A 54,574-nucleotide genomic window follows, 5' to 3' on the forward strand; every position below is an offset into this window, starting at 1 on the left:
CTCCTAACTCTCTGAAAAAATTAGCATGGCTCCGCTCAAAATCAAGATATTTAGCCAAAATCTCCTCTTTTTTATGTGCTTCAAATATCTGAGTCGCGAGATAATTCAGCTCGGATGCTTTTTGCGTGCCATTAATCGCGCTGATTTCTGCTGTTAAATTCTCCATCCGATTCTCAAAGCCATTGATTTTTTGGTCTAAATCATAAATACCATCCGCGTCAAGCCTTGCGTTATGGGAATGGTCTACTTGACTGTGAAAATCCTGAATATACTGCTGTAACACGTCCTCGCTTATTCTCAACGCTTGTTTAATCGATCCACATAACTGGATATACGCACCTGCATAATACTCCTTCGACGCCTGAATCGCTTCACCTGTTATCGATCATCATTTAAATAGTTCGTCACGGCTTGTTTGACAGCTTCAATTCGTGGCGTTATTTCTTGATTCGTTGCTCGGAGCTGGCTTCTGAAATGTGTTACCTCCGCAATGTCAATGCGCGTCATAGCAACAACTCCTTATGTATCCGTTTCTGCTCTTCCTCTAGCTGATAGACATTATTTTGTAGCCGTTTTTGCTCCTGCTGTAAAGCTTCTCGTGAGTCCTCCACCGTCCGCCGAAGTTGACGCCAATTCTGATGCGCTATATCTTCCGCTTCATGTGCCACACTTCTCCCGTGATTTCCTTGCCAAACTTCGTGAGCTTGCGCGACCAAATTCGATTTTTCTCGTTCCATATGAAATAATTCCGATTCCGCCGATTCTAACCGCACTTGTTTTTGCCGTATCGCATATAACGCATCTTCCTGTACTTCTTTTTCCCGCCTCATCTTTTGTAATTTCTGATGTAACGCCTCCATTTTTTGATCCATCCTAGCGCACCTCCAAATGTAGCTTCTGCCCAACTTCTCTATCTTTTTGTGCATAAGCCTCTCCAATTTGTTTGATACGCTTAGCATCCTCTTGCACAACGCTTTCAAAAGTCTCCACGCCATCCAATAACGACAGCAAACACTCCCGATATTGCGACATGGAATTACTTTGCGTATACGACATATTCCCATTCTTCATAGGATGGTACGCCATTCCCTGCACACTAGAACTCAAATCAGCCGCATGTTTCATCATGGTATCTCTGTTTACACTAATCTTGACCATAGTTATATCTCTCCTTCTCTGTACGATGTCAAAAATCAAGCTTCTTCTATTATACCTAATTTTATGGAAGCTGTCAGGTAAATTTTGATAAAACATGTCAACCTTATTGCAATCAATTAATTTCCGCTCTTTCAAAGGCTCCTTTAAAATACAAAAAACTTGCAAACCTGGCGTAAGAACCAGACTCGCAAGCTTATTCATATACTCTAATCGATTTCATATTCACATACGTTCACATGAATATTGGGGTTGTAACAAGCCAAGATGGAACAACCCCAACAATGCGGCCGAGAGGACTTGAACCTCCACGGGTTTTACCCCACTAGGCCCTCAATTTAACAAACGCTTCGTTATTTCACAATACACTACGTTATAATCCTTCATAAAATCAGCGTTTCCAGAGAAAAACTCACATACATACGTTCCCATACGTTAGCATTCGTTAGCTTGTTCAGCCCCATTTCAGCCCCACTTTTTTATTTATCCAACTCTTGTTGCACTTCGTTGATAACTTCATTTACTGGTTCATTAGCATCAGATTCTACCAACTCTGTTTCGTCGGTATTAACAGGTACTTTCCCGAAGGTAACACCTGCTGTTGTATACATGCCTTCGTCTATCGGCTTCAAATACAACACGTACTCCTTGCCCTGTTTCATATTTTCATAATCGTTTATTGTATAAGTAGTTTTACTTTTTTTTATCATAGAATTCAGTTTCCGAAATATCAATAGTGTTACCCGCTGAAATTGACTCATCAGCTTCACTATTTTTTATCACTTTGGATATTTTAAAAGAAGACTTCGTATAACCTCCTGCAGGCTCTTCTGATATCTCTGAATCTAAAACGATATTTTCGTCTTCACTTACTTTTTTCCCTTTTACGATGATTCCAACCTGTTCCTTCATCTCTTTTGCAGATGCGTAGCCATCTGTTTTGCCATCCCAACTAACTTTTTTATCCTCTACAGACGGTTTCCCGCTAGCTTTTTGTTCCTCTACAAATGGATTCCCGAATATCAAGAATAGCGCAAGTCCAAGCACTGCTAAAGATGATATCGCAATAATTCCCTTTTTCATCCTGTCATCTCCTCGCTATCAATTATTTTTTAGCTATTCCTGCTTTGTCGTCGCCTAGGACCCAATCCTTATTATTGAAGCCGTAGCGTCTCATTAAAGAATTGTTATCATTTTTCGACTGCGTATGATCGAGACCCAAAGCATGGCCTACTTCATGGGCAGCAGTTTCTTTCCGTTGCATGTTTGTAAGCTCTACTCTCCACTTTTTATAAAAGGTTATGTTTCCGCTCCCTCTATGTACCGCATAAGTATCGCCATAATATTTATCGATGTATTGCATTTTTACATCTGCGCCGCCTATAACTGATACCTCTTTTGTGAATTGGATTTCAGGTGTAGGGTTCCAAGCCAACGGGCCTCGCAAAACGTGTTCTCGAGCATTCGAATACTTTTTGAAAGCTGGATCAACCCAGTAATACGCGGCTTTAGGATGACTCAACTTGTTACTCTTTAGTACGTAAGCTTGCGCACCAGTTGTACCCGCAAACACTAGCGAAAAACCTAGTAAAAAAGCGGTAATAATTTTGAACTTTTGCATCTTTAAATTTCCTTCTTTCTGTATAATTTATAGTACATATAGATTATATCACAAAATTTTCAGATATGTAAACCCTTTCTTACAACGTAAAAGAAAACAGCATCTGTAAAAACTCATAGATGCTGTTTTCTTTTACGTTCCAGACGAAATTTTTTTTATTATGAGGGTAGCCAAATATACCACCACAAGAATCATGAAGAAGCTGTATAACGTGGCTAACCAATGAATCGAGACACCAGTGTTGCCTTTAAAAGCGGCATCAATAAACCCGCTTTTGTTCCCGTTGTCACTACTCACTGTTAGCCAATGCACAGGCCCACCAAATTCATACAGGTAGCTGGCACCTTTAGCTCCATCGGCTATTGCAAGTGCAGATGGGAAAATGAAGAGCGTTACTGGCATCAATACACATGTTAGAAACAAGACGTTGATAAATTTCTGAATTTTTTCCATAGGAATCTCCCTTAAGTTCTATTTTCTTAATGCTACCATAAAAATCAAAATAAAACCACGATCCATAGCGTTTTTATGTAAACAACCTCACCACAGCCTACAGGTGGTGAGGTTGCCAATTTTGTTTTTCTTTAGGTGTTTATTATCATTCGGCAAGTAGCCAACAATTCCGGATTTGGAGCACTTTAGCCAGTCCCTAACAATAACGATAACGTTTACTGTTTCACCCTTTTTTTTCATTCGGAAGGAGCTTTGCCACCCCAACGCGGATCCGCACGAGTCAGAACGTCCTTGACAGCGTATTGTAGGGCATATTCGGATTCTTAGTGTATCAACGTCTACAGCAGCAGAGAACCAACCTTTCTTACCTTGGAACTCAATAGTACTTAATAGTCGTTTCCCTTACATTTCTAATCCTTCTTGATCGCATAAATTCCTCTAATACAAAATCATCATCAGGCACAATCGTTTGATAAACGATTGCCTTCTCTTCTATACTTAATCGATTACTTCTTCTCATAAAAAAATGACCTCCCCACTAGACTTACCCACTAGGTCAGAGACTCATTTAGCCTATCAAAAAAGCTTGCGGTCGTGGCGGAATTGACATACGCGCAGGACTCACAAACTTATTGATATTACAGTATTCTTAATCCAAAATGATGCGGCCGAGAGGACTTGAACCTCCACGGGTTTTACCCCACTAGGCCCTCAATTATGCGTGCCGCTAAGTATTTCACATTGCATGAGAGCATAAGGGTTCATATAGAGGCATTTCCATATTTCATTTCACAAGTGAAAAGTATACAAAAGTGTATAAGGGTATGTGGTTCTGCCCCTTTTCTGCCCCACACTACAATTGATAAAAAGCGACTAGCTAGCACTGTAGTCGCTTTTTATTTGTCTCATGTTTGGGATGAGTACAGAATAAGTATACCAGATTTTATTAGTGGAGCAAAGTTCTACCTTAATAAGCCGTCGTACTTCCTCAGTGAAACCAGTTGTCCACTTGAGGTCCCTATCAGTTATTCAAATGCTCCATGCCAAATCTCTCGCTATTATATTTCTTTTCACTCGTTTTTGCGGCTCTCTCACCATTTGTATAGACTATCCACTGACCATCTTTCTTATTGATGACCAGTGTATCGACATGTTTCTCATCACTACTGAAAAAAACAGTAATTCTGTAAATCTTCGTTTTCAATAATTTTATTAGCTTCTAAAATGTTCATAATCTAAAAACCATTTGGATATTTTTTTTAGCAATCTATTTAATGACTCTACTCTTGAAATAAAATTAGTTAACGCCTCTTCTTCTGAAGAAAATACTTTGATTCCTGATGGTGTTCCACGCTCTGATGTTGCAAAAACCTCATATACATTTTCACTCTCATTAATCCCGACGTAGTTTGGTTCATTTCTGGAATTATCAAACCATATATAATTTGATAAATTATTATTATCTAAAATTCTTTTAGCTTCTTCTCGCGTCATAATAGCTCCTCCTATAATATCTTTAATAGTTTTAATCCCTCTAGCATACTTGCGGGTAATGGTAATTGGTATTGTACACCACCACCATTTGCGCCAAAACCTTTGGCAATACCGCCTTTTTGAATAGCCAACTCTTCAAAAGTCAGACCCCAAGTATTCATGTAATCATCTATATCATTTTTCAATTCAATGTTAAGACATTCATCGTAATATTTTTTGATATTCTTAAAATTCCCCGTAATTTTATATTGATGATATTTAGACATATCTTCAATATATGGCAACGAGCGCTTATCATACGAAAATGGCTTACCTTTTTCAAGAGGGGATGTAAACCTTCCCTCTACTGGCCCATATCTATCAATAACTTCTCCCACTTTAGGTATATATGCTTCTTTAATTGGATTCCCGAATTTGTCTAGCTTAAATCCATCGTTTGGTACTTGCGCCCAGTCAATTCTTCCCTCGTGTGTTAACACGCTTGAATTCTTAGGTATTTGTACACTATCTGGCCACTTACCAGTCTTTAGATACACCTGAGCAGCATCTTTATTTATCCCATTCAAATATTTAAATAGTTCATCTGGCGAACATGTAGTTTGCCTCAGTAATACCTCCGTTGATGACCGTACTTTATTTATGCCTGATAATTTATTAATGTCTGATATACCTTTCGTAATTCCGATGGCCCCTGCGAATAAAATAGAAGTCTGTGTTAAACCATACGCATCACCACTCTTATACGGTTCCAAATAACTATCCACTATACTGCTCCAAAGCATATTTACCGTACCAGACGGATCACTTTTTAAATTGGTAAACAAGCTTACAAGCCCTTCTAATTGCTTTTCTGGATGTTTCAAACTTTCTATCGCTCTTTTGCCGAATCTAAAAATAGAATCTCTCGTAGAAGCACCGATTTGCCGTACTTTATTTCGATCGTATTGGCGATAATCTTTCTCGATTGTAGAAGCGTGTACGTGATCCATTTCCATGAGACGTCGCATATCTTGGCTAATGCGGTGCATCGCTTCGCCTTCGTTTTGTTGTAATTGCGTCAACTTTTGCCTCAGGTAATCATCTAAGTCTTCCATCAAACCTTGGTTATGACGCATCACCCACAATGCATCTGGATCATCTGGTATGCGCTCGATGCTTGGCTGTGGCACACGGAATACTTCTCTTTTGGCGTCATCTAAAGCATAACCTTGCATTTCGGCCGCTTTTTGAAGGCCTCGCGCATCAATGAACATATCCTGATTGCGATAAATCGGACTATCGATATCTTTAACATCATTCACATAGTTTTCTAAATACGTAAAGAGTTTTGTCACCGTTCCTTGTTGCCGGGAAATATCATCACGGTGGGCGCCAAATTCAATAGTAAGCGTATCCGCTAATTTCCCTTTTTGCTTAGACACCGCATCCTGAACGTTCACTAGAACACTGTCCAGCGTTTCTAAGCTTGCTTTCATTTTATGCAAGGAAGTCAGCGCTTCTTCTAATTCTCCCATATTTAGTTTAAAATCCATCAGCCTTTGCCTCCCAACTTCGCATCGGTTTCGATGAATGCTCGTACCGCGGCTTGACTATCAACCAAGGATTGCTTTAGTTTCGTGAACTGGTCGGCTCTTATTTCTTGCCTAAACCTTCTTTTACTTCGATGTAGCGAGTCATGAAATTGGGAGAAACTTGCTTATTTAGTTTATCCAATGTGTGCTGAATTGTTGTCGCTTCGGCCTTAAACTCCACTACTGCTTGCTCCCCCACTTGTAATTGTTTTAAAATCCAAGTTGTATCGATATCAATTTGTGTGGACATCCTTATCTCTCCCTCCGTAAAGCATTCTCTGTTTGTTCACAGTAGGAGATCATGTCTTTAGCTTCCTCTTCCATTTGATTAAGCCTATGTATCATTTTCTCCTCTATTTCGTGATTTTCATCTTGAATACCGTTTTTCCTACTCTTAATACCATCTACTATACTCTCTAGTCTATGCTTTCTAGTAGATATCGCATGCCTAACTTGTTCGTAATGCGGCATATGGCACTCCCTCTCATGTTAGTATCTTCCACATTAATTATAGCAAATCAAAACTAAATAATATAGCATCAGGACTAACTTTAAAAAATTTATCTACTTTTTGAAATTTTTTCTATGGCAAACTTTGTATATGTTGTTTATAATATATACATATAGAAAAATAGGGAGAGATGGGCTTGCTAAAACCGACAGTACGACTTAAAGATTTAAATTTTGGTAAGATTGATGGATCATCTGAATCAACTATGGATAATTTTAGAGAACTTTTTTTACACTGCTGATGGAAAATCAGAAGAGCTACTCTTACCAGAAAAATTTATTATATCCGGTAGAAAGGGAACAGGGAAAACTATCTTAGCACACTATGCCATGGATACGTTGGATAAAAAAAAAGAATCACTCCTCTGCTATTTTTAATAGTGTAGATTTTGTTAAGTTGAAATTAGAAGAATTTTCAAAAGACGATATTTCTGATGAAGAAATGACATTATTTTGGAAATGGGTATTCCTTTACTATATCGCAGAGACATTAGAAGATGGTTTCAATAAAAGATGGGTTGCCAAACGTTTTTGTAAGCCATATAAACAGTTAAAAGATTTTCTAAATAAATCTAATCTAGAAGATATATTTAAGTTGTCGAAATTTTCGAAAGGAAGTAGTTCTAAATTACGTGGGAAAGTTAGCACATTACCAGTATTGGAAAGCGAGGCGACCGTTGAAGAAACTGGTAATAGTGATTTTAAAAACAAGCTATACTACGAAAAAATTAGTAGTCTTGAAAAATTAATTATGGCTTGTTTAAAGAAACACCAAGTAATGATATTCTTTGATGATCTTGATGAATATCAAAACAAAATTTTTAGTAAGATCGAGTCAAACAGAGTATTCTACTTCATGCTCTTATCTATGTTAGACGCTGCAAAATCCATAAATACTAAAATAATACGAAATAAAATCCCTCACTCCAAAATAGTTATTTTAATGCGAGATGATATCCTATCCCGACTACATGAGCATTCTAGCAATTCAAATAAACTTGTTACAGAAGGATCTGTTGATTTATATTGGTTTACACGTGGGGAACGTGAAAATCCTTGGAATCATCCAATAATTGATATGGTTCTATCCAAAATACGAAACAGCACTGAAGCATACTCTACACTTTCCAACGAAATACTATTTAATTTACTCTTTCCAGACAAGGTACGATATAAAAATGTCACCGAATATTTACTTTCTAACAGCTATGGCCGCCCGCGAGATGTAATACAATATCTTTCTTTAATCAAAAAAAAATAACCCTGAAGCAGTGGCTTTTACTGAGGATAGTTTTACACTTTATGCACCTACTTATTCAGCATGGTTTTATAGAGAACTAACAAATGAAATCAGTATCCATGATAACCAGAAATCAATTTCTGCTTGCTTGATGTTGATTGAGAATTTTAAATCGCGACATTTCTTACTCCCAGAGATTGAAGAATTCTATCTCGCGCGTCAAGAGAACTATCCTGATATTGATAATCTTGCTGAAACACTAGAACACTTATACGAACTAGGGGTCCTGGGAAACTCTTGGAAAACACCTACCAACCCTCGTATCAAGAAAAAAAAGAACTAGAGTAATGTATAACTGGTCTTACAGAGAAAATTCTAAAGAACGTCCTAACATGGAACAATTATTTTCTGTTCACTATGCTCTACACCAAAGATTTAATTTGTGACAAACAAAAAGCCTTCGAAATTAATCGAAGGCTTCTTTAGAGGCTATGATGTCCTCTCAATCTAGGGTAATTAAATCCCTTATAAACTAGTTTATATATTATATAATACCACACTTTTATATAATTAAAACAATTATTAGGAAATTCTTAACTAATTTTAATTATATCATCACTTTCTCTAAGCAATTGAATAATACATCGCAACAAATTTCGGCAATCAAAAAATACTATTCTTACGAGGTGAATGAATTTGGAAAAAGAAATAAAATGGGGTTGGGATGAAACCTGGGCAGTGATAAGAGGAATACAAGTTCTACTTAGTATAATCATAACTTCTTACTTAGTTAGCAAAGATGTGTCCGAGCTGGGTTTAGTTATTTTTTACAACATATCAGCTACATTCCTACCTTCCATACTTTTTGGTAATAAAAACATATCTAAGATTGTTCAAAAAAAGTTATTCAAAGAAATTAATACAGCCTACTACAACTATCTGGGGGTTTGCGTCGTTTTTTTTTGCTAACTTGACTGCCCTTTCGCTAATAACCTATGCTCTGAACACTTCTGGGGTAACTGATATAGAAGTACAAAAAGATATGGCTCTCCTATCATGGATTATCTCTCCCATGGCTATAGCATCATTCCTAATCGTAGTAGTGATAGCAACCTTAGGATGTGTTGCTTTTCTAATGTTATGTCTAAAATTTTCCTTTATATTTTATATCCCGCTTATCTTCTTTACGTTGATGTCCGGATTGTTAACTGTAACAAGTCTTAATGTCGGATCTATAGAGAGTATTTATTGCATTGCGTCATTTTTAGTCACCTCAGCGCTTTGCGCAGCACTTTACATTACATCGAGAAAACCTAACCAGACAAAACCTCAATTAAATAATAACAAACAAAAATTAAATAGGTATAGGAAAAAATCAGATTAACCATCTGTTTGATACCTAGGTATTTTTCTTTCCAATTGATAAAAATTGAAAGCTTTTCCAGACTCAAACATTATCATAGGAACTATCCATCACATAATAGATTATAGGAGGAATTATCATAGTTAATTTTATTACTTGGCTCTACGAAAAAAAAGTGGCGTACATTGATAGTCTTTTTTTGTTGCTACTATTATTTTCTTATTAATAAGCTTTCCAATCGCATCTTGGGATACCCTTGACCATAGAAAAGATATTTTACTGATAATATCTTCTATATATTTAATATTTATTTATTTAATAGCTATCGGTCTTATAATTTCACCAACTTATGAGTATTCAACGAAATATTTTAAAGATGGAGAAGATCTACTTATTAATTTTGAAATCTTGCCCTTTTCAATTAATAAAGAAAAAAATTATACCAATACAGATACATTTAATAAAATGAAAATCATTAATTCCAATGTACAATCTTTGTCTATTTACGATAAAGAATTACTTTTAGCTTATTTAAAGGCTAAAAAAAGTGTTCCTATCCCAACTCTAATTATACTTGGAATTACAGTAATTTTTGGAGTCATTACCTCCTTATTAGTAAAATATTATGAGTCTGATCCCCTAGTTCCTCTCTCTATTATTCTTATGGCTTTCTATTTCTTTGCTTATCCAATAAAAAATTTTATTTCAGGGCATCGGCGTAGAAATTTAACTGAAAACTATTTAATTAATCTTCTCGAAAATGAAATAGGCCTCCGAAAATAATTCGGAGGCCTATTTCATCTATAAAGTTGTAAACCGTGCGATATTATCGAAACCGTAGTTATCAACCCGAAGTACATCGGAAGACTTAACCCAGAAATTCCATCCCCAGGCATCTGAATAAACGGCACAACGTATATAAGTCACTCCGCTGATTTTCTTAGTAACTGTTGGTTTAACCCTAACAACCTCATTTACACCCATGTTAGCACCCCCGGAATCACCAGGGAGTCTAATTGTTTTCTTCATAACAGCAGCATACCACCCATTCGATGACACAGGGCATAGTCTTTGCGTTAAAAGAGAAAAGCCCGTAGTACCGCGAAACGATAATTTACCATCACCAATATAATTCACAATAGCCCCTCGTGGTACTGTGCGTAACAGTTTCTTATTTGAGCCAAATTTCGTGTTAAAAATCCCCGTATCTTCCACAGCAATATCCTTTTGTGCAAACGCAATAGACGGGACGCTAAATACTAGCAATCCCGCCATTAACATAATCATTAATTTTTTCATTTTATAAACTCCCTTTTCTCCATTTTATTTTTTAGAATCCACGCATTTTTTTTGAGTAATTGCGTGTTTTGCGCTGCTGTACCTGTATAGTTCTTAATACCATTTTGAGATGCAAGTTTAGCGCGAGAGGCCTTATCTGATGCTTTTTTTACGGATACGAGGTAATCAACTAGCGAATTTCCTTTGTAAACCGATTGCGTTGGTTTAGACGGTGCCGCGCCTGCTTTTAGTTTATTCAATAACGCCGTATTCTGTGCAGCTGTGCCAGTATAGTTTGCGATTCCATAATTAACAGCTAACTTTTTACGATTCGCCATACTGGAATCGATTTTTTTACTGTTGAGGTAGTCCACGACACTACCGCCTGCGTTTGTACTACCTGTTGCTGGCTTACTTGGCGTAATTGAAGGTTTAGATGGCGCTTTAGTAATTCTACTGTACTCATCAATAATTGCCTTTTGCACTGTAGCCCAGCGTTTTTCGTCAAGAATACGGTGCGGGCAGTGCTTACCACTCCAATCTTCATGTTTTTTAATAGTATCAGTCGTAGCAACAATTCCTTGTTGCACACAAAGCGCTGCAATATACTTAATAGCGTTTTGTTCTGATTTAGTGTACTTAGATCCGCCTGACTTAGAATAACAAATCTCTACACCAATCGTATTGCGGTTACCGTATCCATTAGCCCCATCTCCACAGTGCCATGCATTCCTATTAAATGGAATACCTTGAATTGCGCCCAGGTCATCTACAGCGATATGGAAACTAACTTGGTTTGCGTTAGTAACTTCATAGCTAACTTCATTCGAAGCCTTAGCATCATTGTAGGTGTTATGGATAGTGATTTTCTTTGCGATCATGACGTTAGGGCATTTAATCGAATATTTTGAGGAGGGAACTAGGTTTTGTGTAAATTCAATTCCATTTACTTGTGTCATGATTATTCACCTACTTTCTTGATTTCATCGACTCTGAACACTTGAGTAACTCGGTTTTCACCTAAATAAAAACTTACAGAAATAAGCTTTTTATCGCTTTCAGTGAACAACATAGTAACATTTCCTTTGTAGTTAGCGCCCTCCATGATTCGTTTTGCTTCACCATCAAGAAATGGATCATTTTTTACTTTGTTAATATCAACAATTACAACCTCATCATTTTTGTTAAACATTATTTATCATCCTCTCCAATTTTCGTATCCTGTAATTCTTTCTTCTCAGCCTCGTAAATTTTTCCTTTTTCGATTAGCTCGGCTTGCCGTTTCCCATTTTTAAATAAAAAGGTATTTTTGAAAACCGCGTAAAGTGTTCCTCCAAATACAACTGCTGCAACAATCACAGTAACCACAGCGTTAATACTTTCTACAGTTAACCAGTCGAAATGAAGATTCAGTGTCATTAATAAGCTATAAATAGCCATCAACAAACCTGTCAATTGTGTAACCCATTGTTTCTTTGTACTCATAATTACCACCCCCTTTCCATAAAAAATAACGCTGAATGAGCGCTATAATTTTGGTGTGTTATTTAAAAAAAATAATTAGCAAGTGGGGACGCGATTGCAGCAATAACGGTGAGTCCAATCCCTACAGCCCCAATAACTGCAACGATAATTCTCCCCTTGGTATCAATTTTTGTTTTGCTCAAATCTTTCTCACTCTCAATTTTCACTAAAGCTACAGCATGCTCATTGAGTTTTTCATTTATTTTCTTTTGATCCACCGCTTGTTCTTTTACTGATTCTTTCGTTTCTCTCGTATTTAATTCAATGTTAGTTAATATGGCATTTGTTTTTGCATTAGATAATCGAAGTTCTCCAACAATATCTTCTAAACCATTTACTCGCCTATTAATTTTAGCCTTATGCTTTTGAAAATCTTTTTGCGTGACATACTCTATTTCTGTTTTTTGCGGTGATTCCATGCCATAACACCCCCGTATATCGCAATACCCAGTTGCAAAATTGCCATCATAGAATACCTTGCCGCGAATAAAGTATAGTCTGTCGTATCAAACCGAGCGATAGCGTATAAAAACATGACACATGAACCAATCAATCCACCGAAAAGAAAAGAAACATAGGCTGTTTTTGTTTTGTTCACAATTCCGAACATTAACAGAATAGAGCTACTTAGAAATATCAGTCCCCACATATCCATCGTAAATAAACTGCCTAATTGCTGGTACAGTAGACTATGTTCTATAACTTGGTTCCCAGAAATTATGAAGAAAAGCCCCGTCAGCAGATTGTATAGCAACATCACAAATGCAATTCCTTCTATTGAATCGTCATATTTTTTATCTTTCATTATCAACAACCCCTTTCTTTCCAATAAAAATAGCGCTACTCAGCGCTTATTTCTTCTTGTTTTGCATAGTGCTCATCTAATGCTTGTTTCACCTGATCCCTATAGCGCATTGGAACATCCTCTATCGTCCTATCTACACCCTTATCGAGTATAGATTCAACAAATTTTTTAATTAAAAAACTCATATCGGCACCTCTATTCTAAACTTTCTGTTATGATATCTAGCAATATTTCTCGCAGTTCCACATTATCTTGCTTTGCGACTTCAATCTCTTTTACTAGTAATTCTGCTTGGCTTGGTTGAGGCGGAATCATTTCAGGTGTTTCACCATTTATCCACCGTTTCCCATTCCAAGTTGCATCATTCGCAGGACTCGGTGCAGGTTCCCATGTACAGTTATCAGGTAATATAAAAATCTCCTTTATTAAAACATCCGGAATATGAGTTGGCTCAAGAAAAATAGTTTCTATCTTTATCTCACTTTCCTCACCTTCAGCTAGGTTCTCAGTATTATTCTCACGTTCAATAGTAACCTCCTGTAGTGGAAATAATAATTTTTGATGTTCACTTGCTTCACCGAAATCATTAAATTCCTTACCATCATCCGTAATGTAGATATACTTGGGGAATACAATACTATCTTTTAAAAAAAATACGATTTTCATCAAATTCATAGGCTAGTTGGAAATTCATACTATCACCTCTTTCGTTAGGTACATCATAGTATGCAGCGCTACATTCACTGTGGTGCTTCCAATTGCTACAACTTCCATATTCCCATTCACAGGGTTTATATACAGGTTTGTTTGATTTGATGCTACACTTGACTGCTGCGCTCCAGTAAATGCAGTTTGCCAAATCGCATCTGGTAAAAATAGAGTGGGCATCGTTGCAAATAACCCTGAGTTGCCGCTAATCCAACCAACTACCCAGATTAAATAGCGATTTCCTAATGGGATTGCTAAGTACCCCACAGTGCTATTATTTTGTGCTGTAAAACCATTTTTTAATGTAAGCGGGGTAATCGGAGTATTGAAATCCTTTTTCAATTTATCAATTTTCGCTTGTGAGCCTAGGACGGTTTCTATATCAATGCCAAAAAGCGACATTATTTTGGTTCTAAAGTCAATAAATAAGCCATTCGCTTTCAGATAGGGGGAAGCCCCTACACCGATATAGGCAGAATTGATTGTTTTCCCAACACCACTTATCCCCATTTCTGCCAGTCGGTCACCAGATCTCACACCTGCCCCCCTAGCCCATGACATATTTTCTGTTACATTACTTGCATCAAAATACATAGCAGAGTTAATTTTACTCACGTCTAATGTCAGAGAACCATCTACTTCAACATTACCTCGGATATACGGTTTATCCCCATTTCTGCCAAACTCCATAAGATTTTTCATCGTAACAGTGTTTGAAGCTGGTTTCTCGACTCCGTTAATGATTGATTTAGTCCAAGTAGCACTAAGTGGTGCAATTCCTGTAGCATAGGTTGTTGTGGTCGAAATCGGATTAATCCGCAAATCACCATCTGCTATAATCTCTGTTCCGCCAACAATTACATCAACATATTTTCCCCATTTCGTTGCTGATGTGCCTATTTGTATCCGTACAATCGTTCCGGCTTGCTGTAACCCAATATAATGCCTCAAACCTCCACAACTCACATTAAAGGCTGATTCTGCTGTACTATTTAGTGTACCTGTTGCAACGTCCCCTGATTTTTTCAGAGCATCCATTGCAATCAATGTTTTCTCTAACAACGTAAGTTTTGCGCTCAATGAGCCTGAATCGTCTTCGAGAGCTGTTATCTCAACTCGCAATTCCTCTAACATCTGCCGTAACTCCGTATCCAAGTTTTCGAAGTTCGCTATATATTCAGCCTTCACATCTTCTAAATCACGAATATACACTTGATAAATAACTTCTATATCTTGATCAATAAGCGCTTGATTTATTCTAAAATGAAATTTATGCACAGATAATGATTGCCCCTGATTGTACCGCAAATATATCTCTGCCTGCACTGATCCATAATGCTTGATTGTTTCACTATCAATAATATATGTTATCTGACTCATTTCTTTGTTCACTTGGCAAATATCTTGTACTACAAAGCCGCTGCCCTTCATATAAATTGTTGCAGATAGTGAGCTCATTGGAAGTGGAATATCATTTTTTTCAATATCAAATATTAAGCGAGCTGTTTTAATATCCTGTGTAGAAAAACTGCCTTTTAGATCGATTGAATTTTGGTGCAAACTAGATATTTCTAAATCCGTTCCTAAATCTTTATAAATTTCATTAATGGCCATTAGACTAACATACCTCCGTTCTTAGTAAGAGTTTGAGTAGTAGCCTCAACCTTAAATGGGGGATTTATTTGCACAATAGACGCATCGGAAATAACCCCATAGGTGTTCCCCGTCCCCGTGTTTGTATAAGGAAAGTTGGAATGTGAAGTATACTGATCAATTTGCGCCGCATATTGATTCAAAAAATAGCTACTATGTGCTCCACCTTTTCCCGAATCGATAACAATCGCAGGGACTAGATTCGTTTTAGCCTTACTGTCATCAAACCTACACAATCCTACACTCGCATAGCCACATCTTGTGAAAACAAAAGTTCCTTTCTTTTGTGGAGTCTGGTCGGCGTTTATTTGATTCAATCCGACAATAGAAAGATAACCTAAGCAATCTTGAAAGTTAATATGGCGAACAAAAACGCCTGTTTGGGTTTTTGCCGGTTCTACAGAAGCGTTATTTGTTCCCCTAATGAAAATTGCGCTTATCTGCTTATCTCGTATATAAACGTCCTCATTGTAAATCCCTGGTACAATATTTATATAAACAGCACTGCTATTCATAGCTCGTGGAATTTGTTGAACAGCTTTGTTGATTGTTTTAAATGGTGAATTTAAGGCGCCTGTTCCGGTCGTATCATTTCCTTTACTCGCATCAACATAAAGCTCCAAATTTGCCTCAGCAGCACCATATATTGCTTTCAGTTGAGCTTCTAACTCTCGGTTAGTCTGTTCATAAACAGCCATACGTGTATTCATTTCCGCTAGTAGATTGGCCATTGCTTGTTCAAAACCGGTTAATCTACTACTTAACGTAGGGTGGATAGTACCATTTAAACTGGTCCTTGCGTCTACAACTTCTGTTATATCGTTTCCCGAAACATTTAAAATTAAATTATCAATTCGAGATTTCGTATATGAGTCATACTTCATTAAGTCCAACATACGATTATTTAAAACGTCCACATTTCCATTAAACACTTGTCTAAAATTGCTATCGTTTAATGCATTATTCTCCCATTTCTTTAATTCACTCATTTGGAAGCTCCTTTCTTTAATTTCTTAATCACTTTTAAAATATCTCGCTGAATATTGATCATGTCTTTTTTAGCATTAGAAAAAGTTAGTTCTGGGGGCTTACTTTTAACTAAAGGATATTTAATATAGCCAACGAGTTGTACATCTAATTTCATATCTAGCTCTGTATGCACGATAATAACGTAGTCACCCTTGTCTACCTGATATGGTAGTTTCATAACTACACTGCATGAAATGGCCGGATAATATTGTAGTTCTCTTTCTAAACGAATGAGCATGCTATTGTTATCAGAGTAACGTTCATCCTCAACCGGCGCCGCTATTCTAAGTCCCCATCTTTCGAAGGCCTCTTGATTACGATAAATCACTGGTGGGAAGTACCCCGACATTATTCCCCGTATCTCTGTTCTTAAATTTGTCGTGTCACAATCTAGTGTAAATTCATCCGTATTATAGTTGTATCGTATTGTGTTCTCTGTCTTAATCCCATATTCACTTTTCGCATAAAATACCAAGTGTTTCTTGTCAGCAATAATAACTGCAAAATAATCATTTAAAACCTCATTTACTAGGTCCAAAAGATTGGCGTTACCAAAGTTCTCTTGCTCAACACTCGGGAACGTTCCAACAGTTGTCCAGGTAAACCCTAGTGTGTTTTTATCAAAAATATGGTGCAATAATTGTGCTATCGTTTTCTTTCCAGATATGACGTCATATTGAAAATCATATTGCATCGTGTACATAATATGGACCGCCGTTACTTCCTTTGTTTGCCGCATGCCATTAAAGTTATGATTCATTTGCTTAATTACAAACTCTTGATTATCAAAAAGAACAGAACTCTCAAAATTAATAAGGTCAAAAGTAAACTTATTTTTTCGTGTTTTCGTTACCGACAATTTTAATTGCCAACTAGTATTCTCTTGCCACTCTTCTTGAAAATTCGACCTATCAAAATCTGTCAATATCTCAGCGTAATTGTTATCAAAATCTTGGATCACTACATTTTTCAGCTTAATCACCTACTTATATAAGAACGGAAAATCGAACGATACGTTCAATCTGCTTGCATTTAATATTTCAAATGCATTCCATCCTTTTCTCAAGGAAATAAGTTCATGATTCGTTGACCTACCTGATTCAATACCGTTTAGCTTTGGATAGACACCGTCAATCGTTAACACTTCCCCTTCATTTAATGCCGGATAGTAAATGAAACGATCGCCTGTAGTCTGATTGTATAGTTGCATTCCGCCTGTATTGGAAGCAAAATCATCTGGTCTTAGCCCGTTTTCACTTTTACCGGTAATTGTAATGAGTAAGTCATGGAAATTCGGATTAACATCAAAATCCCCTGCATTGAATACCTTGAATCTATTAGTTGCAAAAGAATACTCAAATTCAGTCCCTATAAGACCTTGCCCTGTCTGCCACAATTCAGAATCCGTAGTAAACGGAGACAAAGTGGTGCCAATACTTTCTCCATATCCTCGAAAAACATTAAATTCAATATCAAATTTACCCGTTTTAAAATTTGCTTTTGTAATATCAAAAGGCAGTGGTTTAACCATGTATTGAATACCTGGCATTCTTTTAAAACGAATATAGTACCCTTTCCTATCAAAGAACAGCCCATAAACTTCTTGCTGTTTTAAATAAAAATCATGAAGATCCTTGGCTTGGGTTACGAAATGACAAATTATTTTCCTACTTTCAAAAGTTCCATCCGTGTCAATCATGCCATCATGTCCTGCTAAATTGATAAATTCAGTTTCAACTTCGGGGGACGAAAGTAAATGACTCAAAAAATCGACTCCAATAGTATCTTTGCTAACTGTAATCTGTTCTCCTGTATCCGGCTTATACATGTACATCTCATTCATGATTATAGTCCCCCCAATTCGAAGATTGACATATTTGTGTCAGCGCCTTGTTTGTCATTTGTGTATTTCAACATGCTATCTTTATCCATTACAAGCTTAGAAATAGCTTGAATAACTCCGGCTAGCAAGACGTTCTGCTGGGCATTACCCTGTTCAATAGATTTAATCAGTTCATCTAAATCAATGACATTCTGGGTATTGGATACCTTACTAACAGCGACTGGATCGGTTACATCTAAATTTGATAGTAATTGCATTCCTTTTGAATTCAGTAAATCCATTTTTGGAGAAACTGAATAAGCCATTCCATCAAATGACTTAGTTAATAAATTCTTCGTTTGATCAATAGGCTTAATAATAGCCCCAACATTTCGAATCATTCCAACTCCAATTCCAGCTGGAACTTGTCGGCCAACTTCTTCATCCATTAATCGCGATGGCGAATGTATTTTCAATCGTGATTTAATCGTATTTTCAATCGTTTTAGCAATATAATCCGATTCTTTTTTTAACGGCCCATTCATAGCTTTGAAACCAGAAATAATACCAGAAACAGTCTGTTTTCCTAGAATAGAACCAGCGTTTTTAAATTGCTTTGCTTTGTCCAGTTCCTTTAACCAGCTGTTTCTTGCGCTTGCTAAATCTGTGCTTGCCTTTTTCTTCGCATCATTTATCGCTTTATCCATCGCGGCCTTCTCACCTGCAGACAATTCGAGCCCAATTTTATTAGCATTATTGTGTTTTTTTTGTCCATTCTGCTTGATATGCTTTTAAATCCGCATTAGATAGATTGGCGATTGCTGTAATTTCTCCGGTTGCCCCTAGGCCTTCTTGTAAAAGTTCTTCAATCAATTTTTTATCTGCTTTTCTACTCTTCAATTTATTTATTGATGCCATAAATTCTTTTTGTTGTTCTGTTTGCGTCTTTAAATTGAATAATAATCCGGTGCCATCATATGAAGTTTTAGAGACTCGATCAAATAAACCCGATTGTTTATAAGCAGCTTCTTGATTGCTTTTTAAGGCTTCCTTGTAATTATTACTAGCCTCAGTTATGCTATCTCTCTGTTTTTTTTATTTATCGCGTCTACTTGCTTGAAATACTTGTCAGTGGACGTTTGAATAGATTTATTGAGCTTCGTATTTTGTGCCGCTATTTGCTTTGTCGCAGCTGAAATATTTAGTTTGATCTTTCGTGCTTGGTCCGAGTTTAATCGGTACTGTTTATTAATCTGCTTTAATTTTGTGATATACGTTTGAGCACTGATAGTACCAGTCTTGTAATCAGCATCTAGATCAACGATTTTGGTATTCACATTTTTAGTGTAATTTGCTTGAATCTTCTTCTTCGTCGCTTCATTAGCTTTTACAGCATTTTTTATTTGCTTGTACCATTGCTTTGTTTGTTGAAGCAATATTTGTCTGAATTTTTCTTGATTGCGTAGCATTTAGCTTATATTGTTGATTAATTTGTTTTAATCGCTCTATATACGCTTTAGCTGAAATAGAAGCTGTTCTATAGTCTACGCCAGCATCAGCGATCATGTTAGTTACTTTTGTTGAGTATGCATTAGCTTTTTTTTGTACCTTTAGCGTATCTGGGTATTCCTCTCAACAACTTACTTGTTTTGTCACCTCGCAAAATTTGAGTACCTCTTTCTAAATTGAGAATAACATTCCGCCCCTCAGGAACATACGAAGAACCACTCGGCGTAGTAATTAATTCTCTGTAATGCCTTCCTTTGGCGTCATTTACCATTGCTAGCCCACCTGGATGAAATGGTGTTCCTGTAGCAAACCCTTGCGGTCCAGATGGCGCTTTGCCACTTGTTCTATATGCAATTTCTAATATCTTTTGATCCCTGTTTGGTATTCTTCCCCAATCAGATAAAAGTCGACTTAAAATACTACTTGTATAGTCAGCATTGGTGTTTACATTAGCCGCTTTTGTCGTCCACCATGAGTTGTTAAAATATTTTTGTGTTCGTGTAACAGAATCAAAAGTTTCTTTTGCATTTGTACCAGTTAGCATGTTTTTCTTCATCCAAGGTAACTGTGTCCATCTATTATTTACTTCAAGAGATGTTTTCAAGGTTTCCGGGGCATTTGTTTCTAATACAGCTTTCTTTTTATTCGCATCCCAGGGGACATTTTTCCACAAATCAAATTGGATCATTACATCATTCAATGTCTCAGGCGAGTTACTCTTTAATATAGCGCTTTTTTGCTCAAATGTGAGAGTATTCCATTTCTTGTTATCTTCTAACGCTTGAACAACTGCAGCTGCACTGTTATTTTCAATTAAAGCCTTCTTTTCGGTCCAAGTCATTTCGTTCCATTTTCCAGAAGAAATTGCGGCTTCCGCTATAATCAATTTCGCATTTGAATTTAATTTAGCTTCCTTCATAATGAATTTTAAGTTATCCCAACCTGCTTTAGATTTCATTGCCTTCGCAATTTCAGGCAGTGCATTTGTTCTTACTTCACCTGTTTTGGGATCAAGTATCATCTGGTTCCATGCTAGGTCAGCCTTGCCAGCCGCTGAAGAAAGTATCCCTAAATTTGCTTCCGTTCCATTTGCAGCATCTTTTGAGGCTTTGTCTAATTTGCTCAAACTTAGACCCATGGATTCTAAATAACCTTCAATCATATTCTCTGAGGTTCCACTTGCTCTCGCAAGCTCCACCCATCTTGTCATCATTGCTGATAATGTAGTATTATGTTTTGAATCTAATGATTTTAGAGATGCTTGATATGCTTCATAATTTCCTGTTTCTTCATACAACCTCTCAATGTCTTTTGTCTTCTGTTTAAAAATCTCTACTTCTTTTTTAGCGGCTATTGAAACCCTGCTTGCATTCTCTCCTGATTGATCTTTCGTCATTTGAGAAATATCACTATATAAGGCAGCCTTTATATTTTTTTCTTGAGAAGCTGATAATTTTAATGCTTTAATATGTTCATCAAGCAATGCCGAATTAATATTCCCCAGCATAGTTTGTTCTGTTTTTGTCATTTTTCTATTATTTTCAGAAACATTTTTCGCAATGTTGTAAGCTGCATCCGCTTGTTCTTTTACTACTTTCTTTTGCTCTTCTGCTCCTTTTTCAGCCTCTTTAACTGATTTTTCCCAGAAAGCCTTCATCTCTGGATCTAATCCTTCGTAGGACTTTTTCAAAGCCTTGATAGAATCATCAATGCTAGAATTAATAACCTTAGCTATACCCTGATAAGCAATTTTAATTGATTCAGCATTTTTCTTTGAATCTTGATCAAATGTAGCAATCGCTACACGACCATCATCAGAAAATCTTGATACTTTTGTTAATGCTTCATCAGCACTCACGCCTACATCTGTTCCCCACTTTTTTGTTCTTTGGGCGGAATCATAAGCTTTCTCGCCCCAAATTTTCCAAGCCGCATATCCACCAACTAATGCGACTGTAACAGCGCCAATTGTAATCCCTAAAGGATTTAATGCTAAGCCAAATAAGCTAGCACCTCTGGTTGCAACAGCCAACCCTGTGCCCGTATTCTTCGCTCCCGCAGTCAATAAATCAGCACTCGTTTTCCCTAGTCGCATTTGAACAGAAAGTCTGCCAATCCCTTGACTAACCTTTCCGACTGTAGAAAAAATAGTTCCACCGGCACCAATTAATTTACCCATACCTAAGGTCAAGGGACCAAGCGCGACAGCCGCCAATCCAAGGTTAACAATAAACTTTTGCGTAGCAGGTGATGCTTCTGAAAATGCTTTAGCAGTTGCTTTAACATTATCTAAAAACGGTTCTGCCGCTTTAAGAGCGCTGTTCATAGCTTTCATAAACGGCCCACCGATATCAATAGCAATATCAGTAATCTTATTTTTAAAAAATCTTAAGTTGTGAATCAAATGTCTTGTAACGTTTTGTGGCCTCATTCGTAAGTGCTGAATTTTCTTTCCAAGCCTTGTTAGATGTTTGTACTGCATTACCGAATAACTCACTTGCATTACCAGCACGAAGCAAGCTATCACGTAAACGGACTTCTGAGAACCCCATCTCGTCTAATAATTCGATCGCAGACGTTCCATGTTTTTCTGCGTTACCAAGGCCATTTACAAAAGCGCCAATAGCACCAACAGCATCCTTTTCAAATGCTTGTTTAAATTCTTCCCCAGTCATACCGGCAACCTTACTAAATCCTTCTAGGTTCTTGCCCGCATTTAACATTTTATTAAGTTCTGTTGTTGTGAGACCCATGTCTATGGCTATTGCTTTAAAGCTATCACTATCATGGTTTGCAAGTAGCTCTAATTCTCTCCGAGTCATACCAGTAGCCTTTTCAAGCGCTTTTACCTTGTCTAATCCAGTTTCAGTAGCGACCTTCATGTTAACCATAACCTTAGAAAAAGCACTACCACCCATTTCTGCCTCAATACCAACCGAACTCAAAGCAGCCGACAATCCTACAATGTCAGCCTGGGATAAACCTATTTGTGAACCTGCACCACCTAAACGTAAAGCCATTTCTGTAATATCAGATTCTGTTGTGGCGAAATTATTTCCAAGATCAACAATAGAAGATCCCAGCTTGTCGAAATCCGTTTGTCTCATTTTAGTGATATTAGCAAAACGAGCTAGTGATGTTGCTGCCGTTTCGCTCGACATATTTGTAGATTCTCCCATATCAATCATGGTTCTACTAAATGAAAGCACGTTTGGTGTCTGAATCCCTAATTGACCTGCAGCCTCAGCAACAGCTGAAATCTCTGTCGCAGAAGCTGGTAATTGCTTGGCCATGTTCCGGATCCCATCTTCAAGCATTTGATATGAATAGGTTACTGTTCCATTTTTATCAACAACTTCGTCCACTGTTTTCTTTCATATTGTTATCCTAAGGGCTTTTTATCCCATAGTTCTTATAGTTTCCTATAAGATCGGCGTACATTTTCAACTCAGTAAGTTGTCGAACACTCATGGCAGGATTATATTTATTCACCTACTACGCTCTACACTGCTTATCAGCCTTTCGCAATCTGACAAGTTAGCACGGTATTAACATATTGCACGTCTATTGCAACTTAGCCTTCACCGTTTTTGCTCGATTTAATTACTCTGTTATCACTAACAAAGAGGGCAAAGATTTACCCCTGTGAACGCACTCTCAAAATCCGATGCTGCCTTAACAGCTAAACCAATTCCAACTCCAATTGGTGCTGAAAATTTAGTTGTAATCCCCATTCCAACATTAGAGATGCTCTTTCCAACATTCTGCATCTTCGTTCCAAATTCTTGTGCTTTTTTACCGTGTTGAACAAAGGCATTGGATGCCAAAAGAATGTCTTTTTCAAGCGCTTTATGCTTTAAGCGTAGCTGTTCTACTCCCGTTTCCGCTTGATGCATTGCCGCCTCAGCTTTAAGAAGAGACTGTTTCTCTTTATCCGTGGCTGTACTCAAATCACCAACTGCTTTTCTTTGCTTTTCATACTCAGCACGTGTTTTTTGAGCCAAAGCCTCGGATGTTTTCATCTGTTGCCCAAGGATTTGATACTTGTTCTTTAGTCCATTAATTGTATTACCTTGGCCTTTAAATGTTGCTTCTGCACTTTTCATTTGTTGCCCAAGCGACCTTACTTGAGTTTTCAGCACCCTTGCCGATTGTTGAAAAGGATCTATGTCCAAGCCAGCTGTCGCAACCAAATCACCAATTTTACCATTACCCATCATATGTTATTCACCCACTTTAACCTTTTTGACTTTAGAAGAACATCGGAAATGCAACGTCAAATGGTACGACATCATCTTTTCCGTATCCTTCTTCATTTATCGTGCTGATATTTGCAAGTAGAGCTATGTCATCGATATCTAAATTGTCAATTTCATTTATTTTGTAACCTGCATCAATTAGTTGTTTATATATCAGCTTAATTCGTCTTACTGCTTCGCTGTACCCGATCGTGGCTTTTTTTTCTTCCTCTTGTGTACCACTTCCACCTAATGCAAATTCAATTGCATCGTTGACAGCGTTATTATATTCATCTGGGCTCAAACCGTCTAAAGCCTCATCTTTAGTAAACTGTTTCCCATAAATTTTAACCAAGAAATCAATACCATCAAGTACACCTTCACGTACATCTTTATTAGAAAACGATGCATCAATTGCAGATACATCATCATCGGTAAGCGGCTCCTCTGAATCATTTCTGCTTTTAATTTTAAGAAGAGCTTCATTCATTTTATTATTTCTTTGTTCCGCCCTCTCCTGAAATAATGTCGCTTCTAACCAATCTCGAGCTGTGGTTCTTTTCTTCTCATATGATGCTGTTACCTTGTCATTTATATCCTTAAAAACAATCTTCATTACAATTCCTCCAATTTAAAAAGCCTCCAAATGGAGGCCTTTATTGTATTTATTCTGGCAAAATTTCGCCTTCAACCATTTCTTCTGTTGGAATTTCTACTGTTTCACCTTCAAAAATCTTATTACCAACTGCCTCCAAAATTACAAACATAATATTCATGGTTTTTAACATGCTGTATTCGCAACTACTAAACACTTTTTCAAATGTTCCTTCTCCTAGAAATAATTCAATATTATCTTTCAGCAATTCGATACTTTCTTTAAATGCTGTTGCTTGCTGTAAGCTTATATTGACTTTATTAATTAAATCTTTGTAGGCTTCTATTTCCTTATTTTTAATTGTAATTACAAACTCATGTTCACCTATTGCTATATCAACTTTTTCCATAGTTTTTGCCAAAAATATTCACCTACTTTTTTATTGTAGCAGCCACTCAGATACTGTAATAACATTCAGCGTTTGATCATCAACCTTTTGTTTCACATATACGGTCAGCTGTTCAAACCAGTCAGAGCGCCAAAACATTGTGTCTAACATTTGTTCCGCAGTACCTAAACGATGATTTAAAAAACACTAATGTACTCCCAGTTGCAATTGCATAATCAATAGTATTCTTTGCCTGCGCAATAGTTCGATCAGGCGTCAAATTATACGTACGCACCAGGAAATTATTGTTTGGATTATTAATTTCAAGCCCCGATGTTAATGAACGGCCCAACTTGTAGCCACCTTCTGATAAGGCCAATAATGTATCGCTATTGTAATCACCGTAAGGATAAATCACTGAATCATTCGCACGTGTCCAACCATTTGCCGTTAGATACGTTTTACAGGAATCAAATTGTACGCGTTGATCAGCTTTACTTAACAAATCTAAATGAGGATGGTCTTTGGTATGATTGAGTAAATCATGTCCGCTAAGATTCAGCCCCTTTAACTCAGTGTTAGTCATAAATCTAGCATCTTTTTCATTCACTTCTACAACACTAATATTGGCCCGAAGACCTTTACTTTCAAGCGATGCTATACCAACTTTAGCTTCATTCCACGCGTCATCAAATACAAATAACACATTCGCTTTATCTGCTCTAACGGATGAGATTAAGTCGAATGATACCTCCGCCTTCATTTCCGTATTAGGTTCAACACGTAGTTGCATTGCTTTAATATCCTGCGCCTTTGTAAAAGAACCCGTGACTTTTCCACTTGATAATGCTACAGCTACTTTATTCCATCCCGTCACTAACTCATAACTATTGATTGTGAAGCTCATGTTATTTGCTAGTCCAATATCATTTGCAAGATAAACAATAACTTTATCAAGCGCTGCTATATCTTTTACAAATAACAAGCACTCTATTGCAGTAGCTTCTTTTAAATCAATATTAAAAGTATTATTGCGCATAAATCCAATGACTTTGTCGGCTGTTAGCTTGATAGCTTGGGTATCTTTTGTATTAACCGTATCAGAGGATTTCATTGTCCCTACTCCTGATTGCAGCACCCATGAAGATAATGTTGTAAAACTTTCTAAATCCTTCACTTCACGAGTTGGCGCATCTGGTAAAGCATGTGAGTCTGCGCGTACAGCGGCATATACAGGGTATATTGTCCCTACTTTTGCCTCTACTTTTATAATAGAATTTGAAGTAACATTACTGGAAACAGTTGAAAACAGGCCATTTACATCTGCCGTTACGACTGTTTTATTTACATTGTCTATGTTTATTCTTACCTGACCAGCGGGTTCTGTTTCTCCAGAAATTACTTTTAATGTTGAGGTGACTGGATTAAGTGTTAATTTAGGTAATTCAATAGTTATTGTCGCGGGCATCCCAGGTATTGAAGTTGGCAAATTAGGATTTCCATCAACTACTCTAATATCATATTCTTTTTCTGCAGTAATGCTGGCATTCCCTATTACATAAATTTTTAATGCCCCAGCTGTGATTGTCCCAGTTAAAAGTGCCACTGATTCGCCCTTTCTATACAATCTGCAATTAGTGACATTGGGATTATTGACTGCCGAACCATTTATATAGGTGTCGCCTAATAAAACTCTTGAAACGGTTGGCTTTGGATATAAAGTCTTTTTCGTTACTATATTACTGAGTTCTCCCTCTAGTATTCCGCTTTTACCACTGATACTAGCAGAATAATAAGTACTCATCTGCAGATCAGATATTACCGCGACATTTGTGGTAAATCGTCGCGGTCTATCCTCGCCATTGAAGTACAATAAATATTCTGCTGATGCATCATCATTCCACTCATAGGTTATTGTGGAATTTGTGATATCAGTGACTCTGAAATTCGAGGGGCGATCAGGGTGTTGATGCGCTTACCCCACCATAAACTTTATTCATAAACTCCTCCAACTTGAAATCGGGGTGGTCTTCTCGACCAATAATGTACATAATGTCATTACGAGCAACAAAATTCCCCTCAATACTATCTGTCTGCGCTTCATTCTTTTCACCCTGTGTTTTCATATCTGCTGATGGAAGACTGAATTGACCCTTCATCATACCAAAGTAGCCATATTTATTATTAGATAACTTAAATCTGAATGATACAGCTACATATGGCGGTGTAAGATCTTTTTTTGTAAATTTCCATACCCTGTTCAATTAATACACCTAACAAATCAGGCTTATGTTCAGTAGGTATATCTACGATACCTACCTCTAATTTCAGTTCAGTAATCCCTGAATTTAAAATGAGGTATGGACCATCATCTGCGAATATTATTTCCGAATCCATAACTACCGTTTGCTTGGCTTCCTGTAAACCAGGGATATTTTTAATGTCGTCCATAGATTCAACTGTTTCTTCTTCATTCAATTTGGCATATTTAAACTCCGATAAACCAATCTTTGCAACTTTTTCTGTTGTAGCCATTTATAACACTCCATTTCATAAATAATTAATACGCCTGTAAGATCTAGCGTTATACATTAAACCAAGATCAGTTTCTTTGTATATTTTGCTATTGTATTGCTCAAAATTAGCCCTTTTCATTGCTTCATCTATGATGGGCAATAAGTCAGCCAACTCTTCAACTGTCTGAGCCATAGTAGAAATTTGAATAGATTCATCATCTGCACCACGTTTGTCATCATTATAAAAAGCGCCATGACTATCGATATCCTCGATACGAATCAATGGCGCTTTCTCTAATTTAAGAAAGTCTTCATCAATTTCTAATTGAAAAATCGTTTGTTCCTCTAGCTTCTTTCCCCTTATTTCATTCATAAGCTTATTCAATTCTTCATCATGATATAAGGCTTGAAAAGCATCAATAATAGCAATCATAGGCCTAAGCCCCTTTTCACAGCTTCTGCATAAATTTTTTTGCGCTTTCGGTTTCATTTCATTAATAGTTTGATCCTTAAAATGCTTACCAGGAAAACGGGCAGTTCCTCCATCTGGAAAATGTGAACGCCAGCTTGTTCGTGTACCAAAACCGATATCTTTTTCTATAATACCTTGTCCCCCGCCCTTAAAACCACTGACTTGAATGTCATCTCTTAGATGAATCCCTGTTTTACTGTTAGTATCATACGACGTATTACGTTCTAGCGTCTTAGCAAAGTCCTCCGCAACTTCCATCACCGCTTTCTTTGCTTCTGATTGATTCTGCAACATGAGCTTTGTAATATTGGCCTCTAACTCATCTAAACCTTTGACCATTACCAATCACCTCTTACGCCTTTACCTTACATATTAAAACCAAAAATTCCTCATCTTCCGTATCAGGATTTATTTTGATAATATCAAACAGTTCACCTTTTATCTTTACAATCCAATCACTCTGTACTTCTTTTTTTTGCTTCTGTCGAATAATCAGCGTAACTGTAGACTCCAAAACAGTTCCCACTTCACCCTTCACTTCATTTAAATATTTTTGTTTATATCCAAACCAAGCTTTGAATAAGTCCACCGGCTCTTTTATAGTTTGCCCAGTTGTAGGGGATTTTTTGGTCTTAATTTCTTGAAACATTAATCGTTTATTCAACTTGCCCGTTCGACTAATCGGCACTGAGATCACTCACTTTCCGCGTATGCACCCTGTAACTAGCTTTTAAGTCCAGAATAATCATATTAACGCCGAATGGCGGTACAATACTTGTTACATTTTCGATTGTCGCCGAACGTGTTTTGTAGAAATGATCCGTCAGCATGATTGTCGCAAGGTCAAATTGCTCGTTTTCATCATAAAAAATATTATCATCAGGTCCTATCTGCCCAATAAGTGTTCGTTGAGAAGCCCCTACCAATCGTTTTAGAAGAAGGTCATCATCTTCCGAATCTATCCGTAAAGAACTTTTCAGATATTCAAAATCTTCTTCGCTGTTTGGATCAAGTGCCATAATTAATCACCCACTCTGCGATTCTTTAGTTGCTATTATTGCTGCAGATGAGAGTTCAGACGTCAGCAAACCACATACCGCTTTCACTTGGTAGCTATAGTCTGTTGCCGCTGTCAAACCTGTATCTTTAAAGGTGTTAGTATCACTTTCTCCAATTTCATTTCCGTCACGGTATACTTTATAATTCGTTGCCCCTTCTATCGCGTCCCAGCTCAAATTTACAAGTGTGACGTTACTTGTTCCTTTAAGTCCGGATGGCGCTTGGGGCGGCTCAGGGCTTAACAGTTGCGATACGGAATGCCGAAGACAACTTGATTTGGTGATCTAACCACGCCGTTACAACAAACTGATTAATCCCTGTCTTGATATCTTTGTCTTGCTCAAATTGAGCGGCAATATCATAGTTAAAATGAGAATATGCAAAATTTCCGATAACAGGGTCTACCGCGGAATCAGTAAATTCAACCGGTTTCCCTAGAATTTGTTCTGGTTGCGCTGAATAGAGCGTGGCACTTCCATTTGCAAGTTTCTCAATAATATCCAGATAATCTGTATACGTCATGAAAATGGTTGCATTTTCACGATAGTCTTCATGCAAATTGGCAACTGCAGCTTTAATCGCCTTGTACAAGTCAATGCCTTCAACTTCTTTAATTTTCACTTTTGTTTTATCGTAAAAACTCATGTGCTCCTCACCAGGTTTAGGATTTTTAGTGAATGCAACCTTTCGTTCCTTAGCTGCCACTCCACTTTGAAGATTGCTTTCTACGGTAGACACTAGATTCGTATCGGTTCCTAGTAGAATTGTTTCCGAAATACCAGTAAATACTTTAAATTTATGGCGGCCAAATGATACTGTATCTCCCTTCGCCTTCAACTCTTTGGCAGTTTCGTCATCTCCAATAAACTCATCATCATCCAGCGAAAAAGAAACTTTTGGAATCTCTAGATTTGGAATACCAGTAATCGTCGATACATTTCGTAAAGGGTTTTTTTACAAGCGGCTCAACTAAAATATCATTAGCAACCGTTTTCGGTAAAAATGCATTCCCCTTTGATGTATCGTCATCACCTAAAGCTTGAAAAATTTCAACCGGTACTGATTCTTTAGCAATCGTTTTCCGAATTAATGCCGCTTTCGCTTCAATAATTTTTTGATTAGGATCATCAGAAAAGCTAGCTCTCATTTCTTTATTTTGCATGGCAGCTTTTTGTTCGGCTTCTAAAGAATCATGTTGTTCTTTAATAATGTCAAACCTAGCTTTAAGGTCTTTTTTCAATTCTTTGATATCTGTTAATTCACTAATATTAACTTTAGGATCTACCGCTTTCTGCGCAAGTTCACCTTCTGTTTTCTGTAACTGATCGCCAATTGTTAGCATATCTTGTTTTAATTCAAATAGTGTTTTCATATTCATATTCCTCCTAGTATTTCATTAATATATTGCTTACTTTGCTTAGCTTGTTCTGCCATTTGTACACGTTCTTCTGTAATAACTTGTTGATTGTTTTGAATTACCTGTCTGAACTGTTCAGGTACATTTTGATATTTTTCAAAGAGATCCGTACTCAATGCCGCAGCAATCTGATTTTCACCCAAGATAATGTCACATAGCCCATATTCTTGCGCCTGAATAGCGGAGATCCATGACTCATTGTCCATAACTTCCACTATTTGCTCTTCATTCAACTTGCCATTAGATTTATTCAGATAGGTAATAATTGACGCTTGTGCAATTGCATCTAAATCATCAGCAGTTTTCCTAAAATCCTTTGCATTTCCACGACACCCCATCCATGGATGATGGATCATTTGCATTGAGTTTGAATACATATAAACCACATCGCAACTTGCAGTGATGACACTTGCAATAGAGGCGGCCAAAGCATCAACATAAGCATTAACTGTCGCTTTGTGTGCTTTTAGCATGTTTCCGATTGCTATACCTTCAAATACACTACCTCCTGGACTATTTACATGCAGATTAATGATTTCTACATCACCAAGAGCTTTTAAATCATTGTGAAAGCTAGCTGCAGTCGTATCTCCGTCATCCCATTTATATGCTACAATCTCGCCATAAATGTATATATCAGCCTCATTCTTATTTGCTGATTGTTTCATCTCCCAAAATTTCTTTTTCATATTCTCACCCCTTTCAAAGGCACAAAAATAAGACACATCATTCCGATACGTCTCTTTCATTTCGTTTTGTTATTTTTCTTAACGCTGGGTCCATGTCCAATGGATACATATCACCCGACACCCACAGCATGTCGGCCGGACCACCCCGTGGCGCATAGTCTTCTTTTATCCTAACTTCATCTCTAGTTAACCATCCATCACGAAGTCCGCCGTGATATAGCGCCACTCTTGCAGTAGTGTCACCACGTAATAAGCCGTTTAAGTTAAATTTGAAGTATAAACCAGAAATCCGCTGTTCCTTAGTAAGAATTTTTTTTATTGCACTCTCGCTCATACTGCTTAACAGTTGACGCAAGATTGGTATCTACAAACATCTGCATTACCTGTTCATTTGAAGAGAAACTATTACCACCCGAATTGAGCATAATGTTCGGGACGTTATAAACATTTGCAATCCTGTCACGTGTAATGTCTTCAGATATTTTCATATCACCAGCGATAAAGTTTCGCTTCAACTGCTCAATTGTTACACCGCTTTCCTGAAATAGTACACCACCGTTTTCCTGATAAAACCGCCTAAAATCAGCAACAATAGCTTCTCTCTTATCATCATCTACATTGGTATCATAAGTTAAGATAAACGAATCTCTAGCCGTTTGCATTTCTTTTAATGAAAACTCCCTAACAGACTTATCGAATTCATTAGAATTTTTTAATACACCAATGGGACTAATCCCTTTCCAATTACCATTGCCAGCAATATGTTTGACATGAATTATATCTGAGTTATGGAAATAAAAAGATTTCCCTCCATTATTAACCCGATACCACAAGTCTCCAGAATCTGTGTTTAATATAGGCTCTACATAATTTGGATTAAACGGAACTAATTTTTCGAACTGCATCCTAATATCTCTAAATATTAGGGCGTACCCATTTCCATTGGTGTTCCTACTGACTTCCAACACTTTAAAAATATCATCAAGTGACTGATTTTGATTTGGAAAATAAACTAAACGATCAGTAAATTCGTCGTTAACTTGATCATAGTTCTTATACATCTTAAACGGTAGGCTAGATAAGACATTAGCAAGTCTCGAAACAATAGAAAATATATTTTCATTCGTTTCGAGCGTTCCATTCTCTAACCCAAAGAACACTCTTCCCATCCATTTGCTAAAATCACTTTTTGTTGCTGATTCCTTTATTATTGATTGTTTAATAGACCTTGGTACCAATTTATAAATTGCTTTTTGAAATACATTCATATATAGATTTCACCGCCTTTCAATCTTTTCTCATCAACTCACTCATACTAATAACACCAACATTTCTGTTTCCAGCAGGTTTTACTAACATATCAATTACTAAGGCGTGCGCATTTAATGCAGCGGCAAATCCATCAATTTTTCTATTTTTCGATTGTTTAGTGGGCATCCAGTTTTTATTTCTATCTTCAACCAATCGAACATTGTTTAAATACCATCTAAACAAGGATGAATTATTATAAATCACTTTGCCATCGAGCATCATTTCTTTAAAATTCTGTAAGGGGCCACCCAAAGTCACAAAACCTTGAATCACTTTCTCTGTTTTAAACCCATATTTCTCTAATGACTTATTTAAATAAAGGGCCTTTGCCCTGTCGTAAGCGATATACTCAATTTGATAAAATTCTGATTGTTCTACTAACCAATCGTAGACATGTTCATAATTTACATAGTCACCTGGAACAACAGACAGCCAACCTTCCTTTATCCATTTGTCTAATCGTGGTTTGTTATCATCACGGTTATATCTTACTTGCGGAATCCAAGAATGAGTCAAAATAAAAAACCGTCCCATCATCTAATGGAAATTCCAAACAAGCACTCGTAAAATCTTCTGTTTCCGACAAATCATAGCCTGCTACCGCTTTTCGACCTTTTAATGTTTCGATATCAATAATCTTTTTTATTTTTTATTGATAGTCTCTACTGTTACGAATGGCAACTCATCCACATCACTGAAAAAGTTAAACTGTTTTGCCAGCCAATCAGCACGCTCTTCTTCATTTTTGCGTTGCTTGATCCAATCTGTTACTAAATCAACAAATCCCATCAATCCAATGTTTGGGTTCGCTTTAATCCAAAGCTCTGGACGATCTGCCTCTTTTGGATTATCTAACTTAGCAAGGAAGTAAAATGTTCTTTCATCCAAATTATCTTTAAGGTTTTCCAAGCATTCTTTACCTTGCTCAAAATACGCCATTAACGGGCCATCTAAAACATAGCCGGCAGTGGTGATATAGATTAGTAAGGGCTGCTTTCTAGCCCCACGTGATTTTTGAATAACATTTAGCAACTTATAATTTCTAAATTCATGGATTTCATCAAAAATGCCTAGATGCGTGTTTAATCCATCCAGTCGTTTGCTGTCAGAAGCGCGTGCTTGTATTTCACTGAAAGTTGCATCATATTTAATTTTATTTCTCTGTGCTTTAAATTTTTTCGACAAGTAAGGAGATTTTTCAACCATCGCTTTCGCTTCATCGAATAGTTCATGTGCCTGTTGCTCTGCGTTGGCTAATACATACACGCGGGCTCCATTTTCTCCATCAAAGCCCAACATATAGTTTGATACGCCTGAAATAAGTGTTGTTTTCCCATTCTTCCGGCCCACCATATTTAGAGCTTCACGGAACCTACGTATTCCAGTATCTCGATGAACCCATCCAAAAAGTGAGCCAATGATAAAATGCTGCCAGGGTTGTAAAACTAATTGATCAAAATCCCCTTTTGAAGGCTTACACTTTTTTTCAATAAAGCGAATTGGACGGTGACCTCTTTCCTCATCAAATATCCAGGGAAAGTCATCTGTTCCTTGCCTTGATAAATCGTATATATGACGCTTAGCCGCTAAAATATTTTCTTTACTGGCCGGAATACTTCCATCAATCAGCCTTTCTGCGTACCAGGTTGTTAAAAGTTCCGGATAAGGGTTCTCTAAAATTCCACCCCAGCTTTTTTGTTCCTCTACATAGTTAGCCCACCATCTTTCTAACTCTGTATAGCTCATTTCTATTAGTGGCTTAGAATTCTTCGTCTTCATTTTCGTCATCGCTACTTAGATTTATTGCTAACTTTGCTCTCGCTGCTGGAGACAACCCCAAATCTGCTCCAAACGATCGCATTTGAATGGCGGCATCCTTCATCCGTAATATAAATGGATTTGGTTTATTATCTACCCAAAGCCCTTTCTTTTTGACTTGTCGTTTATATGAAAGATATTGAGAATACGAATCACAGTAAAGCGCAAGATGGGCAATATCAGCATCATTTATCAAGTCTATTTCTAATAATAATGCTGTTATTCTGTTAAATTCTTTTTTTTGCCGTTTTGTCTAACCATGACGGTGGGTGTATATTCTCAGCACTCATTTTTAATCTGTTTTCATTTTTGATTCTTTTATCAATTTCTTCTTTTGTTCTGTGATTTTTATTTCCATCGATTAATTGAAGTCCTATCGATTTTGCTGGTGTTGGCATATTTCCTCACCGCCTTTCTGTATTCAAAATCGCAATATACCAGCAATAAAAACAACCCTTCTGCCCTTTGAAAATAATTGATCAGCGAATTTATTGTGAAGGGAGGGGGCAACCGTTCAGGATCTGACCAAATTTTTCAGAATTCATGGCAGGGGGGTGTATTTAGACCTATCATATATAATTAATAGTCTTAAATGCCTATAAAGTTATATATTGAAGTCATTGTTCCTATAAAATTTAATAACATTGGGATTTCTCTTTGCCTTCCTCTTGCCACCAGCTTTTTCTGGATGCTCCATGTTATGGCAGGCTAGACACACAGTCTCTAGGTTATCTAAATCAAAAGCTTTGCTAATATCTTCTCTCAGCTCAATAATGTGATGAACCGTGTTCCCTTGTTGCATGATTCCACGTCTCTTGCATTCTTGACATAAATAATAATCGCGAGCTAAGACAGTTTTACGTGTCTTAGCCCATCGCGATGTCTTATAGATGGCATCTATCTCATCTCGTGTTCGCATGTCACTCACTCCATATCAAAATACAATTTCCTTAGCCTCATGTGATGGGAACAAACTAAGGTATAGACTAATGCCAAGGTGTGTCTAGCACCTTCTTTTTGTTTTGCATTGCTTCCTTCATAAATAGTAGGCAAACGTAAGACAAGAATTAGCCCCGAACATAATCATAAAACCAAAGGTTATTACTGAATGCTTCTTTTAGTTTTTCCTCGGCTCTGCGTATATATTCCTGTACAGTACCTTTCTCAATATGTAATGCCTCTGCAGCCTCATGGAAACTGTATTCATTTGCACGTACCAACATAAAACACTCTTTCTCTCGATCAGATAAAATAGAATGAAAGAACTCTAATATCTCTGCCTCATACTCATTTAGTGGATACTCGTCCACCTCTTTCTGTGTCATAGATGCTCCTATCATATTAGCCAGTATCATCGGGTCCATGTGTACAGTGTTGTTATATACTCCCTGCCTCTCAATCCCTCTTATGCTATTCGGCTCGCGTCCAGTTCTCATCCAATCGATTGCGAATGTCATGTCACTAATCATTTCACGGATCAATGTCGCTTTATCTTTTTTCTTTGAATTGACTATTCTTTTACCAGGAACACCCTGTGATTCTTCTTTTGGCATACTGTCCAATATTCTTAGCAAATCGAGCCGGCCACTTTGATACTCCTTCTTCAATTTGTGAATCATGACATTCCCTCCTAAATAAAAAGGACGCAACAAGTAGCCGTTAAGCTAACTCATTGCGTCCTTCGATTTTTACGATCAGACATTCATTATTTGATTTTGTGTTTAGTAACCGTCTCTGCGCTTACCGGTTTACCCGCTGCCCAGTTTATTACTGTTTGCCCATACCCTGTAGCTGGCACATCGTATGAAACCAATACCTTGCCATCTACCTGTGCATATACGCCATCTTTTTCATTAGCACTATTTTTAAACTTCTCCAATATACCCACCTCTTCATCTGATTCATAAACACGACTTAACCTTACATCGATATCTAAAACTCCAATGCCATCCAGACTTTCTTTAGCACGCTTCCACTGTTGACTAAGTTCATCACGACCTGCTGTTGTGATTACTACATTACTTTTAAGACTATGATATTCATCCAAAATAAATTTTGACTTTTGTTTTTCAATCCACTTAATCACATCATTTAAATAGAATTGTGCTTTCATTAAATCCTCTAATCCGTTTTTATCTTGATATCTACTTACATACTTAATCACATTAGCAATTGCAACTGGTTCGTAATCAACCTTAGCTTTGATGAAATCTAGTGTTTCAATGCCTCCTCGCTGGTAGTGTGGAGGTTGGTTTACATTATCATTTTGCATCTTAGGTACTCCCTCCATCTTATTTAGTATCTGTTACAACTGTGTTGGCACCTTGGGTTGTTATCCAACCATGTTTGATTCGTGCTTCCATTTCCATTTTCTTCAGCAACTCTGATGTAATTGACTTAGAAACTGTTTCATTTGCTTTTGCCTCTGCAGTTGCTTCGATTTGGCGTTTAGTTGCTTCACCTTGTGCTTGTACTTCTTTACGCTGGGCATCGATCTTATCATTTTCAAGTTCTAGCTTCTTCTTAGAATTTTCTTGTGATACCTTTACCCGGTCATCAATAGCAGCCTGTGTCTTAGCATCCGCCTTTGGTGCACCCAATGTTGTATCAGATACAATAAATCCAAGCTTATCAACATTTTTAGCAAAGTCTTTTTGAATGTTCATAGATGCTTCTGTTGCATCCTCTCCGTATATATCGAGCAGATTATACTTACTGACAACCCGGCGAGTCGTTTCTAATAGACGACGTTCCATGTACCCTTTTTCTAGTTCTTCAACTGGCACACTACCGAATGTCTTATAAATATCTGTTGCTTTTGCTGCATCAATCTTATAGCTATAAGATAAATCCAAGTTAATATTTTTACCGTCTTTGGTTGACACCGTGAGATTCTTTGCATCAACTGTGCGTAATTTTGTTGGATATTCATTTACTTTATCAAGTATCCCTACCATGTGCCAACCTTGTCCAAGCGCCTCTTCTTTGATCCCACCATTTGGGCTATATACAATACCAACGTTTCCATTATCCACCTTAGTCAAACTCATCATCAAACCAACAACGCCTACTAATAGCAATACTCCTATTGCAATTCCACCAACTAATCCTTTTTTCATTCAAACCAGTCCTCCTCATTATTTTCGATATCATCTTTTACATTATCTTTTTTCTTGACTAGGAAGCTCCCCACCTTGCCAAATACAGAACTAAGGCTCATCCATATACCTATTAATATCACAATAACTACACATCCAATAAAAATGGTTTTCATACAAGTAATTTCACCTCCTCAAAATAAACGAATATTACTTTTGTTCAGAATTTTTTAATTCATCCCATCGTGAACACTCCTTATAGGCATCAATTACTTTATAATCCCTAACATTAATGTTTTACATTAATATCTTTTCCATTGATGCGAACATCTGTAAACCACATGGAATTTCTCAACCTTATTGTTGTTTCTAAATACATTTCTTCCACCGATAACTCACGGCGAGCTGTCGCCTCAATTTTGTTACCATCGTGTTTTTCGATTATTACCTTATCGTGGTTTTCTAATGATACTAGCCAACCTAATACTTCTTCTTGTGAATGAATAGCTTTATTTATAATCTCCATTGCTCTCCGCCTTTACTGTTACACTCTGAATCCAAGCAGAAAAATCTTTAAACGTGCTAAGTTTATTTAACGAATAAAACTCTTTAATCTTATCGTAGTTACCACCAATAAAACGCGTGTCAAAGCAATAACCATTTTCAGATAAGTCGATTGTTCCCCGCGTCGGTTTTTCACTATATGTGCCGTCTTCGTTTAAAAATCCTTTAGCGTCACGCACATACATATTTTTACCCGTCCAACCACTTGATGGGTCGTGGCACTTCGATTCTACAATTACGATGCCTTTTTCTTTGATAAAATTCGCAAATTCTCTATAATCTATTTCCATTACTTTTTCGCCTCCCATCCGCAACTGTGTCATCGTCTTGCGCCTCCTTTAAAATATACTCTTAACGAAATCGTCTTGAAGTTGCTCTTTGAAATAATTATCAATCGCGTCACGAATCATTTTCCAGTCGTTAAAATCAAGATTAAAACCGTGTTCCGTGTCATCATTGGAACTGTGAGAAGTTATAAATATTTTTCCGTCATCCATGGCGAAATCAAGCGTATCATATCCGCCTGAACCACTTTCGAAATCTTCTACATACCGCATATTATCAATGTGAACGCCTTGTTTCATTCCGCATCCTCCTCGCAATACCGTATTAACCATAGACCAGGCACATTTCCATTCTGACCACACTTGTAAAATTCTAGCTCTTTTTCCAACTCGGCAACGTCCTTATCGTTTTCTATGCCGTGAAACTCCGCTCTATCTTTGCGTGCCTCTAAATCATCGTAAATCGCCTTTTCTAGCTTTTTGTCGAATTTCATTCCGTCACACCTTCTTTCAATAATTCGGGGTTGTCGTGAATGTTTCCGATGATTTCAATATCACCTGTGCGTTCCCACAAATCTTCTGATACGTTTTCCCACACGTATAAAAATTTCCCTTCGTCGAACACAACAACGCCCCAGCACTCGGTATGATCGTCCCAGCCGATATCCCCTTCAAAAATCTTGTTGCCATTTTTGTCGCGTAGTCCTGTGTACCGCATTAATTTAATATCACTATCTTTACTCAAGATAACGGAACTATCAAAAGCTGATTCGCATTGTGAGACGAGCAAAACGATGCCATCGCTTCTTAATACAAATTCATCAATACTCAGCCATCTTTTTTCTACAACATCCCACGCTCTAAACTCAATTTCACGACTCATGCTCTCGCTCCTCTAACGGTGTCATGCCATAATTGAAAAGTAATTTTAATTAGTTTTTTTCTGGTCGTTTTGTCTAATTCCTTAACTGCGGCTGCTTCCACTTGCGCAACATACGGATTATTTCGGTCTACAAAACCCATATCTGTTCCAGTTGCTGGATTTACAACGGCAATATAGTTTTCTAAAATCCACAATTCCAAACCTTCATCATGCACCGCTTTTTTTTAATTCACTTGTTTTCATTTTCCTACATCCTCCTCAATAATTTCATACCCAGCCTGTTTGAATTTTCTTTTTAGAACTCTAAAAATCCCATCATGTTTGAAAACATACAGCGCTCGATGTTCAGGTTTTATGATGACTTCACCATTTGTGTGTTTGTAGTATTTCACTAAGTCACGCGGTCTCATATAGTTGTTTTCAGCTCTGATACGTTTATGGGCTTCTTCGATGGTTTCGCTATCTTTTTTCGGAAAATATTTCGGTACATAACCAGCAAAGCGCACCAGTTCGCTCATATATGCATATCCTGTCACCATATCCGCCGTATACTGCACTGCTTCATACTCATTGACAATTGTTTGCCTAACTTTCATGCTCGCCCTCCTTAATGACTTCAAATGTAATTGCTGATGTTTTCGCAACATTTATAAGCGTGCCAACTTCGTTTGGTCCTCCTGGGATAGTTACAAACCCATTTCCAGAGTTTTGGTAAATATCCTGAACCACTTCTATAACCCCATCCAATACATCTGTGTCCTCACTTGTGAAATCGGATGTATATTTGGATAATGTGCCATTGTCGAATAATACAGTTGCAATTAGTTTCATCGCACATCACCATCCATTTTTTCAATGCGTATAGTATCTATTGACTTGACAGGTATTATAGTTAGCGACTTATCGTCCATCAAACTAACGTGCCCTTGAGCGTTTAATGTACGGTAGTCTTTTTCCAATTCTTCCAGTGTTTTCGGAGTTTTACATTGGCATACTGTGCCTTTTTTTTGTGTGTACGGTTATCAGGCATTTATTCATCCTTCACCCTCCGATTTACTCAGTTTTAAATAGTCGTTTTTCGCAATTAATGCAGTATGTGTACTTATGAAAAGTCTCATGGAGTCCGTCATACATGCCATCAGTTTCAATTTCTGAACCATCAAAATTCATTCGCAAATTCACATGCCCGGTAACCGACGACCTTATAAAATAACCTTCGTCCGAATGACAATGCGGACATTCATTAATTGGTGCTTTTTGCTCGTTCATTCTTCGTCATCCTTTCCAAACTGGTCGATTTCGACCTAATTAAGTTCATCAACTGGCACTACCTCACCGCCTATAATTTCAGCTACTTTATTCGCCCTCTCTACGCTGTCGAATTTATACGCTACTTCTAACGAGCCGAGATTGTCGTTGATAGAGAATGTCGGTTGTGTGCCATCTTCGCCCCAGCTAACGAAATACAAATCGCCAATTTTCACACGAAATGCCACTGCTTTCATCATTCGTTGCTTCTCTTTTTCAAGTAACTCTAGACGTTTATCAATATACTTCGAAAAAATATTTATTTCCGTATCTGGCTGCTGTTGTTCTATTTCAACAAATACATAAGTTTCAAATGGCAAATCTCGACTCCCCATATTCATTTGTGAGCCATATATCTTCATTAGCATCCACATTGAAAACTTTGTGTAGCCCTCTGCATCAATATCAGGGGTACATACTCGGTGGTAAGGTTCATTTTTATAAAAATCTATAAAATGTTGAACACCGGCATCCGTCAGTTTTACTTTGATGCCATTATTAATATTGAAGGGCTGCTCAATTTTCATGACTATTTTGCCTCCATCTGAATATTTTTTTTATGAGATCAGATATGAACATTTTCTTTCTCTTATATTTCGTCCAATCCGTCTCTGTTAGCATTTCAATAACTTTGCCTGTTTTAGGTGCTCTATGCGCGGTCATGGCGTATGTGTGAATCCTGCTAGTATGGTTATATGAATTATTTTTAATGTAATCTTTGGCTTCTTGTTTGCTTAAAAACAATGTATTTTCAACAATATAAGCAACTTCCATAACAGGTACTATTTGATAACAACCATCTTCGTTTAACTCATTTACTTCTATCCATTCGAATAGATCGTCTAAGTCCATGTTTTGATAATCAGGCAATTCATCCAATTCCTCATGTTCTTCTAAAAACTCTATTAAATCCATCGGCTTCCCGAACTGAACACAATCACCATCTGCATGTATATAGTGAGTTTCATCTGCATAATCGCTATCAGTCGGAAGAAATTTATAATCCATCAAAACCCAAAATCTCGGGCTTGCCTGGCTATCTATTTCTTGTGTGCTTAGTTCTTTCTGTAAGTCAGTTAGAAATGATAAATTTTTGTCTCTATCCTTCGATGCCATAGTTCTCCACCTCTCCAAAAAGCGTGTATTTGTTTTCCCATATTTTCTTACCACTATCCCAATACATGTACTTTTTCTGATTCACTCTGAATGATTTTATTTTTTTATAGCCTTGCTTCTTGGCTATAGTCTTTGCTTTTTCAATAGCGCCCTCAAATGTTCTTGCCGTTGTTTGTAACTGGATTAATTTACGACCACACTCTGGCGCTTTTCTATTTACATACAATTCGACAATATACGCTATCATGGCACCCATCCCCTAAAACAACTTCGATTGAGTTGGTGTATCAACAACAAATGCTTTTCTGGCTATTTCGTTCATATAAATTACTTCAATTCTTTTTTTGTCCGGCCTCCGTTGTCATATCAAAGTATTCTTTATGCCAACCATGTAAGGCGTTATTGTATAGATCGTTTTCGTAACTGGACAGCCAAACGGGACCAACATGCTGCTTTAATATGTCTAAAAGTTCTTCATGATCCGGATCCGTCATTTCATTTGCGTAATGCCTATTACTCCTGGTTGATAAAGGATAAGGTGGATCAGCGTAAATAAATACATATGGCCTGTTATACCGGTCAATAAGTTTGATGGCATCCTGGTTTTCAATTTGAACACTTTTTAATCGTTCCATAATCGGCCTTATGCGACCTGGTATTGAGGACCATTGTTTTGGCGTATCTGGTGAATTTGGCGCAATGCATGATCGCCAACCAGTAATATCGGATGTTTTGGCACCAATCGCCATCCAACACCTAATCAAGAATAAACGCGCATCCTCCAATGGGTCTGGATTTACCGTATAGCTATTTTCATATTCTTCACGGCTAAATGGCGTTAAGTCAACCAACCTTTCTAATTCCTCCGGTTGGTCTCGAATCACACGGAATAGATTGACGACACGACCATCTAGATCATTGACGGTTTCTTTGGTTGCTGGTTCTTTTTGAAATAACATGGCTAGGCTACCGGCAAACGGCTCTAAGTAAGTATCATGTGGAGGCATTTTCTTTGCTAATATCTTAGCCATTTTTCTTTTGCTTCCTGGATAATTTAATATTGGTTTAATTTGCGACATACTGAACCTCATTTCATAAGGGCGGATAAACCGCCCTCTATTTAGTTCCTTAAGCAATAATGTGTACGCGGCCTTCTTGGATTAAGTCATCAAGTTCACGCACTAGATATTTTTCGATGTTTTGAATGGCGATATTTTGCCATGCTCCACCATCCGCTTCAAAAAGGGCGATGCTTGGACCATCTTTCATACGCAACACAAACTTACTAATTGGCTGATCTATTTCTGAAAAAGTCCGATATGGTCTCAGGCTTACTGGGTTTGGAACCGTCACATTTTCTACTTTTGTAATGCCCGACCTTGCAACAACTGTCTGACTAGTACCATCACTTGATGTGTTACGAACATTTTCTTCTTGGATATTTCCAACAAGTCCTAAAATAGCTGTTTTCTCGTCGCTTTCTAGGAAAAGCGCCTGCATCTTAATATTAAATGTATCACTGTCATAAAAATGATCGAACCTAAACTCTGGAATAATAGCTTCTGCCCGCACAAACTCCTCCCGTTTACGATCATTGTTTAGTGGGCTAAATACCGAAACTTTCTCTGGTCCAAACACATGCACGACAACGGGACCTTTTAAAGCATCCACATTTGACTGTACATAGTTTACAATTCCAGTTAATGTGTGTAATTCAAATGCTGCTGCTCTAGCATCCGCTACTAGTGACAAATCACCAGTGGCATATTTACGCCCATTAATTTCTTTCACTTCTTTTTGTGCCAAATTTGCTACATATTCCAACGCTTCTTTTTGATTACTCATAATTTTCTGTCTCCCATTCTTATAATATATTTTGGTTGCTTAGGCTTTTTTCATATTGACTACGTTTTGATTTTCTGGAATCGGTTGCCCTGTATCTGTTTTCAGCTTCATATCGTCATCCGGATCTAAAAAGGTTTGTCCTTTTTGTCCAGAGAGCAATTCTTCACCGACAACTTTACCGGCATCTTCTCCAAATACAACACGGGTAGTCAGCGCTTTGGCTGGTTGTAATGTTGACTTCGCCTGGATGTCCACATTCGCCATATCGCGTTCTTCATTCCCTTTAACTGTCACCGTCACCGTTATTTTTCTGGCTTTAAGTGGGTCCGTGTTAGGATCATTAATGTTTTCTAACACTTTGTCTAATTCTTCGGCGAATCGTTCCTGAACCGCTCCACCTGCCATACCTGATAGATTGATTGTACTCATGTTCATCCTCCTAATTTTCGTCAATATCTATATAAAAGCCTGAAACTGGCTGTGTTTTTATGCGGCATTCTTTGAGTCCTTTTTCATTTAATTTAATGGCCCCAACCTTGTGCATGGAACTAAATTTATTCCATCCGATTTGATGTACTAAGTTGTGCATTTCTCGTGATAAGCAGATAAAACGAAATTGGGTGCTGTCTACTTTATTCCGGTTACGCCCCATGCCCACCGCGTCGATATGATGAACATCTGATCCAGGTTTGCCGGTTATGGCACATTTACGATATTTCAGGCACATATACAAGAAGAACTGTATGTCTTCACCCAAAAAGCGCTCTTTTTCATGAAATGGAACATCAAACATGAAACAAAATTCAATTAAAAAATTGATAAAATCCCTTGCTGTCGTCATATCGCTGTTTGCTAAGCTGTACGCTTCGATGTTTTTGTATGTTGCGAAAGATTCCTTTAGTGCTGCTTCAACTGATTTACGATCATCCGCAAAACTTGGACTGACTAGCCGAAGTTCTGAACTATAATTCTCGTTATAAAAATGTCTGGTTATCTCGGTCATTATCGCGAATGCTTTTCGTCTCTGATCTGCCGATATTTTTCGATTATCAAAAAATTCAATGCCGACCTGTGGTGCAATTCCCGCTGTATGACGTGATATTATCGCTGGGCTTACTTTTTCATCGATATCAAGTATTAGTCTCGTATGATTATCTGGATAAGTAATGGATTTAATCGTTCCTACAAATTCCATTAGTACTTACCGTTATAGCCGTAATCATAGATTTTAGAGCTCAAATTGTATTTTTCTTTAAACCGTGTGATTTGAGCATTTGTGGCACCTAATCTGGCTGCTATTTTTTTTATCAGATAAACCATCCTGTTTGTATGCCAGATACTCGGCAATCGTCATGGTAAGTGGTTTTGATTCTGCCCTAAAAAGTCCTTGTTCCTTTTTCCAACGGCTCAATTCCTTTTTGGGTATCGCCCACATTTCGCTAATTTGTGTGTCTGTCCACATTTCTTCTAAATCCAAATACTCATCAACGGTTCGTGATGAGAGAGCCGGAACTTCTTCCCCTGGCTCAGGGCTGAGTTTATTTTGAACTTCATTCAATTCGTTGCCTAATGCTTTTATTTGATCGCACACTTCGCATCCTTTGATTTTGCAATTTTGGAAGCTCCGTTTATCATTTTGCTGTTTATCGTGCAAATCAAGCAGTGTATTGATTCGCTCAATTATCACTTTCGCCTTTTCCCTTCGTCGTTCTCGTATCATGTCGCCACCTCACTTTATAATTTTTCGTGTCCGTTTATCCAAATATCGATGCACCAAATGCATTTCTTCACTGGTATTTTTATAGATGAACCAATTATCGGGATTTATTCCGTTTTCTTTAATAAAAATGGACTGCTTTTTATTCGGCTTCTTTCCTGATTTCATTTGCTGCGTTCTCCTTTTCTTGTTTCCAATTTTTATAGATTGTTCGGATGACGTAGTTCCCACCACAAAAGCGGCAATAAGAGGAATTATGCGCCTCTCTCGTCGGTGGCGTATTGCCACACTCAGCACACTTGTATTTTCGGGGACCATACTTTTTCACCGTCCCGGATTTTGTAAAGATGCTTTCAAACATTAATTTGCCTCCGCGAGTCGTATTTCGAGATTAACAAACTTACTGTACTCTTTTACAAAGGCAAGTTGGATGGTTCCAGTTGCACCGTTTCGATTTTTAGCAATGATGATTTCGACTAAGCCATCATCGGATTCACGATCATAATAATCCTCGCGGTAAAGTAACATGACGACATCCGCATCCTGCTCAATACTACCGGAGTCTCGCAAATCGGATAACATCGGCCGTTTATCTTGTCTTGTTTCAACGCCTCTCGAAAGTTGTGACAGCAGTATGATAGTCACATTGTATTTTTTACATAGCAACTTCAAGCCCTTTGTTATTTGCGCAATCGCTAAATCATGCCTCAGCTTCATATCAAGGTCCATTAACCCTAAATAATCAATAACAATGACGTGCTTATCCACCTTGCCAGTCGCACGAACTTCTTTTATTCGGCTCTCAACGTCCCGCACGCCAACATTACTCTTATCTTCGATATGCAAATCTAAGCTACCTAAAACACCTTGTACCTGAACAATTCGATTTTTTACGTCTGCAGGAATACGGTATGTGTCCCGCCAATGTTCACCGCCAATATTGCCCATGTTACTAATGATTCTTTGCAATAATGCTTTTCGGGGCATTTCAATACTGAAAATATCAACTTGCTGCAGTCCCTCAGCTTCTCCGTTTTTCTTGTCTTTGTACGCCTGTTCTGCGATATTAAGCGCTACGTTCACCGCAAATGCCGTTTTACCCATTGACGGCCTACCCGCAATAACAATCAAATCTGTTGCTTTAACACCACTCGTCATGTAATCAATACTCGGATAACCTGAGCTTAATTCACCATTTAGCGGACCTTTATCCTCAAACATGGAATTATAGATGTCGAGCATATCATCTTTTTGCGATGTAGTTTCTTCGACATGGTACGATGTGATTTCTCGCGATACCTCGACTAACTTATCAAATGTCTGTTCATCTTTCTGCGCTATATATTGCTGTGCGGCGAGTAATACGACATGTTTCTCGTACTCTTCTAGTACAATTTTTTCGTAATATGCATAGTTGGCCGCGGTTGGGCAACTGCCAGCAAGGTTTGTCATGTAAACGACCGCTTCCGGGTTGGTTAACCTGGAATACATCGTAATGACATCTATAGCCACACCGTCTGATCGTAGTTGGTGCATCACACGGTACAACTGCTTATTTCGTGGGTCCGTAAAATGTTCTGGTAAAAGGTTCGTTACATGAATCAAATCAGGTTGTAAAAAGATAGCACCCAAAACGGCAACTTCCGCTTCATATTTTGCATTTAAGTCCATTATTCAATCGCCCCTTTCGCTTTCAATTGTGCGATTTGCGCTTGTGTTCTTTGTCGAGCTTCTTCTTGTTGTTTGGCATTCAGCGGGACAATGTTTTTTGCTTTCTGCTTTTCTTGGTAGGCTTTTATTTCTCGCTTTAAGTCATCTGGTAAATCGGATTCTTCTAAACTCGGCATTGGGACTGTTTCTTGTTGATATGCTACTTGTTTATCTAAGTAGGCCTTTGTTTTCTCTACGTCACGATTAGTTCGTACAAAAAAAATTAGCCACGGTTGGTTGGAACGGCTTTGTTTGAATGTATTTTAGTAATGCCGCTTTACTGCGCATATAGTCGCCGCCTTCTAAAATTTGAATCCATGTTTCTTTTTTTTGTTTGATCCAATTCAAAGTCTTTATAAGTATCATTGATCAAGAGTAACAATTCGATGGCTTCTTTTCGGGTCATATATCCTCACCTTCCTCAAGCAATAGTCGTCTGGTTGCTTCCTGCTTGCTGTTATTGGCATTTCGTTTTTGCTCTCGCTCTTTCTTTGCCTTGATAGCCAAGTCATCAAATTTATCTCGCAACTTCTCAGGAGATAAAACATTAGTCATCCAAAAATTATGTTGTTGCACCCATGTCATCAACCATTGAATTTGTTCAACGTTTCGTTTGTCCACTTCGATCATTAGCCGAATCGTATTCGCCCATTTTTCAAAATTAGGCGGCCTTCTCTCTGGCTGATTCTCTAAGATACGATCAAAGAAGTAATAGGCAAGTTGTAAATGCTTCTCGGAAAATTTCATTTTCGGAGGTGTCTTTTTCTTCTTTACATTCTTTACATTCTTGTTTGTTGCCCTTTGGTTGCCCTCGGCTTGCCCTTCGCTTGCCCTTTGGGTGTCGTCTTGTTTGCCCTTTTCAATATCTGACACTTGATAATCGTTGTATTTGCAAATGGTTATACGGGTGTAACTGTTTGTCGTTTCGATTGCCAAAAAATCAAGTTTTTTTTAATTTATCTAATGTTGTTCTTACTTTCTTCGTTGTGACTTCTTTATCACGAGAAAACCAGTCATTTTCGATTGTTTGAACGCTCGTTATAAGCTGTCCACGCCTTACTTCGACCTTCTCACCACGTCGTTTATCAAACCAATAATTGTCGGTATGGTTGGCCCTTAAAAGCAGTTCAATCATGATTATTTTTTGATGTAATGACAGACAGTTATATGTGTCACTCTCAATTATTGATCGGTGTAATTTTATCCATCCCTCCATCATGATGTGCCCTCCTTCCCTTAGAATCACTAGAAAAATCCCCAAAACCTTGCGTAATTGGAGGATGTGATATACACTATAAATAAGTTATATTTGGTGTGTATCACATCCGGACTCGTGTTAGCGCATGAGTCTATTTTTTTAGCGTTTCTTCTAAAGCTTTAAGCTTTCTTTTAAAGTGAAATGTCGCGTTTTTAACTTGCAACGCGCTTAATTCGCTTATGCTTGCCACTTTTTCTCTCTCCAACCTTTTCCCAAGCAAATACTCTTTAGTAGGTATTCCTATCTTCATCGATAGTTCATCAATAACATTCACAAAATCCCACTGTTCAATTCCAACAACCTCTATAAAACCCATTTTGAACTCATTTTCTACTTGGTCTATATCCAAGTCATTATGTGATCTTAGTGGCGTAAATCCAACAAATTCGGCACCTCTTGTTTCGAAATGATACCCACCCGTTTCTTCGTTAAATGTAGCTTTCCCAATTTGTGCAGATGATACTCTAATAAATACAAAATCCTTACCTTTTTCAAATGTCATAGCTGTTTTCTCCTCCTTCGAAATGTAATCAAAAAACCACAAATGCTCCACTACATCATCCAAATCCGCACATTCAACCAACCCCTTACCGTCGATTACAATACCTATGCTGCCTTCTCCCGATTGTGTAAATGTAAAATTACGACGATCCAGCCAGCTATACCCTAGGCTACTAACATGCGCTTTCATCTCAGCAGAATACCCACGATATCCCCTTAAACTCCATGTACCATTTTCTAAATTGTCGATTACGTCTTGTGTTGGGAATGTTCTACTTCTTTCCATCAAGTTAATACCTGGTTTCTCAATCCACTCGATCAGATACATGCCTGCATCTTTTAGTTCGGCCCAACCTTCAATCCCTATCTTTGTCACAATGAAAAACTGCTTCCCTAATATCATTTTGTTTGCTCCTTTATTCTCTATTTTTGAAGTACCAAGCTTCAAATCCTGTTTGTTTGATTTCGTTAACAGTCTGTTTTACTGTCTCTATCATGCATACTGCAGCATAAGACACTACGATACACTCGAACACTTGGTGTAATGTCAACATGACACATCAACTACATAACCTTCCTTGATTAATCTTCTAATGTAACCCCGAATGGTCCGAGAGCCTGTTTTCTTAAGATGGCATTGGTGATAACTTTGGTTATGCTCCCCTTGATATGTTTCCATTGAAACCCAACGTGATTTCTTGTAAATCGTGACTTTGAAGTCACATAAATGTGTTTTCTTAATGAGTACTAGCTGTTTTTCTGCCAATTTCACTCACTCCCCCGTTTTATTGTCGCCGTGGCTGATTACCACGATTGGAATAATGAACAATGTTGATAATGAAACTATCGCAAATACCGTCAATCGTTTTCCTCCTTCACTTGTGCATCTAGCCATTTTTCAAGCGCTAGTTTGCTAAATCGCCAATCTGATCCAATCTTACGACCTGGTATGATTCCAGCTCGAGCATATCGATATAAGGAACTCATACCGATATCTAAAAACTCGGCTGCTTCCTCAGCTTTCAGCGCTTTTCGTGGTCTTATCACGATGATTCGGTTAGTTGCTTTAACTGCATACATATATAATCACCTCCTACAATTAGGCATTTAATTTGAATACAACACCATGTGCCAGCACATACAGATTATTTTCTGTGATTGGGTAATCCTTATTAATTTTTTCTATGCTCTTTTTTTTCAAAAAACATTTCAACATTATACGATCCATACATTAGAGGAATATTATTGTCATCTTCATCTTTATAAAAATAAAGTGCATCATCACACATTGGAATCATCACCTCCTAATATTTGTATCTAACGCTACATCCTGTGGTATAATCACCTTAGAAAGCGAGGTGATTACATATGGATTACTCAGAAATTGTATTTGTACGAGAACTAGATGGTGATACTGCGGCCCAATTTGCAAATGAACTATTGCAAAAAGGTTGGCGACTTATCAGTGTTGGACAAAATTTAATAGAGATAGTTAATCTTGATGGAGGAAACCAAGTAGCACGCTTTACCACTCTTTACGTTGTTGGAGCAACACAAGAACAATACAACCAGTATCTTGCTGATAAAGCAACGGCATATGGTGGGTTACTCAAGTAATTATGAATAAAGTCTTTTCAAATAAAAGTTCTTTGTCCGCGAGATAAAGAGCTTTATTTATTTGATTAACTAATTTAGCTATATCTTTGTCTTCTGCTTTTTCAAGTGTATCAATAGTGTCTGTCACTTGAATTTTGTTTCCCCTTTAAGACCTCCTAAAAATAATGTGACTGCATGCTCGCTCTGAGATAAAATCAGACTACTGTTTTACTAACATTCAATGTTTCCATTAAAACACCGATATGCCTTTTAAGAGTTCTGCTACAATTCATAAATTCACGTTTCATGAACTTTTGGGGTAAAAAAAATATTTAGCTACAAACGATATATCTACCTCAAGAAGCTGCATCGCTTTCGACATTTCCTCATCTTTCCAAGGAACTCTGCCATTTAGCTTTAATGAAATGCTCCGCTCGGAAAGCCCCATAGCCGTTGCAAAATTATATTGCGTACCAAACTTCTCAATGATTTCCCCCGATAAAACAGAGTAATCGTAACTCATTTTAACACCCCTTCCTGTTCACGTAGTGTGAACTTTATATTTCAAGAATATCATCAAAGATGAACTGAGTCAACAAAAAAGTTCACGCAATATGAATTTTTATATTGAACTTTTATTCAATATGGCATATAATAATTTTAAAGGCGGTGTAACAATGAAAGCTACTAACACTTCTCAGAGACTAAAAGAAATAATGAGAGAGCGTGGTTTAAAGCAAGTTGACATACTGAGGAAATCATTACCTTACCAAAATGAATTAGATATTAAGATGAGTAAAAGTACTTTGTCACAATACGTGACTGGGGTACAATCACCTGATCAAGATAGGATATTTTTGCTATCCAAAACTCTCGGCGTAAGCGAACCTTGGCTAATGGGATATGATGTACCACGAGAACGGATTCCAGATGAAGAACGAAATGACAGTCCGAATAAAACATACTCTACATCAACTAGGGAAATCGCTAACTATATTGAAGAAAACCCTGACTTCGCAGAATCAATAAGACAACTGATACAATCAATAGAAAATCAAAAATCTGATAAATAAAAAACCGCCCATAAGGGCGGTAGTACTCAAATATTATTTATATTAGTTAATTTGGATAGAAGCTCACCATTCAATAAATAAAATGTTTTAAAAGCTTCCTTTTCCGTATACCCAGCTTCTAATAATTCATCTAAACTATCTCTATCTTCATCGATCAATGCTATTACATTTTGATAATGCCCTTTGTTACTCTTTGCATGTTCTAACAGTAATTTATATTTTTGCCCCATCCAACTTCACTCCTGTAAGACTATAATTTTAATCATCCATTACCCGCATATCTCTTTAATTTTTTATATTTTATGGTAGACTGGTTGTGTGTTCGAAGTCTATCTTTCTTTACACAATCTGTCGGGATTGGGAAAGTATAGCCTTCGTTCTTTTTAGTGCGCTTACATTATCCTCCGACGTTGATGTGAATAAGTGGTGCAATGACAACCACTACAGCGACAAAGAAATTAATAACTTTAACTTTTTTCATTATGTAACACCTCCTTACTATTAGTAATAGTATACTATGAATTCCCAGAAATACAAAAAAAAATATTCTAATCCGAATAAAAAGGAGGTTTTTTTGTGAAAACATTTGGTGAGACAATTCGGGAAATCCGAATAAATAAAAATATTAAGCAAAAAAATATGTCTAGTGTTAGACAAAGCTCTCTAGCTAATATCGAAAGCGGACGAATACCTTCTGTTGAGATATTTATGGATATCTTACAAGAACTTGATATTAATGTCCTTGAATTTTTCTATATTCAGAATGATTTTAAACTCGTAGAACGAGACCATCTATTCAAGCTATTTCGTGAACAAAAACAATCATTAAATGAGCCTTTTCTGCTTAGTTTAATCGCAAAATATGATGAATATTTATCACGAGCCAATGATCCTTTTGCTGAATCCTTAAGACATGTTCTCAGTATCTCTGTAGAAATCAATAGAAAACAAACTTTTGATATTGAAAGCCAAGAGGCCAAAGACATTTGGGAACGGATAGCAATGCAAGAGGTTTGGTACCACAATGATATATACCTTATTACAAAGATTTTCTATACATTCCCTGTCGATCATGCAGAAAAAGTAATTGTTAGAACAACCGAAGAGCTAAAAAAAATATGATAATTATCCTCAGATCCATCTGTTCAAGATTTCATTTCTTCTAAATTGCGCCAGACACTATATTTTAGGTGGAGTACCTTTAAGAAGTAAGCCACATTTAATTGAAGCCGAAAAGCTCGCACGACTGCATCAAGTAGAAATTTCACGAGTTACCGCCCATCACCTACTTGCATATTCTGAATTCCTCGAAGGGTTTCATGAAGAGGCTCAGCAAAGAGTTAATCGAACAACCAAAGTTTTGCATGCTTTAGAGGCTCTGAACGAATTTACTCCCCTTGACGAAGATGCACTGAACTATAACAAGATAGCAGCAGATCATTCTAAAGAGTGGAACAAGTTTTTGGCTCAGCAAAATAGCCTTGATGTATGATATTGGAAACTATGTAATGGAATGGAGTTTAAATTATATTATATAAAGGGGAGTTTTATTTGAAAAAGGGATTGATATTATCCATTCTTTTAATACCAACACTTGTATTATTCGCTTGTGGAAATGATTCGAAAACATATGCAGGTGTCGAGTTAAGTACTTCAGATTATTCAAATGTAACCAAATTCGAAGAAGAGGCTAGGAATCTATATTCATTATTAGGCACATTCAGTATTGAAAAAGATGATGTGGACAGTGTAAATAAGATTGTGGATTCTGCTTCTGAGCTACAAGGAACCTTAGGCAAAGGAATGTCCAAAGACGAAAAAAAAAGAAAGTAACTTACTCTTTTATAAAAATGTATCAGTGGCATCCATACCAAAGAACGCTGTAAAATACTCCCGGGAAATAAGTAATACAGAATATCAGCTAATAAATAGCAGCATCAAGGAGGTGATCCAAAGGGAGGCAAAAAAAGTAACAGATAACCAAAACGATGCTGATAAAATCAATGATTATTTAATCGGAAAAATTGGCATCACAGAAGATTAAAATATATCGTAGAATATTTATAACCGGTCCTAACCCTAAATAAATAGAACGCCCCCCGCCAAGAGTGCGTTCCCATAAATACCTCTAACTCAGGGCTATTTATTATACCCATTTTATCATAGAAAGGAGGATATTAAAAATGACAAATACATCTAATAATAAGCCAACCCCTTCACATCGAACACCATCTGAATTTCGTGAAGATGTTGCACCTAAGTCAGTAACCCCTGGCATGTTTCCACCACCACCGCCACAAAAACCTAGCACTACACAGAAATAATTTATTCGGATAGAGGTTGTTCTTTCATTTTTATAACATGGATAATAATTTTCTTTTCAACATCTACATACTTTTGATAAGAAACTGTACTATTATTGTATTCTATATATGCTAATAGCTTATCAGTAGTATCAATATATGTTAATTGCGGATCCATTTGTCCAAGTAAAAAATGAAGCGGTTCATACTCTGATTCTGTTACTTCTATTACTGGACCTGAGGTAGTTAATCTGCCAGTACTCATATCTTCAATGAAAATAATTTTCGGGCAATCATCTGTAAGTGCTGTTTTATATCCTGAATACTTAGAGTTGGTTGCTCGACCATTTATTTCCAAATAAACATTGATCAAATAATAAATTAATTTTTTAATCCCGCCATAAAATAACACTAGGATAAAACTAATAACTAAAGAACCTATGACGGTTAGAAACAACAAAGATACACTATCAATTTTCGGTACTAACTCTGATAATGTGGACACATTGAAATAGTAACAGAGAATCACAATTGGTATAAATGTGTTTACGATTGAAAGAATAACAAGAAGTATTTTTTTTATTATCAGCTTTATGAGGATTATCTGTAATAATTCCTACTTTATCCATTAACCAAAAGCTAAAAAAAACCTGGCATTCCAAGTGTTATCAAAGTCATTGCTATTGTTACAAATTGTGAAATTATTTTATCCATCTAGCTCACCCACCAAATTAGATTGATTAGAGTTTGATTATAACACATTAATCTATATTGAGCATCAGATACAAAAAACCAATGCTAAATTAAGATTACTCAAAAGGAGGAATTTTATATGTTCGGATCTATAGAAAAGCGAGGAAACGGATTCCGTATGCGGGTCACTGTTGGTTATAACGAAGTTGGGAACCCCATAAGGCGGTCCAAGATAGCAAAATCGACAAACAAAACCGATGCAAAAAAAGAGTTAGCTCTATTTATCGCTGACCTTGAGGCAGATGACTACACAGAAACAACAAACATAACATTTGCGGCGTTCAGTGAGGACTTTTTAAAACAGCATGTTAACAAAAACTTATCCCC

General features: G+C 37.2%; 79 protein-coding genes and 3 pseudogenes (2 of these 82 running past the window's edge). 7 read left to right on the plus strand and 75 right to left on the minus strand.

Features of this window, described 5'->3' with window-relative positions; all coding sequences use genetic code 11:
- From PCORN_RS19815 to PCORN_RS09065, 11 genes are all read right to left on the minus strand, one after another.
- Positions 1-382 carry the 5' end (the start) of a T7SS effector LXG polymorphic toxin gene (locus PCORN_RS19815; RefSeq protein ID WP_338151768.1) on the minus strand. Its footprint begins 908 nt before the window's first position, so the window shows 382 of its 1,290 coding nt (coding positions 1-382); its start codon is at positions 380-382; its stop codon lies beyond the left edge, outside the window.
- Positions 379-507 (minus strand): hypothetical protein, encoded by a 129-nt coding sequence (locus tag PCORN_RS20810; RefSeq protein ID WP_277620179.1) that lies wholly within the window; start codon positions 505-507, stop codon positions 379-381. Before PCORN_RS20810 ends, PCORN_RS19815 begins: the two co-directional genes overlap by 4 nt.
- The gene (locus PCORN_RS09025) at positions 504-872 is read right to left on the minus strand and encodes a hypothetical protein (RefSeq protein WP_036079517.1); all 369 of its coding nucleotides are present in this window, start codon (positions 870-872) and stop codon (positions 504-506) included. The genes PCORN_RS20810 and PCORN_RS09025 overlap by 4 nt, the downstream gene beginning before the upstream one ends.
- Position 873: 1 nt before the next feature.
- Positions 874-1,158 carry a DUF3130 family protein gene (locus PCORN_RS09030; protein ID WP_036079519.1) on the minus strand — a complete coding sequence of 95 codons (285 nt, stop codon included), beginning with the start codon at positions 1,156-1,158 and terminating at the stop codon, positions 874-876.
- A gap of 476 nt (positions 1,159-1,634) precedes the next feature.
- Complete coding sequence (locus tag PCORN_RS17270; protein ID WP_051999344.1) at positions 1,635-1,865, minus strand: hypothetical protein; 231 nt, start codon at positions 1,863-1,865, stop codon at positions 1,635-1,637.
- Positions 1,849-2,238, minus strand: a complete 390-nt coding sequence (locus PCORN_RS09035) for a hypothetical protein (RefSeq protein WP_051999345.1) — start codon at positions 2,236-2,238, stop codon at positions 1,849-1,851. The genes PCORN_RS17270 and PCORN_RS09035 overlap by 17 nt, the downstream gene beginning before the upstream one ends.
- Before the next feature lie 22 nt (positions 2,239-2,260).
- The gene (locus PCORN_RS09040) at positions 2,261-2,776 is read right to left on the minus strand and encodes a matrixin family metalloprotease (protein ID WP_036079521.1); all 516 of its coding nucleotides are present in this window, start codon (positions 2,774-2,776) and stop codon (positions 2,261-2,263) included.
- Positions 2,777-2,908: 132 nt separating this feature from the next.
- On the minus strand, positions 2,909-3,229 hold the full coding sequence (locus PCORN_RS09045; RefSeq protein ID WP_036079523.1) for a hypothetical protein: 321 nt from the start codon (positions 3,227-3,229) through the stop codon (positions 2,909-2,911).
- Between the two features lie 1,212 nt (positions 3,230-4,441).
- Positions 4,442-4,723 (minus strand): Imm59 family immunity protein, encoded by a 282-nt coding sequence (locus PCORN_RS09055; RefSeq protein ID WP_036079528.1) that lies wholly within the window; start codon positions 4,721-4,723, stop codon positions 4,442-4,444.
- An 11-nt stretch (positions 4,724-4,734) separates the two neighbouring features.
- On the minus strand, positions 4,735-6,255 hold the full coding sequence (locus PCORN_RS19025) for a TNT domain-containing protein (protein WP_051999346.1): 1,521 nt from the start codon (positions 6,253-6,255) through the stop codon (positions 4,735-4,737).
- 100 nt (positions 6,256-6,355) lie between these two features.
- Complete coding sequence (locus tag PCORN_RS09065) at positions 6,356-6,544, minus strand: hypothetical protein (protein WP_036079530.1); 189 nt, start codon at positions 6,542-6,544, stop codon at positions 6,356-6,358.
- Between the two features lie 585 nt (positions 6,545-7,129).
- On the opposite strand from PCORN_RS09065, the gene PCORN_RS09075 reads away from it, so the two are divergent.
- Positions 7,130-8,065 (plus strand): P-loop ATPase, Sll1717 family, encoded by a 936-nt coding sequence (locus PCORN_RS09075; protein ID WP_036079533.1) that lies wholly within the window; start codon positions 7,130-7,132, stop codon positions 8,063-8,065.
- Positions 8,066-8,075: 10 nt separating this feature from the next.
- Positions 8,076-8,387: a hypothetical protein gene (locus PCORN_RS19820; protein ID WP_036079535.1), complete on the plus strand. Its 312-nt coding sequence runs from the start codon at positions 8,076-8,078 to the stop codon at positions 8,385-8,387.
- Between the two features lie 1,821 nt (positions 8,388-10,208).
- Here the strand turns inward: PCORN_RS19820 and PCORN_RS09100 are convergent.
- From PCORN_RS09100 to PCORN_RS09375, 61 genes and pseudogenes are all read right to left on the minus strand, one after another.
- A complete protein-coding gene (locus tag PCORN_RS09100; RefSeq protein ID WP_051999347.1) occupies positions 10,209-10,706 on the minus strand; it encodes a hypothetical protein in 498 nt (165 codons plus the stop codon).
- The gene (locus tag PCORN_RS18400; RefSeq protein ID WP_077913840.1) at positions 10,703-11,644 is read right to left on the minus strand and encodes a peptidoglycan recognition protein family protein; all 942 of its coding nucleotides are present in this window, start codon (positions 11,642-11,644) and stop codon (positions 10,703-10,705) included. The genes PCORN_RS09100 and PCORN_RS18400 overlap by 4 nt, the downstream gene beginning before the upstream one ends.
- Positions 11,645-11,646: 2 nt before the next feature.
- The gene (locus tag PCORN_RS09110; RefSeq protein WP_036079544.1) at positions 11,647-11,877 is read right to left on the minus strand and encodes a hypothetical protein; all 231 of its coding nucleotides are present in this window, start codon (positions 11,875-11,877) and stop codon (positions 11,647-11,649) included.
- A complete protein-coding gene (locus PCORN_RS09115; protein ID WP_051999348.1) occupies positions 11,877-12,170 on the minus strand; it encodes a phage holin in 294 nt (97 codons plus the stop codon). The genes PCORN_RS09110 and PCORN_RS09115 overlap by 1 nt, the downstream gene beginning before the upstream one ends.
- A gap of 62 nt (positions 12,171-12,232) precedes the next feature.
- Positions 12,233-12,628: a hypothetical protein gene (locus PCORN_RS09120; RefSeq protein WP_036079546.1), complete on the minus strand. Its 396-nt coding sequence runs from the start codon at positions 12,626-12,628 to the stop codon at positions 12,233-12,235.
- Positions 12,601-13,014 (minus strand): hypothetical protein, encoded by a 414-nt coding sequence (locus tag PCORN_RS17280; RefSeq protein WP_051999349.1) that lies wholly within the window; start codon positions 13,012-13,014, stop codon positions 12,601-12,603. Before PCORN_RS17280 ends, PCORN_RS09120 begins: the two co-directional genes overlap by 28 nt.
- A 35-nt stretch (positions 13,015-13,049) precedes the next feature.
- Positions 13,050-13,199: a CD1375 family protein gene (locus PCORN_RS19605; protein WP_167330519.1), complete on the minus strand. Its 150-nt coding sequence runs from the start codon at positions 13,197-13,199 to the stop codon at positions 13,050-13,052.
- 10 nt (positions 13,200-13,209) lie between these two features.
- Positions 13,210-13,680: a hypothetical protein gene (locus tag PCORN_RS09130; RefSeq protein ID WP_206537437.1), complete on the minus strand. Its 471-nt coding sequence runs from the start codon at positions 13,678-13,680 to the stop codon at positions 13,210-13,212.
- Between the two features lie 24 nt (positions 13,681-13,704).
- Positions 13,705-15,336 (minus strand): BppU family phage baseplate upper protein, encoded by a 1,632-nt coding sequence (locus tag PCORN_RS17285; protein ID WP_051999350.1) that lies wholly within the window; start codon positions 15,334-15,336, stop codon positions 13,705-13,707.
- On the minus strand, positions 15,336-16,364 hold the full coding sequence (locus tag PCORN_RS09140) for a hypothetical protein (RefSeq protein WP_051999351.1): 1,029 nt from the start codon (positions 16,362-16,364) through the stop codon (positions 15,336-15,338). The genes PCORN_RS17285 and PCORN_RS09140 overlap by 1 nt, the downstream gene beginning before the upstream one ends.
- Positions 16,361-17,365 (minus strand): phage tail protein, encoded by a 1,005-nt coding sequence (locus PCORN_RS09145; protein WP_159102563.1) that lies wholly within the window; start codon positions 17,363-17,365, stop codon positions 16,361-16,363. Before PCORN_RS09145 ends, PCORN_RS09140 begins: the two co-directional genes overlap by 4 nt.
- Before the next feature lie 21 nt (positions 17,366-17,386).
- Positions 17,387-18,247: a phage tail family protein gene (locus PCORN_RS09150; RefSeq protein WP_051999353.1), complete on the minus strand. Its 861-nt coding sequence runs from the start codon at positions 18,245-18,247 to the stop codon at positions 17,387-17,389.
- Between the two features lie 2 nt (positions 18,248-18,249).
- Positions 18,250-18,933, minus strand: coding sequence for a hypothetical protein (locus PCORN_RS09155; RefSeq protein ID WP_036079552.1), 684 nt, complete (start codon positions 18,931-18,933; stop codon positions 18,250-18,252).
- 366 nt (positions 18,934-19,299) lie between these two features.
- Complete coding sequence (locus PCORN_RS09160; protein WP_036079554.1) at positions 19,300-19,695, minus strand: hypothetical protein; 396 nt, start codon at positions 19,693-19,695, stop codon at positions 19,300-19,302.
- Positions 19,696-19,817: 122 nt separating this feature from the next.
- On the minus strand, positions 19,818-22,070 hold the full coding sequence (locus PCORN_RS09165; RefSeq protein WP_149024302.1) for a phage tail tape measure protein: 2,253 nt from the start codon (positions 22,068-22,070) through the stop codon (positions 19,818-19,820).
- A 43-nt stretch (positions 22,071-22,113) separates the two neighbouring features.
- Positions 22,114-23,100: a phage tail tape measure protein gene (locus PCORN_RS17290; RefSeq protein ID WP_051999355.1), complete on the minus strand. Its 987-nt coding sequence runs from the start codon at positions 23,098-23,100 to the stop codon at positions 22,114-22,116.
- Positions 23,101-23,352: 252 nt separating this feature from the next.
- The gene (locus tag PCORN_RS09170; protein WP_036079556.1) at positions 23,353-23,955 is read right to left on the minus strand and encodes a hypothetical protein; all 603 of its coding nucleotides are present in this window, start codon (positions 23,953-23,955) and stop codon (positions 23,353-23,355) included.
- 31 nt (positions 23,956-23,986) lie between these two features.
- A complete protein-coding gene (gpG, locus tag PCORN_RS09175) occupies positions 23,987-24,589 on the minus strand; it encodes a phage tail assembly chaperone G (RefSeq protein ID WP_036079558.1) in 603 nt (200 codons plus the stop codon).
- A gap of 49 nt (positions 24,590-24,638) precedes the next feature.
- On the minus strand, positions 24,639-24,989 hold the full coding sequence (locus PCORN_RS09180) for a hypothetical protein (protein WP_036079560.1): 351 nt from the start codon (positions 24,987-24,989) through the stop codon (positions 24,639-24,641).
- 109 nt (positions 24,990-25,098) lie between these two features.
- Positions 25,099-26,760, minus strand: coding sequence for a polysaccharide deacetylase family protein (locus tag PCORN_RS09185; protein WP_149024303.1), 1,662 nt, complete (start codon positions 26,758-26,760; stop codon positions 25,099-25,101).
- 154 nt (positions 26,761-26,914) lie between these two features.
- A complete protein-coding gene (locus tag PCORN_RS18405) occupies positions 26,915-27,220 on the minus strand; it encodes a major tail protein (RefSeq protein ID WP_077913842.1) in 306 nt (101 codons plus the stop codon).
- Positions 27,150-27,491, minus strand: a complete 342-nt coding sequence (locus PCORN_RS18410; protein WP_051999357.1) for a major tail protein — start codon at positions 27,489-27,491, stop codon at positions 27,150-27,152. Before PCORN_RS18410 ends, PCORN_RS18405 begins: the two co-directional genes overlap by 71 nt.
- 15 nt (positions 27,492-27,506) lie before the next feature.
- Complete coding sequence (locus PCORN_RS19030; RefSeq protein WP_149024304.1) at positions 27,507-28,283, minus strand: HK97-gp10 family putative phage morphogenesis protein; 777 nt, start codon at positions 28,281-28,283, stop codon at positions 27,507-27,509.
- Positions 28,284-28,296: 13 nt separating this feature from the next.
- Entirely contained in the window at positions 28,297-28,608 is a 312-nt protein-coding gene (locus PCORN_RS09205; RefSeq protein WP_149024305.1) for a phage head closure protein, read from the minus strand.
- 13 nt (positions 28,609-28,621) lie between these two features.
- Positions 28,622-28,963, minus strand: a complete 342-nt coding sequence (locus tag PCORN_RS09210) for a head-tail connector protein (protein WP_036079568.1) — start codon at positions 28,961-28,963, stop codon at positions 28,622-28,624.
- A 6-nt stretch (positions 28,964-28,969) separates the two neighbouring features.
- A complete protein-coding gene (locus PCORN_RS09215) occupies positions 28,970-29,179 on the minus strand; it encodes a fibronectin type III domain-containing protein (protein WP_036079570.1) in 210 nt (69 codons plus the stop codon).
- A gap of 55 nt (positions 29,180-29,234) precedes the next feature.
- A pseudogene (locus PCORN_RS09220) lies at positions 29,235-30,375 on the minus strand (phage major capsid protein).
- 2 nt (positions 30,376-30,377) lie between these two features.
- Positions 30,378-31,109: a head maturation protease, ClpP-related gene (locus PCORN_RS09225; RefSeq protein ID WP_036079572.1), complete on the minus strand. Its 732-nt coding sequence runs from the start codon at positions 31,107-31,109 to the stop codon at positions 30,378-30,380.
- Positions 31,110-31,146: 37 nt separating this feature from the next.
- Positions 31,147-31,443, minus strand: a complete 297-nt coding sequence (locus PCORN_RS21490; protein ID WP_241433135.1) for a phage portal protein — start codon at positions 31,441-31,443, stop codon at positions 31,147-31,149.
- Positions 31,409-32,377, minus strand: coding sequence for a phage portal protein (locus PCORN_RS09230; RefSeq protein WP_241433136.1), 969 nt, complete (start codon positions 32,375-32,377; stop codon positions 31,409-31,411). The genes PCORN_RS21490 and PCORN_RS09230 overlap by 35 nt, the downstream gene beginning before the upstream one ends.
- Before the next feature lie 19 nt (positions 32,378-32,396).
- A pseudogene (locus tag PCORN_RS09235) lies at positions 32,397-34,199 on the minus strand (terminase large subunit).
- Complete coding sequence (locus PCORN_RS20270) at positions 34,180-34,434, minus strand: phage terminase small subunit P27 family (RefSeq protein ID WP_241433137.1); 255 nt, start codon at positions 34,432-34,434, stop codon at positions 34,180-34,182. The pseudogene PCORN_RS09235 and the gene PCORN_RS20270 overlap by 20 nt, the downstream one beginning before the upstream one ends.
- A gap of 31 nt (positions 34,435-34,465) precedes the next feature.
- The gene (locus tag PCORN_RS20275) at positions 34,466-34,636 is read right to left on the minus strand and encodes a hypothetical protein (RefSeq protein WP_241433138.1); all 171 of its coding nucleotides are present in this window, start codon (positions 34,634-34,636) and stop codon (positions 34,466-34,468) included.
- A gap of 206 nt (positions 34,637-34,842) precedes the next feature.
- Entirely contained in the window at positions 34,843-35,157 is a 315-nt protein-coding gene (locus tag PCORN_RS09245; protein WP_036079574.1) for an HNH endonuclease, read from the minus strand.
- 148 nt (positions 35,158-35,305) lie between these two features.
- Positions 35,306-35,857, minus strand: a complete 552-nt coding sequence (locus tag PCORN_RS09250; protein ID WP_036079576.1) for a sigma factor-like helix-turn-helix DNA-binding protein — start codon at positions 35,855-35,857, stop codon at positions 35,306-35,308.
- Between the two features lie 449 nt (positions 35,858-36,306).
- A pseudogene (locus tag PCORN_RS20280) lies at positions 36,307-36,504 on the minus strand (DUF3310 domain-containing protein); the annotation flags it as partial.
- A 25-nt stretch (positions 36,505-36,529) separates the two neighbouring features.
- Entirely contained in the window at positions 36,530-37,357 is an 828-nt protein-coding gene (locus tag PCORN_RS09260) for a prohibitin family protein (protein ID WP_036079578.1), read from the minus strand.
- Complete coding sequence (locus tag PCORN_RS19610; protein ID WP_167330520.1) at positions 37,354-37,512, minus strand: hypothetical protein; 159 nt, start codon at positions 37,510-37,512, stop codon at positions 37,354-37,356. The genes PCORN_RS09260 and PCORN_RS19610 overlap by 4 nt, the downstream gene beginning before the upstream one ends.
- A gap of 113 nt (positions 37,513-37,625) precedes the next feature.
- The gene (locus PCORN_RS09265) at positions 37,626-37,862 is read right to left on the minus strand and encodes a hypothetical protein (protein ID WP_036079580.1); all 237 of its coding nucleotides are present in this window, start codon (positions 37,860-37,862) and stop codon (positions 37,626-37,628) included.
- A complete protein-coding gene (locus PCORN_RS09270) occupies positions 37,846-38,223 on the minus strand; it encodes a hypothetical protein (RefSeq protein WP_036079582.1) in 378 nt (125 codons plus the stop codon). Before PCORN_RS09270 ends, PCORN_RS09265 begins: the two co-directional genes overlap by 17 nt.
- Positions 38,224-38,238: 15 nt before the next feature.
- Positions 38,239-38,484 (minus strand): hypothetical protein, encoded by a 246-nt coding sequence (locus PCORN_RS09275; RefSeq protein ID WP_036079584.1) that lies wholly within the window; start codon positions 38,482-38,484, stop codon positions 38,239-38,241.
- Complete coding sequence (locus PCORN_RS09280; RefSeq protein ID WP_036079586.1) at positions 38,481-38,678, minus strand: hypothetical protein; 198 nt, start codon at positions 38,676-38,678, stop codon at positions 38,481-38,483. The genes PCORN_RS09275 and PCORN_RS09280 overlap by 4 nt, the downstream gene beginning before the upstream one ends.
- Complete coding sequence (locus PCORN_RS17310; protein WP_051999359.1) at positions 38,675-39,067, minus strand: YopX family protein; 393 nt, start codon at positions 39,065-39,067, stop codon at positions 38,675-38,677. Before PCORN_RS17310 ends, PCORN_RS09280 begins: the two co-directional genes overlap by 4 nt.
- Positions 39,064-39,261, minus strand: a complete 198-nt coding sequence (locus tag PCORN_RS09295) for a hypothetical protein (RefSeq protein WP_149024306.1) — start codon at positions 39,259-39,261, stop codon at positions 39,064-39,066. Before PCORN_RS09295 ends, PCORN_RS17310 begins: the two co-directional genes overlap by 4 nt.
- A 45-nt stretch (positions 39,262-39,306) precedes the next feature.
- Complete coding sequence (locus PCORN_RS09300; protein WP_036079590.1) at positions 39,307-39,663, minus strand: hypothetical protein; 357 nt, start codon at positions 39,661-39,663, stop codon at positions 39,307-39,309.
- Positions 39,653-39,898 (minus strand): hypothetical protein, encoded by a 246-nt coding sequence (locus PCORN_RS09305; RefSeq protein ID WP_036079594.1) that lies wholly within the window; start codon positions 39,896-39,898, stop codon positions 39,653-39,655. The genes PCORN_RS09300 and PCORN_RS09305 overlap by 11 nt, the downstream gene beginning before the upstream one ends.
- Before the next feature lie 473 nt (positions 39,899-40,371).
- Positions 40,372-40,902 (minus strand): hypothetical protein, encoded by a 531-nt coding sequence (locus tag PCORN_RS09310; RefSeq protein WP_036079596.1) that lies wholly within the window; start codon positions 40,900-40,902, stop codon positions 40,372-40,374.
- Positions 40,892-41,491, minus strand: a complete 600-nt coding sequence (locus PCORN_RS09315) for a hypothetical protein (protein ID WP_051999360.1) — start codon at positions 41,489-41,491, stop codon at positions 40,892-40,894. Before PCORN_RS09315 ends, PCORN_RS09310 begins: the two co-directional genes overlap by 11 nt.
- Positions 41,475-41,738: a hypothetical protein gene (locus tag PCORN_RS09320; RefSeq protein ID WP_036079598.1), complete on the minus strand. Its 264-nt coding sequence runs from the start codon at positions 41,736-41,738 to the stop codon at positions 41,475-41,477. Before PCORN_RS09320 ends, PCORN_RS09315 begins: the two co-directional genes overlap by 17 nt.
- Positions 41,739-41,823: 85 nt before the next feature.
- On the minus strand, positions 41,824-42,522 hold the full coding sequence (locus PCORN_RS09325) for a DNA adenine methylase (RefSeq protein ID WP_338151766.1): 699 nt from the start codon (positions 42,520-42,522) through the stop codon (positions 41,824-41,826).
- 97 nt (positions 42,523-42,619) lie between these two features.
- Positions 42,620-43,336 carry a hypothetical protein gene (locus tag PCORN_RS09330; RefSeq protein ID WP_036079600.1) on the minus strand — a complete coding sequence of 239 codons (717 nt, stop codon included), beginning with the start codon at positions 43,334-43,336 and terminating at the stop codon, positions 42,620-42,622.
- A gap of 39 nt (positions 43,337-43,375) precedes the next feature.
- A complete protein-coding gene (locus PCORN_RS09335; protein WP_052171367.1) occupies positions 43,376-43,765 on the minus strand; it encodes a hypothetical protein in 390 nt (129 codons plus the stop codon).
- A gap of 10 nt (positions 43,766-43,775) precedes the next feature.
- Complete coding sequence (locus PCORN_RS09340) at positions 43,776-44,531, minus strand: putative HNHc nuclease (protein WP_051999361.1); 756 nt, start codon at positions 44,529-44,531, stop codon at positions 43,776-43,778.
- Positions 44,532-44,588: 57 nt separating this feature from the next.
- On the minus strand, positions 44,589-45,056 hold the full coding sequence (locus tag PCORN_RS09345; protein ID WP_036079604.1) for a hypothetical protein: 468 nt from the start codon (positions 45,054-45,056) through the stop codon (positions 44,589-44,591).
- Between the two features lie 9 nt (positions 45,057-45,065).
- Positions 45,066-45,371, minus strand: coding sequence for a DUF6906 family protein (locus PCORN_RS19035; RefSeq protein WP_149024307.1), 306 nt, complete (start codon positions 45,369-45,371; stop codon positions 45,066-45,068).
- A 42-nt stretch (positions 45,372-45,413) separates the two neighbouring features.
- Positions 45,414-46,724, minus strand: a complete 1,311-nt coding sequence (locus tag PCORN_RS09355) for a replicative DNA helicase (RefSeq protein ID WP_036079608.1) — start codon at positions 46,722-46,724, stop codon at positions 45,414-45,416.
- Positions 46,724-46,900, minus strand: a complete 177-nt coding sequence (locus tag PCORN_RS19340; RefSeq protein ID WP_159102564.1) for a hypothetical protein — start codon at positions 46,898-46,900, stop codon at positions 46,724-46,726. The genes PCORN_RS09355 and PCORN_RS19340 overlap by 1 nt, the downstream gene beginning before the upstream one ends.
- 265 nt (positions 46,901-47,165) lie before the next feature.
- The gene (locus PCORN_RS09360) at positions 47,166-47,699 is read right to left on the minus strand and encodes a hypothetical protein (protein WP_051999362.1); all 534 of its coding nucleotides are present in this window, start codon (positions 47,697-47,699) and stop codon (positions 47,166-47,168) included.
- A 4-nt stretch (positions 47,700-47,703) separates the two neighbouring features.
- A complete protein-coding gene (locus PCORN_RS09365; protein WP_036079610.1) occupies positions 47,704-47,982 on the minus strand; it encodes a hypothetical protein in 279 nt (92 codons plus the stop codon).
- 130 nt (positions 47,983-48,112) lie between these two features.
- On the minus strand, positions 48,113-48,925 hold the full coding sequence (locus PCORN_RS09370) for a hypothetical protein (RefSeq protein ID WP_036079613.1): 813 nt from the start codon (positions 48,923-48,925) through the stop codon (positions 48,113-48,115).
- Positions 48,926-49,380: 455 nt separating this feature from the next.
- Entirely contained in the window at positions 49,381-49,602 is a 222-nt protein-coding gene (locus tag PCORN_RS09375) for a helix-turn-helix domain-containing protein (protein WP_051999363.1), read from the minus strand.
- 288 nt (positions 49,603-49,890) lie between these two features.
- Between PCORN_RS09375 and PCORN_RS09380 the strand changes: the two genes are divergently transcribed.
- Positions 49,891-50,139, plus strand: coding sequence for a hypothetical protein (locus PCORN_RS09380; RefSeq protein WP_036079615.1), 249 nt, complete (start codon positions 49,891-49,893; stop codon positions 50,137-50,139).
- 283 nt (positions 50,140-50,422) lie between these two features.
- On the opposite strand, the gene PCORN_RS09385 is transcribed toward PCORN_RS09380, so the two are convergent.
- On the minus strand, positions 50,423-50,641 hold the full coding sequence (locus tag PCORN_RS09385) for a DUF739 family protein (protein WP_036079617.1): 219 nt from the start codon (positions 50,639-50,641) through the stop codon (positions 50,423-50,425).
- 91 nt (positions 50,642-50,732) lie between these two features.
- Here PCORN_RS09385 and PCORN_RS09390 point away from each other — a divergent pair, with 91 nt between their 5' ends.
- Positions 50,733-51,191 (plus strand): helix-turn-helix domain-containing protein, encoded by a 459-nt coding sequence (locus PCORN_RS09390; RefSeq protein WP_241433139.1) that lies wholly within the window; start codon positions 50,733-50,735, stop codon positions 51,189-51,191.
- Between the two features lie 26 nt (positions 51,192-51,217).
- Here the strand turns inward: PCORN_RS09390 and PCORN_RS09395 are convergent, their stop codons facing one another.
- Positions 51,218-51,421, minus strand: a complete 204-nt coding sequence (locus tag PCORN_RS09395) for a hypothetical protein (RefSeq protein ID WP_036079619.1) — start codon at positions 51,419-51,421, stop codon at positions 51,218-51,220.
- Between the two features lie 346 nt (positions 51,422-51,767).
- Here PCORN_RS09395 and PCORN_RS09400 point away from each other — a divergent pair, with 346 nt between their 5' ends.
- Both PCORN_RS09400 and PCORN_RS09405 read left to right on the plus strand, forming a co-directional pair.
- The gene (locus tag PCORN_RS09400) at positions 51,768-52,313 is read left to right on the plus strand and encodes a helix-turn-helix domain-containing protein (RefSeq protein WP_036079621.1); all 546 of its coding nucleotides are present in this window, start codon (positions 51,768-51,770) and stop codon (positions 52,311-52,313) included.
- Positions 52,314-52,742: 429 nt separating this feature from the next.
- Positions 52,743-53,024 carry a hypothetical protein gene (locus PCORN_RS09405; protein ID WP_036079624.1) on the plus strand — a complete coding sequence of 94 codons (282 nt, stop codon included), beginning with the start codon at positions 52,743-52,745 and terminating at the stop codon, positions 53,022-53,024.
- A gap of 492 nt (positions 53,025-53,516) precedes the next feature.
- Here the strand turns inward: PCORN_RS09405 and PCORN_RS09410 are convergent, their stop codons facing one another.
- Positions 53,517-53,951, minus strand: a complete 435-nt coding sequence (locus PCORN_RS09410) for a hypothetical protein (protein WP_036079626.1) — start codon at positions 53,949-53,951, stop codon at positions 53,517-53,519.
- A 375-nt stretch (positions 53,952-54,326) separates the two neighbouring features.
- On the opposite strand from PCORN_RS09410, the gene PCORN_RS18420 reads away from it, so the two are divergent.
- Positions 54,327-54,574: the start of a site-specific integrase gene (locus PCORN_RS18420; protein WP_051999364.1), read on the plus strand. The gene runs 403 nt beyond the window's last position; the window shows 248 of its 651 coding nt (coding positions 1-248); its start codon is at positions 54,327-54,329; its stop codon lies off the right edge, out of view.

The sequence above is a fragment of the Listeria cornellensis FSL F6-0969 genome (assembly GCF_000525855.1).
Taxonomy (GTDB): domain Bacteria; phylum Bacillota; class Bacilli; order Lactobacillales; family Listeriaceae; genus Listeria_A; species Listeria_A cornellensis.

Excerpts from the sequence above, each read along its gene's own strand:
- PCORN_RS09365 (WP_036079610.1), bottom strand. The coding sequence starts at position 47,982 with ATGATGGAGGGATGGATAAAATTACACCGATCAATAATTGAGAGTGAC.
- PCORN_RS09170 (WP_036079556.1), bottom strand. The coding sequence starts at position 23,955 with ATGATGGGTAATGGTAAAATTGGTGATTTGGTTGCGACAGCTGGCTTG.
- PCORN_RS09265 (WP_036079580.1), bottom strand. The coding sequence starts at position 37,862 with ATGGAGATTATAAATAAAGCTATTCATTCACAAGAAGAAGTATTAGGT.
- PCORN_RS09280 (WP_036079586.1), bottom strand. The coding sequence starts at position 38,678 with ATGAAATTCGACAAAAAGCTAGAAAAGGCGATTTACGATGATTTAGAG.
- PCORN_RS09030 (WP_036079519.1), bottom strand. The coding sequence starts at position 1,158 with ATGGTCAAGATTAGTGTAAACAGAGATACCATGATGAAACATGCGGCT.
- PCORN_RS17270 (WP_051999344.1), bottom strand. The coding sequence starts at position 1,865 with ATGATAAAAAAAAGTAAAACTACTTATACAATAAACGATTATGAAAAT.
- PCORN_RS09040 (WP_036079521.1), bottom strand. The coding sequence starts at position 2,776 with ATGCAAAAGTTCAAAATTATTACCGCTTTTTTACTAGGTTTTTCGCTA.
- PCORN_RS09310 (WP_036079596.1), bottom strand. The coding sequence starts at position 40,902 with ATGAAAATTGAGCAGCCCTTCAATATTAATAATGGCATCAAAGTAAAA.
- PCORN_RS09025 (WP_036079517.1), bottom strand. The coding sequence starts at position 872 with ATGGATCAAAAAATGGAGGCGTTACATCAGAAATTACAAAAGATGAGG.
- PCORN_RS09260 (WP_036079578.1), bottom strand. The coding sequence starts at position 37,357 with ATGAAAAAAGGATTAGTTGGTGGAATTGCAATAGGAGTATTGCTATTA.
- PCORN_RS09390 (WP_241433139.1), top strand. The coding sequence starts at position 50,733 with ATGAATTTTTATATTGAACTTTTATTCAATATGGCATATAATAATTTT.
- PCORN_RS09065 (WP_036079530.1), bottom strand. The coding sequence starts at position 6,544 with ATGTCCACACAAATTGATATCGATACAACTTGGATTTTAAAACAATTA.
- PCORN_RS09300 (WP_036079590.1), bottom strand. The coding sequence starts at position 39,663 with ATGAAAGTTAGGCAAACAATTGTCAATGAGTATGAAGCAGTGCAGTAT.
- PCORN_RS09150 (WP_051999353.1), bottom strand. The coding sequence starts at position 18,247 with ATGAATGAGATGTACATGTATAAGCCGGATACAGGAGAACAGATTACA.
- PCORN_RS09155 (WP_036079552.1), bottom strand. The coding sequence starts at position 18,933 with ATGGATAAAGCGATAAATGATGCGAAGAAAAAGGCAAGCACAGATTTA.
- PCORN_RS17280 (WP_051999349.1), bottom strand. The coding sequence starts at position 13,014 with ATGAAAGATAAAAAATATGACGATTCAATAGAAGGAATTGCATTTGTG.
- PCORN_RS18410 (WP_051999357.1), bottom strand. The coding sequence starts at position 27,491 with ATGGCTACAACAGAAAAAGTTGCAAAGATTGGTTTATCGGAGTTTAAA.
- PCORN_RS09380 (WP_036079615.1), top strand. The coding sequence starts at position 49,891 with ATGGATTACTCAGAAATTGTATTTGTACGAGAACTAGATGGTGATACT.
- gpG (WP_036079558.1), bottom strand. The coding sequence starts at position 24,589 with ATGAAGATTGTTTTTAAGGATATAAATGACAAGGTAACAGCATCATAT.
- PCORN_RS09225 (WP_036079572.1), bottom strand. The coding sequence starts at position 31,109 with ATGAAAAAGAAATTTTGGGAGATGAAACAATCAGCAAATAAGAATGAG.
- PCORN_RS17310 (WP_051999359.1), bottom strand. The coding sequence starts at position 39,067 with ATGAGTCGTGAAATTGAGTTTAGAGCGTGGGATGTTGTAGAAAAAAGA.
- PCORN_RS19610 (WP_167330520.1), bottom strand. The coding sequence starts at position 37,512 with ATGAAAACCATTTTTATTGGATGTGTAGTTATTGTGATATTAATAGGT.
- PCORN_RS19025 (WP_051999346.1), bottom strand. The coding sequence starts at position 6,255 with ATGGATTTTAAACTAAATATGGGAGAATTAGAAGAAGCGCTGACTTCC.
- PCORN_RS09120 (WP_036079546.1), bottom strand. The coding sequence starts at position 12,628 with ATGGAATCACCGCAAAAAACAGAAATAGAGTATGTCACGCAAAAAGAT.
- PCORN_RS09270 (WP_036079582.1), bottom strand. The coding sequence starts at position 38,223 with ATGACACAGTTGCGGATGGGAGGCGAAAAAGTAATGGAAATAGATTAT.
- PCORN_RS09110 (WP_036079544.1), bottom strand. The coding sequence starts at position 11,877 with ATGTTTAACAAAAATGATGAGGTTGTAATTGTTGATATTAACAAAGTA.
- PCORN_RS09355 (WP_036079608.1), bottom strand. The coding sequence starts at position 46,724 with ATGGACTTAAATGCAAAATATGAAGCGGAAGTTGCCGTTTTGGGTGCT.
- PCORN_RS09130 (WP_206537437.1), bottom strand. The coding sequence starts at position 13,680 with ATGAAAATCGTATTTTTTTTAAAAGATAGTATTGTATTCCCCAAGTAT.
- PCORN_RS09160 (WP_036079554.1), bottom strand. The coding sequence starts at position 19,695 with ATGCTACGCAATCAAGAAAAATTCAGACAAATATTGCTTCAACAAACA.
- PCORN_RS09325 (WP_338151766.1), bottom strand. The coding sequence starts at position 42,522 with ATGGCTAAGATATTAGCAAAGAAAATGCCTCCACATGATACTTACTTA.
- PCORN_RS09335 (WP_052171367.1), bottom strand. The coding sequence starts at position 43,765 with ATGAGTACAATCAATCTATCAGGTATGGCAGGTGGAGCGGTTCAGGAA.
- PCORN_RS09210 (WP_036079568.1), bottom strand. The coding sequence starts at position 28,963 with ATGGCACTTGATCCAAACAGCGAAGAAGATTTTGAATATCTGAAAAGT.
- PCORN_RS20275 (WP_241433138.1), bottom strand. The coding sequence starts at position 34,636 with ATGCCAACACCAGCAAAATCGATAGGACTTCAATTAATCGATGGAAAT.
- PCORN_RS17285 (WP_051999350.1), bottom strand. The coding sequence starts at position 15,336 with ATGGCCATTAATGAAATTTATAAAGATTTAGGAACGGATTTAGAAATA.
- PCORN_RS09165 (WP_149024302.1), bottom strand. The coding sequence starts at position 22,070 with ATGAAAGCTATGAACAGCGCTCTTAAAGCGGCAGAACCGTTTTTAGAT.
- PCORN_RS09370 (WP_036079613.1), bottom strand. The coding sequence starts at position 48,925 with ATGATATTAGGGAAGCAGTTTTTCATTGTGACAAAGATAGGGATTGAA.
- PCORN_RS09100 (WP_051999347.1), bottom strand. The coding sequence starts at position 10,706 with ATGAAAAAATTAATGATTATGTTAATGGCGGGATTGCTAGTATTTAGC.
- PCORN_RS09055 (WP_036079528.1), bottom strand. The coding sequence starts at position 4,723 with ATGACGCGAGAAGAAGCTAAAAGAATTTTAGATAATAATAATTTATCA.
- PCORN_RS09330 (WP_036079600.1), bottom strand. The coding sequence starts at position 43,336 with ATGAGTAATCAAAAAGAAGCGTTGGAATATGTAGCAAATTTGGCACAA.
- PCORN_RS20810 (WP_277620179.1), bottom strand. The coding sequence starts at position 507 with ATGACGCGCATTGACATTGCGGAGGTAACACATTTCAGAAGCCAGCTC.
- PCORN_RS09345 (WP_036079604.1), bottom strand. The coding sequence starts at position 45,056 with ATGATACGAGAACGACGAAGGGAAAAGGCGAAAGTGATAATTGAGCGA.
- PCORN_RS09315 (WP_051999360.1), bottom strand. The coding sequence starts at position 41,491 with ATGGCATCGAAGGATAGAGACAAAAATTTATCATTTCTAACTGACTTA.
- PCORN_RS21490 (WP_241433135.1), bottom strand. The coding sequence starts at position 31,443 with ATGAGCGAGAGTGCAATAAAAAAAATTCTTACTAAGGAACAGCGGATT.
- PCORN_RS09245 (WP_036079574.1), bottom strand. The coding sequence starts at position 35,157 with ATGCGAACACGAGATGAGATAGATGCCATCTATAAGACATCGCGATGG.
- PCORN_RS09045 (WP_036079523.1), bottom strand. The coding sequence starts at position 3,229 with ATGGAAAAAATTCAGAAATTTATCAACGTCTTGTTTCTAACATGTGTA.
- PCORN_RS09320 (WP_036079598.1), bottom strand. The coding sequence starts at position 41,738 with ATGATAGCGTATATTGTCGAATTGTATGTAAATAGAAAAGCGCCAGAG.
- PCORN_RS09075 (WP_036079533.1), top strand. The coding sequence starts at position 7,130 with ATGCCATGGATACGTTGGATAAAAAAAAAGAATCACTCCTCTGCTATT.
- PCORN_RS09140 (WP_051999351.1), bottom strand. The coding sequence starts at position 16,364 with ATGAGTGAATTAAAGAAATGGGAGAATAATGCATTAAACGATAGCAAT.
- PCORN_RS09340 (WP_051999361.1), bottom strand. The coding sequence starts at position 44,531 with ATGGAATTTGTAGGAACGATTAAATCCATTACTTATCCAGATAATCAT.
- PCORN_RS09375 (WP_051999363.1), bottom strand. The coding sequence starts at position 49,602 with ATGTATGCAGTTAAAGCAACTAACCGAATCATCGTGATAAGACCACGA.
- PCORN_RS19035 (WP_149024307.1), bottom strand. The coding sequence starts at position 45,371 with ATGGTCCCCGAAAATACAAGTGTGCTGAGTGTGGCAATACGCCACCGA.
- PCORN_RS19030 (WP_149024304.1), bottom strand. The coding sequence starts at position 28,283 with ATGGTCAAAGGTTTAGATGAGTTAGAGGCCAATATTACAAAGCTCATG.
- PCORN_RS19605 (WP_167330519.1), bottom strand. The coding sequence starts at position 13,199 with ATGAGTTTTTTAATTAAAAAATTTGTTGAATCTATACTCGATAAGGGT.
- PCORN_RS09230 (WP_241433136.1), bottom strand. The coding sequence starts at position 32,377 with ATGAATGTATTTCAAAAAGCAATTTATAAATTGGTACCAAGGTCTATT.
- PCORN_RS09250 (WP_036079576.1), bottom strand. The coding sequence starts at position 35,857 with ATGATTCACAAATTGAAGAAGGAGTATCAAAGTGGCCGGCTCGATTTG.
- PCORN_RS19340 (WP_159102564.1), bottom strand. The coding sequence starts at position 46,900 with ATGCCGAGTTTAGAAGAATCCGATTTACCAGATGACTTAAAGCGAGAA.
- PCORN_RS09275 (WP_036079584.1), bottom strand. The coding sequence starts at position 38,484 with ATGAAACAAGGCGTTCACATTGATAATATGCGGTATGTAGAAGATTTC.
- PCORN_RS09035 (WP_051999345.1), bottom strand. The coding sequence starts at position 2,238 with ATGAAAAAGGGAATTATTGCGATATCATCTTTAGCAGTGCTTGGACTT.
- PCORN_RS09385 (WP_036079617.1), bottom strand. The coding sequence starts at position 50,641 with ATGAGTTACGATTACTCTGTTTTATCGGGGGAAATCATTGAGAAGTTT.
- PCORN_RS18400 (WP_077913840.1), bottom strand. The coding sequence starts at position 11,644 with ATGACACAAGTAAATGGAATTGAATTTACACAAAACCTAGTTCCCTCC.
- PCORN_RS09115 (WP_051999348.1), bottom strand. The coding sequence starts at position 12,170 with ATGAGTACAAAGAAACAATGGGTTACACAATTGACAGGTTTGTTGATG.
- PCORN_RS09305 (WP_036079594.1), bottom strand. The coding sequence starts at position 39,898 with ATGAAACTAATTGCAACTGTATTATTCGACAATGGCACATTATCCAAA.
- PCORN_RS09395 (WP_036079619.1), bottom strand. The coding sequence starts at position 51,421 with ATGGGGCAAAAATATAAATTACTGTTAGAACATGCAAAGAGTAACAAA.
- PCORN_RS09185 (WP_149024303.1), bottom strand. The coding sequence starts at position 26,760 with ATGAGTACTTATTATTCTGCTAGTATCAGTGGTAAAAGCGGAATACTA.